57 protein-coding genes and 2 tRNA genes (1 of these 59 only partly in view) are annotated in these 55,474 nt (G+C 62.7%); 44 read left to right on the top strand and 15 right to left on the bottom strand.

Features of this window, described 5'->3' with window-relative positions; all coding sequences use genetic code 11:
- The 6 genes in view from WH367_RS17660 to WH367_RS17635 are tightly spaced (at most 12 nt apart) and all read right to left on the bottom strand, a layout consistent with a single transcriptional unit that may run on beyond the window.
- Window positions 1-257, bottom strand: partial view of a pilus assembly protein gene (locus WH367_RS17660; protein ID WP_339537064.1) — the beginning only. The gene continues 3,508 nt to the left of window position 1, outside the view; only the first 257 of its 3,765 coding nucleotides appear in the window; its start codon is at window positions 255-257; its stop codon lies beyond the left edge, outside the window.
- Between the two features lie 9 nt (window positions 258-266).
- A complete protein-coding gene (locus WH367_RS17655; protein WP_148293067.1) occupies window positions 267-920 on the bottom strand; it encodes a pilus assembly PilX family protein in 654 nt (217 codons plus the stop codon).
- Window positions 917-2,074, bottom strand: a complete 1,158-nt coding sequence (locus WH367_RS17650) for a PilW family protein (RefSeq protein WP_158400484.1) — start codon at window positions 2,072-2,074, stop codon at window positions 917-919. The genes WH367_RS17655 and WH367_RS17650 overlap by 4 nt, the downstream gene beginning before the upstream one ends.
- Window positions 2,071-2,487 (bottom strand): type IV pilus modification PilV family protein, encoded by a 417-nt coding sequence (locus tag WH367_RS17645; protein ID WP_339537063.1) that lies wholly within the window; start codon window positions 2,485-2,487, stop codon window positions 2,071-2,073. The genes WH367_RS17650 and WH367_RS17645 overlap by 4 nt, the downstream gene beginning before the upstream one ends.
- A gap of 12 nt (window positions 2,488-2,499) precedes the next feature.
- Entirely contained in the window at window positions 2,500-3,111 is a 612-nt protein-coding gene (locus WH367_RS17640) for a GspH/FimT family pseudopilin (protein WP_084635712.1), read from the bottom strand.
- Window positions 3,099-3,545 carry a type IV pilin protein gene (locus tag WH367_RS17635; protein ID WP_021025702.1) on the bottom strand — a complete coding sequence of 149 codons (447 nt, stop codon included), beginning with the start codon at window positions 3,543-3,545 and terminating at the stop codon, window positions 3,099-3,101. The genes WH367_RS17640 and WH367_RS17635 overlap by 13 nt, the downstream gene beginning before the upstream one ends.
- Window positions 3,546-3,861: 316 nt before the next feature.
- Here WH367_RS17635 and gph point away from each other — a divergent pair, with 316 nt between their 5' ends.
- The 8 genes from gph (at window position 3,862) to trpC (ending at window position 10,261) form a co-directional block, all read left to right on the top strand.
- Complete coding sequence (gph, locus tag WH367_RS17630; protein WP_339537062.1) at window positions 3,862-4,572, top strand: phosphoglycolate phosphatase; 711 nt, start codon at window positions 3,862-3,864, stop codon at window positions 4,570-4,572.
- Between the two features lie 40 nt (window positions 4,573-4,612).
- A complete protein-coding gene (gene speD / locus WH367_RS17625; RefSeq protein WP_021025704.1) occupies window positions 4,613-5,023 on the top strand; it encodes an adenosylmethionine decarboxylase in 411 nt (136 codons plus the stop codon).
- 292 nt (window positions 5,024-5,315) lie between these two features.
- Complete coding sequence (gene trpE / locus WH367_RS17620; protein WP_339520154.1) at window positions 5,316-6,815, top strand: anthranilate synthase component I; 1,500 nt, start codon at window positions 5,316-5,318, stop codon at window positions 6,813-6,815.
- On the top strand, window positions 6,812-7,141 hold the full coding sequence (locus WH367_RS17615) for a chorismate mutase (protein WP_021025706.1): 330 nt from the start codon (window positions 6,812-6,814) through the stop codon (window positions 7,139-7,141). Before trpE ends, WH367_RS17615 begins: the two co-directional genes overlap by 4 nt.
- Before the next feature lie 2 nt (window positions 7,142-7,143).
- Entirely contained in the window at window positions 7,144-7,716 is a 573-nt protein-coding gene (locus tag WH367_RS17610; protein WP_312986236.1) for an anthranilate synthase component II, read from the top strand.
- A complete protein-coding gene (locus WH367_RS17605; protein WP_339537061.1) occupies window positions 7,716-8,375 on the top strand; it encodes a LysE family translocator in 660 nt (219 codons plus the stop codon). Before WH367_RS17610 ends, WH367_RS17605 begins: the two co-directional genes overlap by 1 nt.
- Window positions 8,376-8,402: 27 nt before the next feature.
- A complete protein-coding gene (gene trpD, locus WH367_RS17600) occupies window positions 8,403-9,434 on the top strand; it encodes an anthranilate phosphoribosyltransferase (RefSeq protein ID WP_021025709.1) in 1,032 nt (343 codons plus the stop codon).
- Between the two features lie 26 nt (window positions 9,435-9,460).
- The gene (trpC, locus tag WH367_RS17595) at window positions 9,461-10,261 is read left to right on the top strand and encodes an indole-3-glycerol phosphate synthase TrpC (protein ID WP_312986239.1); all 801 of its coding nucleotides are present in this window, start codon (window positions 9,461-9,463) and stop codon (window positions 10,259-10,261) included.
- 33 nt (window positions 10,262-10,294) lie between these two features.
- On the opposite strand, the gene WH367_RS17590 is transcribed toward trpC, so the two are convergent.
- A complete protein-coding gene (locus tag WH367_RS17590; protein WP_339537060.1) occupies window positions 10,295-10,687 on the bottom strand; it encodes a YfeK family protein in 393 nt (130 codons plus the stop codon).
- A gap of 184 nt (window positions 10,688-10,871) precedes the next feature.
- On the opposite strand from WH367_RS17590, the gene WH367_RS17585 reads away from it, so the two are divergent.
- Complete coding sequence (locus WH367_RS17585) at window positions 10,872-12,644, top strand: enterochelin esterase domain-containing protein (protein ID WP_339537059.1); 1,773 nt, start codon at window positions 10,872-10,874, stop codon at window positions 12,642-12,644.
- Window positions 12,645-12,679: 35 nt separating this feature from the next.
- Entirely contained in the window at window positions 12,680-13,372 is a 693-nt protein-coding gene (locus WH367_RS17580) for a uracil-DNA glycosylase (protein ID WP_339537058.1), read from the top strand.
- 9 nt (window positions 13,373-13,381) lie between these two features.
- Here the strand turns inward: WH367_RS17580 and WH367_RS17575 are convergent, their stop codons facing one another.
- Window positions 13,382-14,305 carry a LysR family transcriptional regulator gene (locus WH367_RS17575; protein ID WP_339537115.1) on the bottom strand — a complete coding sequence of 308 codons (924 nt, stop codon included), beginning with the start codon at window positions 14,303-14,305 and terminating at the stop codon, window positions 13,382-13,384.
- A 267-nt stretch (window positions 14,306-14,572) separates the two neighbouring features.
- Here WH367_RS17575 and WH367_RS17570 point away from each other — a divergent pair, with 267 nt between their 5' ends.
- On the top strand, window positions 14,573-15,562 hold the full coding sequence (locus WH367_RS17570; protein WP_339537114.1) for a Bug family tripartite tricarboxylate transporter substrate binding protein: 990 nt from the start codon (window positions 14,573-14,575) through the stop codon (window positions 15,560-15,562).
- Between the two features lie 74 nt (window positions 15,563-15,636).
- Entirely contained in the window at window positions 15,637-17,238 is a 1,602-nt protein-coding gene (locus WH367_RS17565) for a gamma-glutamyltransferase family protein (RefSeq protein ID WP_339537057.1), read from the top strand.
- An 83-nt stretch (window positions 17,239-17,321) separates the two neighbouring features.
- On the opposite strand, the gene WH367_RS17560 is transcribed toward WH367_RS17565, so the two are convergent.
- Window positions 17,322-18,227, bottom strand: coding sequence for a DMT family transporter (locus WH367_RS17560; protein WP_339520165.1), 906 nt, complete (start codon window positions 18,225-18,227; stop codon window positions 17,322-17,324).
- 508 nt (window positions 18,228-18,735) lie between these two features.
- Here WH367_RS17560 and WH367_RS17555 point away from each other — a divergent pair.
- The 5 genes from WH367_RS17555 (at window position 18,736) to WH367_RS17535 (ending at window position 22,955) form a co-directional block, all read left to right on the top strand.
- Window positions 18,736-19,686 carry a siderophore ABC transporter substrate-binding protein gene (locus WH367_RS17555; protein ID WP_339537056.1) on the top strand — a complete coding sequence of 317 codons (951 nt, stop codon included), beginning with the start codon at window positions 18,736-18,738 and terminating at the stop codon, window positions 19,684-19,686.
- Between the two features lie 37 nt (window positions 19,687-19,723).
- Window positions 19,724-20,755 carry an ABC transporter permease gene (locus WH367_RS17550; protein WP_339537055.1) on the top strand — a complete coding sequence of 344 codons (1,032 nt, stop codon included), beginning with the start codon at window positions 19,724-19,726 and terminating at the stop codon, window positions 20,753-20,755.
- A 1-nt stretch (window position 20,756) separates the two neighbouring features.
- Window positions 20,757-21,764, top strand: coding sequence for an iron chelate uptake ABC transporter family permease subunit (locus WH367_RS17545; protein ID WP_021028292.1), 1,008 nt, complete (start codon window positions 20,757-20,759; stop codon window positions 21,762-21,764).
- A gap of 15 nt (window positions 21,765-21,779) precedes the next feature.
- Window positions 21,780-22,535: an iron ABC transporter ATP-binding protein gene (locus WH367_RS17540; RefSeq protein WP_339537054.1), complete on the top strand. Its 756-nt coding sequence runs from the start codon at window positions 21,780-21,782 to the stop codon at window positions 22,533-22,535.
- A gap of 72 nt (window positions 22,536-22,607) precedes the next feature.
- On the top strand, window positions 22,608-22,955 hold the full coding sequence (locus tag WH367_RS17535) for an FHA domain-containing protein (protein ID WP_339537053.1): 348 nt from the start codon (window positions 22,608-22,610) through the stop codon (window positions 22,953-22,955).
- 36 nt (window positions 22,956-22,991) lie between these two features.
- Here the strand turns inward: WH367_RS17535 and queA are convergent, their stop codons facing one another.
- Window positions 22,992-24,137, bottom strand: coding sequence for a tRNA preQ1(34) S-adenosylmethionine ribosyltransferase-isomerase QueA (queA, locus tag WH367_RS17530; RefSeq protein ID WP_339537052.1), 1,146 nt, complete (start codon window positions 24,135-24,137; stop codon window positions 22,992-22,994).
- A 158-nt stretch (window positions 24,138-24,295) separates the two neighbouring features.
- Here queA and WH367_RS17525 point away from each other — a divergent pair, with 158 nt between their 5' ends.
- The 6 genes from WH367_RS17525 to WH367_RS17500 all read left to right on the top strand — a co-directional run bounded on the left by WH367_RS17525 (window position 24,296) and on the right by WH367_RS17500 (window position 36,776).
- On the top strand, window positions 24,296-25,852 hold the full coding sequence (locus WH367_RS17525) for an ABC transporter permease/substrate-binding protein (RefSeq protein WP_339537051.1): 1,557 nt from the start codon (window positions 24,296-24,298) through the stop codon (window positions 25,850-25,852).
- Window positions 25,853-25,939: 87 nt separating this feature from the next.
- Complete coding sequence (recG, locus tag WH367_RS17520) at window positions 25,940-28,183, top strand: ATP-dependent DNA helicase RecG (protein ID WP_339537050.1); 2,244 nt, start codon at window positions 25,940-25,942, stop codon at window positions 28,181-28,183.
- A gap of 502 nt (window positions 28,184-28,685) precedes the next feature.
- Window positions 28,686-29,654 (top strand): LysR substrate-binding domain-containing protein, encoded by a 969-nt coding sequence (locus WH367_RS17515; RefSeq protein ID WP_021028298.1) that lies wholly within the window; start codon window positions 28,686-28,688, stop codon window positions 29,652-29,654.
- Between the two features lie 169 nt (window positions 29,655-29,823).
- Window positions 29,824-30,648, top strand: coding sequence for a phosphatase PAP2 family protein (locus WH367_RS17510; RefSeq protein WP_339537049.1), 825 nt, complete (start codon window positions 29,824-29,826; stop codon window positions 30,646-30,648).
- A gap of 46 nt (window positions 30,649-30,694) precedes the next feature.
- The gene (ubiA, locus tag WH367_RS17505) at window positions 30,695-31,579 is read left to right on the top strand and encodes a 4-hydroxybenzoate octaprenyltransferase (protein ID WP_339537048.1); all 885 of its coding nucleotides are present in this window, start codon (window positions 30,695-30,697) and stop codon (window positions 31,577-31,579) included.
- Between the two features lie 160 nt (window positions 31,580-31,739).
- Entirely contained in the window at window positions 31,740-36,776 is a 5,037-nt protein-coding gene (locus WH367_RS17500; RefSeq protein WP_339537047.1) for an ExeM/NucH family extracellular endonuclease, read from the top strand.
- 252 nt (window positions 36,777-37,028) lie between these two features.
- Here WH367_RS17500 and WH367_RS17495 read toward each other — a convergent pair whose 3' ends face one another.
- From WH367_RS17495 to WH367_RS17485, 3 genes are all read right to left on the bottom strand, one after another.
- On the bottom strand, window positions 37,029-38,309 hold the full coding sequence (locus WH367_RS17495) for an aspartate carbamoyltransferase (RefSeq protein WP_021028302.1): 1,281 nt from the start codon (window positions 38,307-38,309) through the stop codon (window positions 37,029-37,031).
- A gap of 196 nt (window positions 38,310-38,505) precedes the next feature.
- Window positions 38,506-39,339, bottom strand: coding sequence for a pyrroline-5-carboxylate reductase (gene proC, locus WH367_RS17490; RefSeq protein ID WP_339537046.1), 834 nt, complete (start codon window positions 39,337-39,339; stop codon window positions 38,506-38,508).
- Between the two features lie 137 nt (window positions 39,340-39,476).
- Window positions 39,477-40,751, bottom strand: coding sequence for an esterase-like activity of phytase family protein (locus WH367_RS17485; RefSeq protein WP_339537045.1), 1,275 nt, complete (start codon window positions 40,749-40,751; stop codon window positions 39,477-39,479).
- Between the two features lie 146 nt (window positions 40,752-40,897).
- Between WH367_RS17485 and aqpZ the strand changes: the two genes are divergently transcribed.
- Window positions 40,898-41,599 (top strand): aquaporin Z, encoded by a 702-nt coding sequence (gene aqpZ, locus WH367_RS17480; RefSeq protein ID WP_021028304.1) that lies wholly within the window; start codon window positions 40,898-40,900, stop codon window positions 41,597-41,599.
- A gap of 69 nt (window positions 41,600-41,668) precedes the next feature.
- Here the strand turns inward: aqpZ and glpK are convergent, their stop codons facing one another.
- Complete coding sequence (glpK, locus tag WH367_RS17475; protein ID WP_339537044.1) at window positions 41,669-43,162, bottom strand: glycerol kinase GlpK; 1,494 nt, start codon at window positions 43,160-43,162, stop codon at window positions 41,669-41,671.
- Window positions 43,163-43,229: 67 nt separating this feature from the next.
- On the bottom strand, window positions 43,230-44,003 hold the full coding sequence (locus WH367_RS17470; RefSeq protein ID WP_021028305.1) for a DeoR/GlpR family DNA-binding transcription regulator: 774 nt from the start codon (window positions 44,001-44,003) through the stop codon (window positions 43,230-43,232).
- Window positions 44,004-44,359: 356 nt separating this feature from the next.
- Here WH367_RS17470 and WH367_RS17465 point away from each other — a divergent pair, with 356 nt between their 5' ends.
- The 20 genes from WH367_RS17465 (at window position 44,360) to WH367_RS17370 (ending at window position 55,472) form a co-directional block, all read left to right on the top strand.
- Window positions 44,360-45,958 carry a glycerol-3-phosphate dehydrogenase/oxidase gene (locus WH367_RS17465; RefSeq protein ID WP_312986262.1) on the top strand — a complete coding sequence of 533 codons (1,599 nt, stop codon included), beginning with the start codon at window positions 44,360-44,362 and terminating at the stop codon, window positions 45,956-45,958.
- A gap of 226 nt (window positions 45,959-46,184) precedes the next feature.
- Entirely contained in the window at window positions 46,185-46,553 is a 369-nt protein-coding gene (gene rplN / locus WH367_RS17460; protein WP_003050500.1) for a 50S ribosomal protein L14, read from the top strand.
- Window positions 46,554-46,565: 12 nt separating this feature from the next.
- Window positions 46,566-46,883, top strand: coding sequence for a 50S ribosomal protein L24 (rplX, locus tag WH367_RS17455; protein WP_021028307.1), 318 nt, complete (start codon window positions 46,566-46,568; stop codon window positions 46,881-46,883).
- 10 nt (window positions 46,884-46,893) lie between these two features.
- Window positions 46,894-47,442, top strand: a complete 549-nt coding sequence (gene rplE, locus WH367_RS17450; protein ID WP_021028308.1) for a 50S ribosomal protein L5 — start codon at window positions 46,894-46,896, stop codon at window positions 47,440-47,442.
- Between the two features lie 8 nt (window positions 47,443-47,450).
- Window positions 47,451-47,756, top strand: coding sequence for a 30S ribosomal protein S14 (gene rpsN, locus WH367_RS17445; protein ID WP_021028309.1), 306 nt, complete (start codon window positions 47,451-47,453; stop codon window positions 47,754-47,756).
- Between the two features lie 18 nt (window positions 47,757-47,774).
- Entirely contained in the window at window positions 47,775-48,170 is a 396-nt protein-coding gene (gene rpsH, locus WH367_RS17440) for a 30S ribosomal protein S8 (protein ID WP_021028310.1), read from the top strand.
- A gap of 26 nt (window positions 48,171-48,196) precedes the next feature.
- Window positions 48,197-48,730, top strand: coding sequence for a 50S ribosomal protein L6 (rplF, locus tag WH367_RS17435; RefSeq protein ID WP_027011216.1), 534 nt, complete (start codon window positions 48,197-48,199; stop codon window positions 48,728-48,730).
- 11 nt (window positions 48,731-48,741) lie between these two features.
- Window positions 48,742-49,107, top strand: a complete 366-nt coding sequence (gene rplR / locus WH367_RS17430; RefSeq protein WP_021028312.1) for a 50S ribosomal protein L18 — start codon at window positions 48,742-48,744, stop codon at window positions 49,105-49,107.
- A gap of 15 nt (window positions 49,108-49,122) precedes the next feature.
- Window positions 49,123-49,641: a 30S ribosomal protein S5 gene (gene rpsE / locus WH367_RS17425; RefSeq protein WP_027011217.1), complete on the top strand. Its 519-nt coding sequence runs from the start codon at window positions 49,123-49,125 to the stop codon at window positions 49,639-49,641.
- Between the two features lie 11 nt (window positions 49,642-49,652).
- Window positions 49,653-49,835: a 50S ribosomal protein L30 gene (gene rpmD, locus WH367_RS17420; RefSeq protein WP_021028314.1), complete on the top strand. Its 183-nt coding sequence runs from the start codon at window positions 49,653-49,655 to the stop codon at window positions 49,833-49,835.
- Window positions 49,836-49,846: 11 nt separating this feature from the next.
- Window positions 49,847-50,278 (top strand): 50S ribosomal protein L15, encoded by a 432-nt coding sequence (gene rplO / locus WH367_RS17415; RefSeq protein WP_027011218.1) that lies wholly within the window; start codon window positions 49,847-49,849, stop codon window positions 50,276-50,278.
- A 21-nt stretch (window positions 50,279-50,299) separates the two neighbouring features.
- Entirely contained in the window at window positions 50,300-51,619 is a 1,320-nt protein-coding gene (secY, locus tag WH367_RS17410; protein ID WP_021028316.1) for a preprotein translocase subunit SecY, read from the top strand.
- Between the two features lie 93 nt (window positions 51,620-51,712).
- Window positions 51,713-51,826, top strand: a complete 114-nt coding sequence (rpmJ, locus tag WH367_RS17405) for a 50S ribosomal protein L36 (protein ID WP_003050535.1) — start codon at window positions 51,713-51,715, stop codon at window positions 51,824-51,826.
- Window positions 51,827-51,848: 22 nt separating this feature from the next.
- Window positions 51,849-52,214, top strand: a complete 366-nt coding sequence (gene rpsM, locus WH367_RS17400) for a 30S ribosomal protein S13 (RefSeq protein ID WP_021028317.1) — start codon at window positions 51,849-51,851, stop codon at window positions 52,212-52,214.
- 18 nt (window positions 52,215-52,232) lie between these two features.
- Window positions 52,233-52,634 carry a 30S ribosomal protein S11 gene (gene rpsK, locus WH367_RS17395; protein ID WP_021028318.1) on the top strand — a complete coding sequence of 134 codons (402 nt, stop codon included), beginning with the start codon at window positions 52,233-52,235 and terminating at the stop codon, window positions 52,632-52,634.
- Window positions 52,635-52,716: 82 nt separating this feature from the next.
- Entirely contained in the window at window positions 52,717-53,340 is a 624-nt protein-coding gene (gene rpsD / locus WH367_RS17390) for a 30S ribosomal protein S4 (RefSeq protein WP_021028319.1), read from the top strand.
- A 119-nt stretch (window positions 53,341-53,459) separates the two neighbouring features.
- Entirely contained in the window at window positions 53,460-54,455 is a 996-nt protein-coding gene (locus WH367_RS17385) for a DNA-directed RNA polymerase subunit alpha (RefSeq protein WP_021028320.1), read from the top strand.
- A gap of 104 nt (window positions 54,456-54,559) precedes the next feature.
- Complete coding sequence (gene rplQ / locus WH367_RS17380) at window positions 54,560-54,946, top strand: 50S ribosomal protein L17 (protein ID WP_021028321.1); 387 nt, start codon at window positions 54,560-54,562, stop codon at window positions 54,944-54,946.
- A gap of 166 nt (window positions 54,947-55,112) precedes the next feature.
- Window positions 55,113-55,189: transfer RNA gene (locus WH367_RS17375), tRNA-Met, on the top strand.
- Window positions 55,190-55,398: 209 nt separating this feature from the next.
- A tRNA-Met gene (locus WH367_RS17370) sits at window positions 55,399-55,472 on the top strand.
- Window positions 55,473-55,474: the final 2 nt, after the last annotated feature.

The raw sequence follows: 55,474 nt of genomic DNA, 5'->3' as shown, positions 1-55,474 counted from the left end.
ACAAACGTGTAGTCGTAGCACTTCTCCGGATCGAAGTAACCCAAATAGGTGTTGGCATGCACATAGTCACCCAAATTGGCAACACTGATCGCTGTGGGGTACTCGACAGACAACGCCAAGGCCAGGTTGCCAGGGACATTCATCGTCGAGAAGAGCGGGGCATCCGCCAGTGCAACTGCTTGGCTGCTGGTAGTCGTGCCCGCAGCGATGGCGAGCATGCCCATCAGCCGAATTAATTGAATTTTGGTTTTTGTCATAGATACCTCTCAATTGGGCTTCAGGAAAGTATTCTGGATATAGGTCTCCGAGCCTCTAGGACCTTGTACGCGAATACTGACCCGATAAATAGGCGCAAAGCTGGGAGGGATGGCCATACCCGCCTGGGTACTGCTGCCTCCTAGGATGGGCTTGCTGTCAGGGCTTTTGACACAATGCTTCACGCCTAAAGTGGCGGCGTCCCCTGCTTGGTCGCACAGGCGTTCAACGACATAGCGTATTTTTGTATTGCTGTCGGTGTCATTGATGTCATTGCTCGCGACGCCCGCACTCTCAAAGGTGGTGTCATTGATCAAGGCCAATGGAATGCCTTGGCCATTCGTGGATAGCGCAAGTGCGCTGTAATTGTTAGCCGTGCTGCTGGCTGCGAGACTGCTATTGGTGGCGAGGGCGCCTCCTGGGCGGAAGAGCTCATACATGCGGACATTGACTTGTTCCGCTCTGGAGACCATGTCTTGTTGAAAAGAGATGTTGCCGGTGGAGAAAAGGTTGAGCCCACTGGAGCGCATGATGGAGGCCGTGGCGACGAGCAGAACAGCCAACGCTATCAGCGTGAAAAATAGCGAGAAGCCACGCTCGGAAGCGGGGCTGCGCATACGCAGACCGCTCGGACGCAGATGCAGGGGAGCAGGTTTGATTTTCATGGGCTAATCAGCAAGTTGTTGCGCAGCGGAATGACGCTCTCGGTCACCCGGTATCGCAGCATGCGTTGTGCGTCAGTCAATGTGACTTCTCTTTTTAAAGAGTCCCCCAGACTGGCAAAGGCGTAGAGCTTTTCGGGGCTGATGTTGGATTGCTTGACGCCTCGGGTAAAGGTCACCACTGCAAGCCGGATGGCAAGAATCTCGCGAATTTTTTGCTTGGAGGCCATGACGACAGATGCCTTCCATTCGTCGCTGCCAGGGTCCACCCAGCTGTCGACTTTTCCATCCGAATCTGTATCGACACCATATAGCGCAAAGAGATGGGAGACGTCTTCGCCAATGGGCTGCGGGGCGGTAGCGCGCGTGCGCATCAGGTCGTATTCGTACAGTGACCCATCGGTTCCTGTGCCCAGCAGCATCATGGATGGATAGGCGGCCGTAGTGTTTCCAATTGCGGTGGCATAAGCACCGTTGGAGCTCACAATCTGGGCCAGCGTGCTGGTGGCACCTGCTTGCCCGGCGGTGTAGTAGGCGCCGCCCAATGTCACCGTATCAATGACGGGGGGCGGCGTGGTGGAGCCGGCAGATGTCGTGGCACTGATCTGGGAGACATAGCAGTCATGCAAGCCATCGGCTGCCACCAGCAACAGGTCATTGGTTTTGTAACCAATGGCGGTGTCGAAGCTCAGGCTGGTGCTGGTCAAATTGGTGACAAAGCGCGGCACGTCGGCCATAGCCCCGTTGCCGCCCATCACGAAAAGCACATCGGAGTCATTTCCTCCAACCCCTTTTTCAATGATCAAGGGTGCAACCACCGGGGCTTTCAGATTGACGACATTGTTGAAAGGGGCCGCCGGAGTGGATGGCACCAACGCGGTGGATGATTTGGTGACTCGTAGTCCACAGCCGAAAAACCCCAAACCCCAGGCATTGGAAAATCCCGATCCCGCGCTGCGTATGACCTTGTCCAGCTGGATGATAGCCAAGTTGGAGCCTTGGTCGCGTTCGTTCACGGCAGCGGTGACCTTTTGTTGGCGCAGCGTGACAACGATGATGGATGTCACTGCAAGGCTTAGAAAAAGCCCGACGGTCAGTGCCACCATCAATTCAATCAGCGTCATCCCTCGCTGGGACATGCGTTGTGAGCGGTTCATTTCGGAATCACCACCTTGGTAATGAACTGGTTCATATCTTCTCCATCGGTGGAGTCCGATGTGTTTTTCGCCTTGCGGGTATTGGAGAGCCATTTCACTGAAATCGTGGCATCGGTACCGCTGATGTTTTCGGTAATCTCGCCCTTTCCTCTCGGTAGGGCACCAATCACTTGTTCTTTCCATGCCTCTACGGCAGAGTTGCCCAGCGATGTACTTTTGATGGCCCACATTTCACTGGTAACACTATTGGCGAGCATGGCAGCCATGCTGCGATCCTGGGCGTCCGTGCTCGCTTGCAGAGCCCGTGTTTGCATACCCATCAGGCCCACCACACCCAATGAGAAAATTACAAGAGATACGAGCACTTCGATCAGTGCGAAGCCTCGTTCGGAGGGCATATTATTTGGATTCATGGTTCGCTGTCTTTAAGAGCAGGTGAAGGTGCCGCTGCCGTCTTCTATGCCTAAGCAAGTAGACACACGGCCCATGGGTGACACGATGACTTGCCAGACTTTATCGCCCTTGGATGCATAGACGCGGACATTGGCACCCGTGCTGGTATTGACGGTGCAGTTGCCCGTGGTAATCCCTGTAGCAGTATTCGCCTTGATGGTTCCATCTGGCAAAAAGCAAATGCTGGCGGAGCTTGCTTTGAGGGCAACATCTGCTGCGTTTTCTGTGAATCCACCGACATTGATGACGGTCGGGGTGGAGGCGTCGGAGCTGCTTGCCAAGGGCAAAGTCACGCTGGCCCAGCTCTTGCCTGCGGTGTTGCCCACGAGAGTGCTGGAGGGATCGACGCTGGATGTCAGCGTAAAAACGACTTCCCGATTGCGCCGCAGCGCTTCCGTTTGTGCGGTTTTCAGAGCAGCGGCCAGCTCCACCGCCTTGCCTTGAGCGCGATTTTCAGCCATGAATTGCTGAAAGGACGGTAGTGCAATCGCAGACATCACGGCGAGCACGGACATCGTCACCAACAACTCGACTAAGGTAAAGCCCTGGTGTGAGCGACGTTGCTGAACAGTTAGCTGGGACATGCCTGCCCCTTGCGGATCATCCAGCCGTTTGCTGCCGAGCAGGTGTTATAGCCTGAGTTGTCGGGGACAGCCGTTGTTTTGCGCTCATTGAGCTGGTTGATGGTGTAGGTGAAGCCGTTCGCTATGTTTTTGCCACTGGCAGCAATGGTGAATTCATTGCTGTCTCTGGTGCCCGTGCAAGTGATATCGAAAGCATCGACAGAGCGCGTGCCAGCACAGGGCGCGGCGTCGCCGTCATAAGTACGGCGGTCTTGGTAGAAGCGCTCCATGTCGGTGCGCATGGTTTCCATGGCTGCCACCGCTTCCGCAATCTTGCTGCGTAATACGTAGTCTCTGTAGCTGGGGTAGGCAATGGCGGCCAGAATTCCGATGATTGCCACCACAATCATCAACTCGATAAGCGTAAAGCCGCGATTTCGTTGGGGCAGGTGCATGAAAGCCTTGTCTATTACTTATTGCGTGTCGCTGGAATAACCTGTTTTAACGGGTGTTCGGTCAGGGGGCGAACCGAATGCGGATCCGCTGCTTGACTGAGAACCAAGCTGTCCTTGGGTGAGCCCTAGGAGCCTTCCATTAGGTATATAGCTTTGGAAGCAATTCTAGGGAGCGAGGCTCGCTTAAGGGGTGTATTCTGGCGAGCGGATGATTTGGGCAGATAAGTGGTAAGTTTGGAGTCCGCTATGTGCGAGGTTTGGTGGGCCCAACGCAAGCCAGAGGACAAGAGCCTGCTCAACGTTGAATGAATCTGTAATGACTGAAGTGAACAAAACCCTGCAGCGCTGCGAAGCCGTCATCGTCGACCTCGACGGCACCATGGTCGACACCATGGGGGACTTTGCCGAGGCGCTCAACCGCATGCTGGCCGATCTGCAGCTGCCGGCGATTGATGTGCGGATCATCGAGCCCATGGTAGGCAAGGGCTCGGAGCACTTGCTGCGGGCGGTGCTGACCCATGTGCTGGCCCAGGTGCACCAACCGATCGGCCAGCCGGTGCCGGCCACCGAGATCGACAACCGCTATGCCCAGGCCTGGGAGCGCTACCAGCACCACTACCTGGCCATCAATGGCCGCTTCTCCCGCGTGTATGACGGGGTGGAGAAGGGCCTGGCGCAATGGCGCGCCAATGGGTTGAAGATGGCCTGTCTGACCAACAAGCCACTGTCCTTTGCCGAGCCACTGCTGCGCGCCAAGGGGCTGCGCGACTATTTTGACCATGTGTTTGGTGGCGATTCCTTTGAGCGCAAGAAGCCCGATCCGCTGCCGCTGCTCAAGACCTGCGAGGCGCTGGGCAGCAAGCCGGCCCTGACCTTGATGGTGGGCGACAGCAGCAACGATGCCGAGGCGGCGCACAATGCCGGCTGCCCGGTGGTGCTGGTGAGCTATGGCTACAACCATGGCCAGCCGATCCGCCAGGTGGCGGCGACCGGCTATATCGATGCGCTCAGCGAGCTGCAGGCCTGAGGCGCCTCGCCGCCCAGACCTGTACTGAGAAGAGCAAGACGTGGACGGACTGCATTTGACCGCCGACCTGTATGACTGCCAGTGCCCTGCGGCCTGGCTGGTCGATGCGCAGGCGCTCGCTGCGCTGTGCAACCAGGCGGTGGCCGATGCGGGGCTGACGCGCATGCATGACAGCTGGGTGCCGTTTCCCAGCCACAACGGCCAGCCCGGCGGCGTCACTGGCGTGGTGCTGCTGGCCGAGTCGCATGTGGCGATCCACACCTGGCCGGAGCTGGGCCATGTCACGCTCGATGTCTATGTCTGCAATTTCTCGGGCGACAACTCGGCCAAGGCGCAGCAGGTCGTCGATCGCTTGGTGGGCGCCTTGCAGCCTATGCGCTGCCAGCACCAGCGGCTGCAGCGGGGCAGTCTGCAGGCCAGCGGGGGGGCAACTGCCGGCTTGCCGCGCTGAAATCCCCCGTTTTCTGGTTAATCCCCGGTTTTCTGGTTTTTACACCGTCGTTTGCAGATTCGTTTGCTACACTAGGCGCCATGTTCATCCATCACGCAGTCATTACAGGTCGTTCCGACCGGGGAGCTTGGCCCTGGCGTAAGCCTGTATCTATGACTGTTTGACTGCCGCTGGGTAACACGCCCCAGCGTGCGCCCGAGGGCTGGTTGCAAGACCAGTCCACCAAAGATGAACTGCAGCGCACGATACGCACACATCCAGCGTGCGCTGCTCAAGCTGGGGATGGTTCTTCGTGATCACCGAACTCGAATTCAAAAGTCTGGCCAACCAAGGCTACAACCGTATTCCTCTCGTCGCAGAAGCGTTTGCGGATCTGGAAACCCCTCTGTCCCTGTACCTCAAGCTCTGCCACACGCACGACGATGGCAAGCACAGCTTTTTGCTCGAATCCGTCGTCGGCGGCGAGCGTTTTGGCCGTTACAGTTTTATTGGTCTGCCCGCCCGCAGCCTGCTGCGCGCCAGCGGCTTTGGCGCCGAGGCCCGCACCGAGGTCGTCACCGATGGCCAGGTGGTCGAGACCCATGCGGGCAATCCGCTGGATTTCATTGCCGATTACCAAAAGCGCTTCAAGGTCGCGCTGTCGCCCGGCCTGCCGCGCTTTTGCGGCGGCCTGGCCGGCTATTTTGGCTATGACGCGGTGCGCTATATCGAGAAAAAGCTCGAGAACAGCTGCCCGCCCGACAGCCTGGGCACGCCCGACATCCTGCTGCTGCAGTGCGAAGAAGTCGCCGTCATCGACAACCTCTCGGGCAAGCTCTACCTGATCGTCTACGCCAACCCGGCCGAGGCCGAGGCCTATTCAAAGGCCAAGAAGCGCGTGCGCCAGCTCAAGGAGCAGCTGCGCTACTCGGTCAGCGTGCCGCAGATCAAGGCCGGCGACAGCTACCCTTCCGAGCGCAGCTTTGCGAAAGCCGATTACCTCCAGGCCGTGCTCGACGCCAAGGAGATGATTGCCGCGGGCGACTTCATGCAGGTGCAGGTGGGCCAGCGCATCCAGAAGCGCTACACGGAGAACCCGCTGTCGCTGTACCGCGCGCTGCGCTCGCTCAACCCCAGCCCCTATATGTACTACTACCACTTTGGCGATTTCCAGGTGGTGGGGGCCAGCCCCGAGATTCTGGTGCGCCAGGAGCAGGTCGAAGAAGGGCAGAAGATCACCATCCGCCCGCTGGCCGGCACCCGGCCGCGCGCGGCCACGCCAGAGAAAGACAAGGCCACCGAGCAGGAGCTGGTGAACGACCCCAAGGAGCGCGCCGAGCATGTGATGCTGATCGACCTGGCGCGCAACGACATCGGCCGCATTGCCAAGACTGGCTCGGTCAAGGTGACCGAGGCCTTTGCGGTCGAACGCTACAGCCATGTGATGCACATCGTCAGCAATGTCGAAGGCATCCTCCAGGACGGCATGACCAGCATGGATGTGCTCAAGGCCACCTTCCCGGCCGGCACCCTGTCGGGCGCACCCAAGGTGCATGCGATGGAGGTGATCGACCAGCTTGAACCGGTCAAGCGCGGCATTTACGGCGGCGCCTGCGGTTACCTGAGCTTTGCCGGCGACATGGACCTGGCCATTGCGATCCGCACCGGCGTCATCAAGGACGGCATGCTCTATGTGCAGGCTGCGGCCGGCGTGGTCGCCGACTCGGTGCCCGAGCTGGAGTGGAAAGAGACTGAACACAAGGCGCGCGCACTGTTGCGTGCCGCTGAACTCGTTGAGGAAGGACTGGAATGACCCGCGCTATCGACAAAGTAGAAGACTGCAACACCATGGCCGATGTGCGCCGCAATGTGAATGCGCTCGACGACATCCTGGTGCCTTTGCTGGTGGAGCGCGGCGGCTACATGACCCAGGCCGCCAAGGTCAAGAACAACCCCGAGCTGGTGCGCGACGAAGAGCGCATCGAAACCATCGTTGCCCGCGTGCGTGAACGCGCGGCACTCGAAGGCGGCCAGCCCGATGTGATCGAGGCCATCTACCGCGCGATGATGGAGGCCTATATCGCCTACGAGCACCGCGAACTGGCCCGCCTGCAGGCGGGCGGCACACCCCGGGAGTGACGATGAAAAAACTGTTGATGGTCGATAACTACGACAGCTTTACCTACAACATCGTGCAGTACTTCGGGGAGCTGGGGGTCGAGGTCGTCGTGGTGCGCAATGACGAGACCTCGCTCGAGGCCATCGCTGCCCACCAGCCCGATTGGCTGGTCATCTCGCCCGGGCCCTGCTCGCCGGCCGAAGCCGGTATCTCCATCGCGGCGATCCAGCACTTTGCCGGCAAGCTGCCGATTTTGGGCGTGTGCCTGGGCCACCAGGCCATTGGTGCGGCCTTTGGCGGCAAGGTGGTGCGGGCCGTGCAGCAAATGCATGGCAAGACCAGTGTGATCACGACCACGCAAGCCGGCGTGTTTGCCGATCTGCCCGCGCAGTTCACGGTCAACCGCTACCACTCGCTGGTGATCGAGCGCAGCAGCTGCCCCGATTGCCTGGAGGTGACTGCCACCAGTGAAGATGGCGAAATCCAGGGCGTGCGCCACAAGAGCCTGCCGATCCAGGGCGTGCAGTTCCACCCCGAGAGCATCCTCACCGAGCATGGCCACGCGATGCTGAAGAACTTTCTGGAGCAGCGCTGATGATCGAGCTGCACCAGTTGCTGATGTTCATGGCAGCTGGCTGGCTGCTCAACCTCACTCCGGGCCCGGACGTGTTCTACATGCTCAGCCATGCGGCGCGCCAGGGCTGGCGTGCCGGCCTGGTGGCCAGCGCCGGTATCACCGCCGGCTGCATGGTGCATGTGGCGGCCGCTGCGCTGGGCGTCGGTGCCTTACTGGCGGCTTCCGCCACGGCTTTTGGCGTGCTCAAGTGGCTGGGCGCGGCCTATCTGCTGTGGATGGGCGTGCAGATGCTGCGCAGCAAAAACAATAGCAAGCTGGTGGCGCCTGCCGGTACGGAGCCGGGCTTGTCCGAGCCCGATACCAGCCTGGCGCGCATCTTCTGGGGCGGCTTCTGGACCAATGTGCTCAACCCCAAGGTCGCGATCTTCTTTTTGGCCTTTATTCCGCAGTTCATCGCCGCTGACTATGCCCACAAGAGCCTGGCCTTTGCCGCGTTGGGGCTGATCTTCAACCTCAACGCCATACCCGTCAATGTGCTTTGGGTGGGTATGGGCGCTGGCATGGCGCGGCGCGCGGGCTGGCTGCGCCAGCGGCTGCACTGGCTCGACCGCGCGGCCGGCGCCATGTTCATTGGCTTTGGCCTCAAGCTGGCGCTGAGCGACAAGCCCGGCGCCTGACCTTCCCCCAGATACAGCGAGAACCCCATGTCGATTACTCCCCAAGAAGCGCTGCAGCGCACCATCGAGCACCGCGAAATCTTCCACGACGAGATGCTGCACCTGATGCGCATCATCATGCAGGGCGAACTCTCCCCGGTGATGACTGCCGCCATCCTGACGGGCCTGCGCGTCAAGAAGGAAACCATTGGCGAGATCAGCGCCGCCGCCCAGGTGATGCGCGAGTTCTCCAACAAGGTCCATGTCGCTGATCGCCAGCACCTGGTCGACATCGTTGGCACCGGTGGCGATGGCGCCAATACCTTCAACATCTCGACCTGCTCGGTGTTTGTGATTGCCGCGGCTGGCGGCAAGGTCAGCAAGCATGGCGGGCGCAGTGTCTCGAGCAAATCGGGCAGTGCCGATGCGATGGAAGCGCTGGGCGTCAATATCCAGCTGAGCCCCGAGCAGATCGCCCAGAGCATTGCCGAGGTGGGCATCGGCTTCATGTTTGCGCCCAACCACCACCCGGCGATGAAGAACGTGGCCCCCGTGCGCAAGGAGCTGGGCGTGCGCACCATCTTCAATATCCTGGGCCCCTTGACCAACCCGGCCGGCGCACCCAATATCCTGATGGGCGTCTTCCACGAGGACCTCGTCGGTATCCAGGTGCGTGCGCTGCAGCGCCTGGGCGCCGAGCATGCGCTGGTGGTCTATGGCCGCGATGGCCTCGACGAAATCAGCCTGGGTGCCAGCACGCTGGTGGGTGAGCTCAAGGACGGCGTGGTGCGCGAATACGCGATCCATCCGGAAGACTTTGGTATCCAGATGGTGGGCACCCGCGCCTTCCGCGTGGACAATGCCGAGCAGTCCAAGGCCATGCTGATGGGTATTTTGCAAGGCGAGCAAGGCCCCGCCCGCGATATCGTCTGCCTCAATGCCGGCGCGGCACTCTATGCGGCCAATGTGGCCAGTTCGATCGAAGATGGCCTGCAGCGCGCCCGCGCCGCCATTGACAGCGGTGCGGCGCTGCAAAAACTGCAGGACCTGGTGGCGCTGACGCGCCAACTGGCCGCCTGAGCGGGCCGCCCTACACAAGGAAAACTATGTCCGATATTCTCAAAACCATCTGCGACGCCAAGCTTATCGAAGTGGCCGACGCCAAGAAGCGCATCCCCTTCGAGGCCATGCGCCGCGACGCCGAAAGCCGTGTGCTGACCCGTGACTTTGTCGGCGCGCTGCGCGCCAAGATCGCGCAAGGCCAGGCCGCCGTGATCGCCGAGGTGAAAAAGGCCAGCCCCAGCAAGGGCGTGATCCGTGCCGACTTTGACCCGGCCGACATTGCCCAGAGCTATATGGTGGGCGATGGCAAGACCAGCGCCGCCTGCCTGTCGGTGCTGACGGACCGCCAGTTCTTCCAGGGCGAGCCTGATTTTCTGAAGCAGGCGCGTGCCAGCACCTTGCTGCCGGTGCTGCGCAAAGACTTCATGGTCGATCCCTACCAGATCTATGAATCGCGCGCGATGGGCGCCGACTGCGTGCTGCTGATCGCCGCCTGCCTGGACGACGCCCAGATGGCCGAGATGGAGCAGATCGCGCGCAGCCTGGACATGGCCGTGCTGGTTGAAGTGCATGACGGCGCCGAGCTGGCACGTGCGCTCAAGCTCAAGACGCCGCTGATCGGTATCAACAACCGCGATCTGCGCAGCTTTGAAGTCAGCATCCAGACCACCCTGGATCTGCAAAAGCAGGTGCCTGCGGACCGCCTGCTGGTGACTGAGTCGGGCATTGCCAGCCCGGACGATGTCAAGACCCTGCGCGATGCCGGCATCCACGCCTTCCTGGTGGGTGAGGCCTTTATGCGCGCCGATGAGCCGGGCGACGCACTGGCCAAGCTGTTCGCCTAAAGCAGCAAAGCAACCGGTAGCGGTGCAAGGCCGCTACTGCGCAGCGCGCGCCTTGGCCAGCTGGTCCTCAAACCAGCGCTGGCTGTGCGTTTCAGGCTGGCCGGGGCAACGCACCAGATAGGGCTTGCCCGACATGCTGCTTTGGCTGGCCGCACGCGCAATAAAGTCCTCGGCCGTGGGCGCCAATGCTCTTTTTTGCAGGTAGCTGTACTTGCGCTGCAAATGCGCGCTGGCCTCGCTGGCGCTGTACCACTGGCCATTGCGGGCAAATTCACAGCCCGACTGCTGCAAAGCCTTGAACAGCGCATGAATCTCGCGCTCGGTGGTGCTGGTGTCGCTGCTGGCGGTCTGCGCGCTGGCTGTCAGGCTGCACAGCAAACAGGCAGCAGCCAGGGCTTGGGTCCATGGGTATCGTTGCTGGGGCATAGCGCGTCAAGCAGTGTGGAGGGTTTGGCAGCGCAAGCGCTGTGCTAGTATCAATTGCGAATAATTCCCATTTCTAAATTCAGAAATGGGTTTTTCTTCGCCTCTATCCCCTCCTACCTGGCCAGCGGCCCCATGCTCAGCAAGGGGCGCCGGCCTGTTTGCCCTTGTTTGTCCATGAGTATCCATGATCGCCATGTCCCCCCCAGCGCCCAGCGCCTTTGTCCTACCACCATCGCGTCTGCGCGGGCTCGCTGCCAGTGCAGCGCTGGGGCTGACCGTGCTGGGCGGCTGCGCCAGCGCACCCGAGCACCCAGCGCCTGCGCAGCTGCTGCACATCGGGCAAACGGTGCAAGGCCAGCTGGCCCCTGGCGCCCAGCAGCGCTGGCAGCTCGACGCCCAGCAGCTGCCCGCCGACAGCGTGGTGCGTGCGGAGGTGGATGGCAGCGGTGTGCAGCTGGATCTGCAAGATGCGGCAGGCCGGCATCTGCGCCGCCTGCTGCGCAGCGATGGTGTGGGGGAGGGCTTTACCTGGCAGGCCCAGGCGGGCGACCAGCTGTTGCTGCACTGGAATGCCCAGCTGGCAGTGGCCTATGCCAGCAGCAACGCCGAGGCCGGCCAGCTGCCGGCGCAGGCGACTGCCGGGCATTACCGCCTGGAGATCCAACGCGCCTGGGTCCCGCGCGCCGACCAGTCGGTGGCCTTGCCCAACCAGCCGCTGCAAAGCCCGCGCCTGCAGGCCCTGGCGCGCGACCTGGAAGGTGGCGGCAGCAGCGATGCATTCTGGCAAGAGATGGCCCAGCGCGGCACGCCCTTGGTGGAGCCCTGGAGCGACAAGGAGCGGCTGGTCACCTTTTTGTGGCGGGGCGCGCGGCACAGCGTGCGCCTGTTTGGCAGCCCCTCGGGCAACCATGAATCGCTGCAGCGCCTGGGCAACTCGGATGTCTGGTGGAGCAGTTTTGTGATGCCCAGCGATGCGCGCCTGAGCTATGGCATGGCGCCCGATGTGCCCAATATCGAAGGCACGGCCATCGAGCAGCGCCGCAGTATTCTGGCGACCTTGCAGCGCGACCCCTTGAACCCGCGCAGCTGGGCCGCGTCGGACGATGGCGCTGCAGCGGTGGACCAATACCAGGGCCGCTCGGTACTGCAGCTGCCCGATGCGCCGGCGCAGCCCTGGTCGCAGCCGGCCAACGGGCCGTTGCCGGGCGATCTGCAGCGCCACTGGCTGCATTCGGCGGCCCTGGGTCATGGCCGTGATGTCTGGATCTACCGCCCGGCTAGCTGGGCCCAGGCCGCCCCGGAGCAGCGCGCCTTGCTGGTGCTGTTCGATGCCCATGCCTATCTGCGCCAGGTGCCCACGCCGCAGATCACCGAGCGGCTGCAGGCGCAGGGCTTGATCCCGGCAACGGCCGTGGTGCTGGTGGCCAATGCCAGCAGCGAGCTGCGCAATACCGAGCTGCCGCCCAACCCCGCGTTTGCTGATTTCATGGGCCTGCAGCTGATGCCCTGGCTGGCTACGCAGGGGCTGGATGTGCCCGCTGCGCGCACGGTGATTGCCGGCTCCAGCTATGGCGGGCTGGCATCGAGCTATATGGCGCTGCGCCATCCGGAGCGCTTTGGCAATGTGCTGAGCCTGTCGGGCTCCTACTGGTGGGCGCCGCAGGCCGAAGCGCCCAATGCGATGGCGCGCTGGTGGGCGGCAGCGCCCCGCAAGGACGTCCGCTTTTACCTGGATGCAGGCCTCTACGAAAGCGCACGCGGCGGCCAAGCTGGCATTCTGGAGACCAGCCGCGAACTGGGCGATGTGCTGCGCGCCCAGGGCTACCGCGTGACCCAGCGGGAGCACAGCACCGGCCACGACTATGTGCACTGGCAGGGATCGATCGCCTGCGGGCTGGTGGCGCTGCTCCATCCTGCCGCACTGTCTACGCTCCAAGCCGAGTGCAAAGGGCGATAGCAGAGGGGCGCCCGCGCAGCGTGCACAATGCGGGCATGCAACTGACATCTGAAGCGCTCCATGACCACCAGGTGGCTGCCGGCTGGCAGGCCACGGTGGACCAATTCTTTGCAAGCCCCAAGGGCCAGCAGCTGTCGCAGTACCTGCAGCAGCGCCTGGACGAAGGCGCGGTGGTCTTCCCGCCCGAGCCGCTGCGCGCTCTGCGCCTGACCTCGCCCGAGAGCGTGCGCGTGGTCATCCTGGGGCAGGACCCCTACCACGGGCGCGGCCAGGCCGAGGGCCTGGCTTTTTCCGTGGCCTCCGGTGTGCGCCTGCCGCCATCGCTGCAGAACATCTTCAAGGAGATGCAGCGCGACCTGGGCGTGCCTTTTCCGCCTTTCCCCGATCCAGGCGGTAGCCTGGTCAAATGGGCCACCCATGGCGTGCTGCTGCTCAACACCTGTTTGACGGTGGAAGAAGGCCAGGCCGCCAGCCACAGTGGCAAGGGCTGGGAGCTGCTCACCGATGCGCTGATCCGCCAGGTGGCCGAGGGCGACAAGCCGGTGGTCTTCATGCTCTGGGGCAGCCATGCACAAAGCAAGCGTGTGCTGATCCCGCAGGACCGGGGCCACCTGGTGCTGACCAGCAACCATCCCTCGCCGCTGTCGGCGCTGCGCCCGCCGGTGCCCTTTATCGGTAATGGGCATTTCAGCCAGGCGCAAGCGTTTCGCAAGCAGCTGGGTCTATAGACACATGGCTTAGCGCGGCACGGCCTGCAGCTCCTGCACCAGCAGCCCTAAAAAGGCCTGCGCGGCGGCGGGCAGCTGGCGGCCCGCCAGGGTTTGCACCTCGATGTCGCGCAGGTCCAGGCCGGCATCGGTCAAGGGGCGGGCGACCAGGCTGCCCGCTGCCAGCATATGGCGCACCCCCACTTCGCTGGAGACGGTCACGCCCCCGCCATGCAGCGCGAAATTGAGCAAGGTCTTGGCATGGTTGGTGGTCAGCACCGGGTCCAGCTGCAGGCCCTGGCGGCTGCAGGCCAGGTCGATCATCTGGCGGATCGCTGTCTCGGCCGGCGGCAAGGCGAGCGGATGCCGGGCCAGCTCGGCCAAAGTGAGCGATGCCTGGCTTGCCAGCACATGGCCGGGCGGCAACACGGCCAGTACCGGTGCGCTTTGGCGGTGCACCACGGCAATGTTCTTGAGCGGGGACATGCTGAAGCGCAGGCCAATATCGGCCTCGCCGGCCAGCAGCTTGGCCGAGACCTGCAAGGTCGGCACCATGCTCACCTCAAAGCGCAGGCCCGGGTGGCGGCGCGCAAAGGCCACGCAGGCCTGGGGCAGCAGCTCATTGGCAAAGGCATCCGAGGTGGCGATGCGCACCAAGCCGGCGCGCAGGCTGTCGAGGGCGTGGATGGCATCGATGGCCTGCTCGGCATCGAGGCTGATACGGCGCGCCAGCTCGGCCAGGATCTGCCCGGCGGCGGTGGGCTGCATGCCGCGCGCATGGCGCTCGAACAGCGCCGTGCCCAGCTGGGCCTCCAGCCCACTGATCTGGCGGCTGACGGCCGAGCTGGCCACATGCAGGCGCAGCGATGCAGCGCTGACCGAGCCGCATTGCACCACCTCGTGGAAGTAGCGCAGCGCGGTGTCCTGCAGATGGGTAGGCGGGCGGTTGGGCATGGTGGTATTGCGCAAATGAATGGTCCAAGCATAAACCCATTGCCGTATCGGCAAACCTACCTTGCCAAATCGGTGGTGGTGCCTGCTGTCACAGGCTTTTAATATGCAAGGCTTCACGCAGGCGCCTTTGCCCCAGCGCGCATGGCACACCCGCCATGGGCGCATAAGAACCGGTTGTTCTGGCCCGCGCCACAAGCGCAGAGTGCTTCGCAGATGTTTTGCAACACGCTTACCACCATGCCAACTACCTCTTCTCTTTTCTCTCGCATGCCTGGCCGCCGGCCGTTGCTCGCCGGCCTGGTGGCTGGTACGGCGCTGGCTGTGCTGTCCCCGTTTGCCGCTGCGCAGGGCGGCCCATGGCCTGAACGCGCTATCCGTGTCATCGTGCCCTTTCCGCCCAGCGGCGCGACCGATCTGGTGGCCCGCGTCGTGGCGCAAAAGGTGTCGCAGGAGTTGGGCCAGTCGCTGGTGATCGACAACCGCCCGGGGGCGGGCGGCACCATCGGCACGGCCGAGGCTGCCAAGGCCAGCGCTGACGGCTACACCCTGCTGTTCACCACCAGCAGCACCCATGCGATCTCGCCGCACCTGATGCCCAAGCTGGCCTACCGTGCGGACAAGGACTTTACCCCGATCGCCCATGTGGCCGATGCGGCCAGCGTGCTGCTGGTGACCAACTCGCTGCCGGTCAAGACCGTGCAGGAGCTGATCAGCTATGCCAAGGCCAACCCTGGCAAGCTGAACTACGCCACCAGCGGCAATGGCACCATCGTGCACCTGAACACCGCTGCCTTTGCGGCCCAGGCGGGCATCACCCTGACCCATGTGCCCTACAAGGGTACGGCCCAGTCGATCAGCGATCTGGCCACCGGCCAGGTGCATCTGCTGTTTGACTCCATCCCCACCGGCATGCCCCATGTGGCCAGCGGCCGCCTGCGTGCGCTGGCCGTCACCAGCGCCGAGCGCACCCAGCTTGCGCCGCAGCTGCCCACGGTGGCCGAATCGGGCCTGCCCGGCTATTCGTCGGTGACCTGGTTTGGCGTCTATGCGCCTGCGGGCCTGAAGCCCGAGCTGACGGCCAAGATCAATGCCGCCTTCAACAAGGCCATGCAAAATCCCGATGTGGTGGCCAGCCTGGCCAAGCTGGGCGCCGATGCGGCCAAGCCCGGTACGCCTGCGCAGTTTGCGGATCTGGTCAAGGCCGACAGCGCACGCTGGGCCAAGGTGATCCAGGACAACCACATCACGCTCGAGTAAGCGTTGCCACCACCAGACCGGGGCGGCGGTTGCTGCCCCGGCTGCCATCTCGTTTGCATTCAGAAAGACAAGACATGACCACCGTGAAAGACTGGGCCCAGCCCTATGCCTCGCAGCGCTCGCCCATCCTGGGCCGCAATGTGGTGAGCACCTCGCAACCGCTGGCCGCCCAAGCGGGCCTGCGCATGCTGCAAGCAGGCGGCAATGCGGTGGATGCGGCGCTGGCCGCGGCGATGACCTTGACGGTGGTGGAGCCCACGGGTTGCGGCATTGGCAGCGATGCCTTCGCGATTGTCTGGGACGGCCAGGAGCTGCATGGCCTGAACGCCTCGGGCCGCGCGCCAGCGGGCTGGACGCCGGAGTACTTCGACAAGCTCGGCGGTATCCCGGAAAAAGGCTGGAATGCGGTCACCGTGCCTGGCGTGGTCTCCGGCTGGGTGGAGCTGTCCAAGCGCTTTGGCAAGCTGCCTTTTGCACAAGTGGCGCAACCGGCGATCGACTATGCGCGCCATGGCTTTGCGGTATCGCCCACGATTGCCAAGCTCTGGGCACTGGGCCTGGCCAAGCTGGGCGACCAGCCCGGTTTCCAGGAATGCTTTGCGCCGGGCGGCCAGGCACCGCAGGCGGGCAGCTGGTTCCAAAGCGAGGCCCATGCCCGCACCCTGGAAGAGATCGCCGAGACCCTGGGTGAATCCTTTTACCGGGGCGCACTGGCGCAAAAGATGGCGGCGCACAGCCAGGCCAACGGCGGCGTGATGACGGCCGAGGACCTGGCCGCCCACCGCTGCGACTGGGTGGGCACGGTGGCCCAGCCCTTTGGCGACTCGGTGGTGCATGAGATTCCGCCCAATGGCCAGGGCATTGCCGCGCTGATCGCGCTGGGCCTGCTCGATGCCATCGGCATGGGCGACCAGCCGCTGGACAGTGCCGAGACCGTGCATCTGCAGATCGAGGCGATGAAGCTGGCGCTGGCCGACCTGGCCCAGTACAACGCCGATATCGACCATATGCGTGTCCACCCCCAGCAAGACCTGCTGAACCCCGCCTACCTGGCCGAGCGCGCCCAGCTGATCGACCGCAGCAAGGCCAGCGTCGCCCGCTATGGCGCGCCCAAGCCGGGCGGCACGGTCTATCTGACGGCCTGCGACGAGAGCGGCATGATGGTGTCCTTCATCCAGTCCAACTACATGGGTTTTGGCTCGGGCGTGGTCGTGCCGGGCACCGGCATCAGCCTGCAAAACCGGGGGGCGGGATTTACCACCGAGGCGGGCCACGCCAACCAGGTGGCGCCGGGCAAGCGTCCTTCGCACACCATCATCCCCGCCTTTGCGATGCATGCCGATGGCACCCCGCAGATGGCCTTTGGCGTGATGGGCGGCCCCATGCAAAGCCAGGGCCATGTGCAGATGGCCGTGCGCGTGCTGCGCTATGGCCAGAACCCGCAAGCCGCTGCAGATGCACCGCGCTGGCGCGTGACCGGTGGCAACCAGGTCTCCGTCGAGCTGGGCTTTGATCCGCAGGTGATTGCCGCATTGCGCGCGCTGGGCCATGAAGTGACCATCGAAGAAGGCCATGGCGTGTTCGCCTTTGGCGGTGCGCAGCTGATTGTGCGCGAGGGCGGGCACTACGTGGCTGGCTCCGATCCGCGCAAGGACGGCCAGGCGGTCGCTTACTGACGCGCAAGCGGAGCCAACACAGCCAGGGCGCCACCGGACGGGTTTCGGTGGCGCTTTTTTGCGTCTCTATGTGGCTGCAGGCATTAACGTGATTCGCGCACCGACAGCCAGGCGCTGAGCGCGCCGCCCAGTGCAATCGCCACCATGCCCAGCACCGCCCAGTGGTCGGGGATATGGCCATACAGCAGCCAGCCCGAGAACACGGCAAAGGGGATCTGGCTGTAGAGAAAGGGCGATATCGTGGCCGGCTTGGCATGCTCATAGGCCTTGAGCAGCATCAGGTGGCCAATGGTGCTGCCCACGCCCATGGCGAGCGCCGCCAGCCACAGCGCGGTGGTGCTGGGCATTTGCCAGAACCAGGGCAGGCTGGCGCTGGTCAGCACCAGCGCCAGCAAGCTGGTGTAGATCTGGGTGGTCACCGGCCGCTCCCGGCCGGCCATCTGGCTGCTGACGATCTGGTAGGCGGTGTTGGCTGCCAGCTGCAGCGCCGGCCAGATGAGCGCGCCGCCGCTGAAATTGGCACTGCCCGGGCGGATGATGACCACGGTGCCCAGAAATCCCATGGCCACCAGCACCCAGCGCAGCGGGCTGACGGGCTGCTTGAGCCACAGCGCCGCCACCAGGGTCATCGCCAGCGGCGTCATTGCGACGACGGCCGTGAACTCGGCCAGCGGCAGGTAGCGCAGGCTCATCATTGCGCAGGCATTGCTGCCGCAAAACAGCGCGGCGCGCACCACCTGGAAGCGCGGATGGCTGGTGTGGAACGCCGCACTGCCGTATTGGTAGACGCCCCAGCCGACGGTGAACACCGATTGCAATACATAGCGCAGCCACAGCGCCATCAAGAGCGGCAACAGCGCCCCCGCGTATTTGGAGCCGGTATCGAGCAGGCAGAAACAGGCGCAGGCAAACACCGTCAGCACAATGCCGGTGAGGGCCGAGCCTTCACCAGGGCGACGCGGGGGCGGGGTGCGGGTCGTCTCGGGCAGGCGGGCGGCGCTGTCCGCGGCAAGGGCAGGGGGGCTTATCAGGCCTTTGCCGGGTGGGGCAGAGGCAGTGGCAGGGGCTGTCGGGGGAGTCACGCGGGCAGGGGCACCATGCGGCGGCCGGTCTCCTGCGGAGTCGAAGGGCTGGCTTGGTGTGGCTCCATTGTAGAAAGCGGATGTCCGGTGGGGGCCCCGGCGTGGCGCTGTGGCTGCAGTTTTTGCGCCCCACTGTCCGATCAGGGACAGTGGGGCGGCTACTGGATCCTTCTGCGGGTTTGTACCCGCCTTGAACCGAGGGGAACAAAACAGCGTGTTACCATTCAAATGAGAACGATTCGCAAATGTGTCAGTTGTGTAAAGCCTCCGGGCGCAGCAGCTGGAGGGCATCAGGCGATATCTCCATTCCATCAACCGCTGGGGCTCAGCGTGCGGGCGCAAGAAAAACAGTAGCGATACGGTCTTGGGTCGGGTGCATGCAGGGGCTGCCGGCTTTCCGACCAAAGGATGTTCCATGTCGCGCTCCGCTCGCTCCACCGTCAACCGCCGCCAGTCGCTGCTGCAACTGGGTGCCTTGGTGACCCTGCCCTGGGCGGCAGGCGCCGCCCGGGCGCAGCAGACCCTGACGGTGCAGCAAGCGGGCGGCCCGGTGCAGATTCCGGTCAAGCCCAAGACCATCCTGGTGTTTGACCTGGCCGCGCTCGACTGCCTGCGCGCACTGGGCGCCGAGGTCAAGGGCGTGCCCGAGGTCGTGAAGTTCCCGCCGGTGCTGGAGCAGTACGCCAGCAAGGACTACACCCGCATCGGCAGCCTGTTCGAGCCCAACTACGAGGTGGTCAAGGGACTCAAACCCGATGTGATCGTCGCCGGTGGCCGCTCGGCCGCCAAGGTGACCGAGCTGGCCAAGATTGCGCCGACCTTGGACCTGACGGTGGACAACACCCAGCCGGTGGCCAGCGCTTTCAAGCATTTGAAGATTCTGGGCGAGATGGTAGGCAACGAGGCCCAGGCCCAGACCCTGATGGCCGCGATGCAGGCCGATATCGACAAGCTCAAGGGCCTGACGGCCAACAAGGGCGCCGGCCTGATGGTGATGACCAATGGCGGCAAGCTCAGCGCCTATGGCCCGGGCTCGCGTTTTGGCATGCTGCACGATGTCTATGGTATTCCCGCCGCCAACAAGGATATCAAGGTGGCCGGCCACGGCCAGGCGATCTCGTTCGAGTTCATCCTCAAGACCAACCCGGACTGGCTGTTTGTGCTGGATCGCGATGCCGCCATTGGCCGCGAAGGCGCATCGGCTGCCAAGCTGCTGGACAACCCGCTGGTCAATGCCACCAAGGCGGCCAAGAAAAAGCAGATCGTCTACCTGAACTCGGCCAACTGGTACCTGCTGGGCAATGCCAGCCCCGGCTCGCTGCATGACGATGTGACGCAGCTGATCAACGCCTTCTCCAAGGCCTGATTGGCGTGCTGAGCCAGCCCCTGTTGCGAGCCACAGCATGACGACCACGATTGAGATAGCGCCAGGCGGCGGGCGCGGCCTTGCGCTGCGGCCGCTGGCTTTTGCGCTGCCAGCCATCGCCTTGCTGGCGTTGCTGGCCTTTGTCAGCCTGCTGGTGGGCGTCAGCGATGTGTCGGTGACGACCTTGCTGCGCCTGTTCTCCCACAACGACGATGACCTGGCCACCCAGGTGCTGGTGGCCAGCCGCGTGCCCCGCACGCTGGCACTGCTGCTGGCCGGCAGCGCGATGGCGGTGGCCGGCCTGCTCATGCAGATGCTGGCGCGCAACCACTATGTCGAGCCCACGACCATGGGCACGGCGGAATCGGCCGGTATGGGCATGCTGTTCGGCATCCTGTGGTGGCCCGATATGCCGGTGTTCGGCAAGATGGGACTGGCGGCAGTGTTTGCGCTGGCGGGCACGGCCTTGTTCCTGGCGGTGCTCAGCCGCATACGGCTGCGCTCGGCGCTGATCGTGCCCTTGGTTGGCCTGGTGCTATCGGGCGTGATCGAATCGGCCACCACTTTTATCGCCTACCGCTTTGACCTGATGCAGGCGGCGCGCTCCTGGATGACGGCTGATTTCTCGGCCATCGTGCAGGGCCGCTATGAGATGCTCTGGCTGTCGCTGGGCATCACGCTGCTGGCGATGCTGGCGGCAGACCGCTTCACCGTGGCCGGCATGGGGCAGGAATTTGCCACCAACCTGGGGCTCAACTACAAGCGCCTGGTGGCCCAGGGCGTGCTGGTGGTGGCGGTTGTCACCGCGTCGGTGATCGTCACCGTCGGCATCATTCCCTTTGTCGGCCTGATCGTGCCCAACCTGGTGCGCCTGGTGGTGGGCGACAACGTGCGCAAATCGGTGCTCTGGGTGGCCTGGGCCGGGGCCTTGATGGCGCTGGCCTGCGACCTGATCGGCCGCGTGGTCATCGCTCCGTACGAGATACCAATCGGCACCGTGATGGGGGTGCTGGGCAGTGCGATGTTCCTGGCGCTGCTGCTGTCGCGCCGCAAGCGCATGGGAGGCTGAGATGAATACGTTGTCTACCTCGCCTGCCGCAGCGGCGCCTGCCACGGCACCCGTGTCCTGGTTGGGCACCCCGGCTCGGCGCCTGTGGCTGCTGCTGGCGCTGGCGCTGCTCGCCAGCCTCTACTTCATGACCAGCCAGGTGCAGGCCGAGTGGAGCTTTGTGCTGCCGCTGCGCGGCAAGAAGCTGGCAACCATGTGGACGGTGGCCTTTGCCATCGGCGTGTCCACCGTGCTGTTCCAGACGGTGACCAACAACCGCATCCTGACGCCGGCGGTGATGGGCTTTGACGCGCTGTTCCAGCTGATCCAGTCGGTGCTGGCCTTTACCTTGGGCGTGGCGGCCATGCAGATTCCGGAGCTCTCGCGCTTTGGCATGAATGTGGGGCTGATGGTGCTGCTGTCGACGAGCCTCTTTGTCTGGCTGTTCCGGGGCCAGGCCAGCAACCTGCATTTGCTGCTGCTGGTGGGCATTGTCGCGGGTATCTTTTTTCGCAGCCTCAACAACTTTGTCTGGCGCGTGATGGACCCCAATGAGTTCACCGTGCTGCAAGACCGCTTGTTTGCGAACTTCAACACCGTCTCGCTGCCCTTGCTGCTGCTGTCGCTGCCGGCGATTGCACTGGTGGGCGTCTGGGTCTGGCGCCAGCGCCATCTGCTCGATGTGCTGGCGCTGGGGCGCGAGGTGGCCGTCAACCTGGGCGTGAACTACCAGCGCTCGGTGATGGGCGTTTTGGTGGTGGTGGCGATTTTGGTGTCCATCTCGACCGCGCTGGTCGGGCCGGTGACCTTTTTTGGCCTGCTGGTGAGCAATATGGCCTACCAACTGATGCACAGCCACCAGCACCGCTACACCCTGGCCGGCTCGGTGCTGCTGGGGGGCTTGTTGCTGGTGGGCGGGCAGATGGTGCTCGAGCGCCTGTTTGGCTTCAACACCTCGCTGTCCATCGTGGTGGAGTTCCTGGGCGGACTGACCTTTATCTATCTCTTAGTGCGCAAGGCCAAGAGCTGAGCGCGGTGACCAGCCATGATTGAAACCGACAAGCTGCGCAAGACCCATGGCACCACGACGGTGCTGCACGACGTGAGCCTGCGCATTCCCCAAGGCCGGCTGACGGCCATCATCGGGCCCAACGGCGCGGGCAAATCGACGGCGCTGTCGCTCATCAGCCGGCTGATGCCGATGACCTCGGGCACGGTGCGCATCGAGGGCCAGGACATCACGACCACCGCCAGCGATGCGCTGGCGCGCGTGATGGCCATCTTGCGCCAGGACAACCAAAGCGCGCTGCGCCTGACGGTGCGCGATCTGGTGGCCTTTGGCCGCTTTCCGCATTCCAAGGGCCGGCTGACCGAAGAGGACCGCGTGCATGTGGATGCGGCGCTGAACTACTTGAAGCTCCAGCCGCTGGCCGAGCGCTTTCTCGATGAGCTCTCTGGCGGCCAGCGCCAGCGTGCCTATATCGCCATGGTTCTGTGCCAGAACACGCGCTACATCCTGTTTGACGAGCCGCTCAACAACCTGGACATGGCCCACGCTGTGGGCATGATGAAGCTGCTGCGCCAGGCGGTGCAGGATGCCGGCAAGACGGTGGTGGTGGTGCTGCATGACATCAACTTTGCCGCCAGCTATGCCGACCACATCATCGCGATGAAGGGCGGCGCGCTGTACTGCGAAGGGCCGCCCGAGGTCGTGGTGCGCGACGAGGTGCTCAGCGACCTCTATGAAATCCCCGTGCAGGTGCATGAGGTGGGCGGCCGGCGCTTTTGCGACTATTTCTGAATTGCGCCTTTGTTTGGTAGATTGGCGGCGGCGCATGCCACCCTGCAACGGCAACCACAGAAGGCACCTGCGATGGCAAAAGATATTCTGGTCAAGGACAAGAAGCGACTGAGCCTGCACACCTGGAGCGTGGAGGAGGGCTTCTCGACCATTGGCCGCGACCCCGGCAGCCGCTTTGTGCTGGACCACCCCAGTGTGAGCCGCAGCCACGGCGCGTTTTTTCTGCGCGAGCGCGCCGGCGTGCTGACCATCGAGGACCATGGCAGCACCAATGGCACCTTGGTCAACGGCGTGCCGGTCAAACGCAAGATTCTCTTCGCCGGCGATGTGGTGCAGATCGGCGATTTCCAGCTCTATATCCTGCAGGGATCGGCCGCGCAGGGGCAGTCCGGGCCTGCGCTGGGCAGCGGCCGGGCTTGAGTGGGCCTGGGCCCGGCTGGAACCCGGCCGTGGGCGTCAGGTCGCCGCAGGCGGCTGCTCGGTGGCCGCGTCGGCCGCAGCCGGCTCTTTCATGCGATGCAGCAGCATCGAGTCGCCATAGCTGAAGAAGCGGTACTCTTGCGCAATCGCGTGCTGGTACAGACCCATGATGTGCTCATAGCCGGCAAAGGCGCTGACCAGCATCATCAGGCTGCTCTTGGGCAGGTGAAAGTTGGTGACCAGCATGTCGACCACGCGGAACGGGAAGCCGGGCGTGATGAAGATATTGGTGTCGTCCGAGAGCTGGCCGGTGCGGGCCCAGGATTCCAGCGTGCGCACCGTGGTGGTGCCCACCGCAATGACCCGGCCACCGCGCAGGCGGCAACGCTCCAGCGCCGCCAGGGTGGGCAGCGGAATGTTGTACCACTCGCTGTGCATCTGGTGGTCTTTGAGGTTCTCGGTCTTGACCGGCTGGAAAGTGCCCGCGCCCACATGCAAGGTCACGCTGGCGCGCTCCACGCCCTTGGCTTCCAGCGCCGCCAGCACCTTTTCGTCAAAGTGCAGCGCGGCGGTGGGGGCGGCCACGGCGCCGGGGTTCTTGGCAAACACGGTCTGGTAGCGCTGCTCGTCCTCGGCCTGGTTGGGGTCCTGGCCGGTCTGCTGCTCGCGCTCAATATAAGGGGGCAGGGGGATGTGGCCGTGCTGCTGCATCAGCTCCCAGGGCGATTCGCCGTTGGGGCCGCTCAGGCGCAGGCGGAACAGCGCGCCCATCTCGTTGGGCCAGCGGCCCAGCAAGGTGGCATCAAAGCCACCGGCCTTCTTGCCACCCATCATGTGCAGCACGCCGCCCACGGCCGGCTTCTTGCTGACCTTCATGTGCGCGACGACTTCGTTGTCCTGCAGCACGCGCTCGATCAGCAGCTCGATCTTGCCGCCGCTGGATTTCTCGCCAAAGATGCGCGCCTTGATCACCTGGGTGTCGTTGAAGACCAACAGATCACCGGCCTGCAGCAGATCGGGCAGCTCGTGGAAGCGGCGGTCCACCAGGCCGGGCTCGCGTGCATCCAGCAGGCGGGAGCCGCTGCGCTCGGCAGCCGGGTGTTGGGCAATCAGTGCGTCGGGCAGTTCGAAATCGAAATCGCTCAGCTGAAATGTGCGGCGGGCACCGGAGAAGGCAGTCATCGTTGGCTCATGCAGGCGGAACACACCCGCAGCTCACAGGGATCAAAACAAGGGGGCGATTGTGCCACCGCCGCAGAGGCGTAGCAGGCTGCGCGGGCTTGGGGGCGTTGGTGGTCGCCTCCTACGTGCTGGGGCGGCGCAGTTGCTATAGTGGCCCGATGCAACGTCTTCGCCACTTGATGACCGTCTGGCTGGTCTGGGTTCTGGGCGCGCTGGCGGCCCCCACTGCCAGTGCCGCGCAGGAGGAAACGCTGCGCGTGGGCTCCAAGCGTTTTACCGAATCCTATGTGCTGGCCGAGATCATGGCGCAGCAGGCCCAGGCCGCTGGCGTCAAGACCCAGGTGCGCCAGGGCCTGGGCAATACCGCCATCGTCTACGAGGCGCTGCGCTCCGGCCAGATCGATGTCTACGCCGAGTACAGCGGCACCATTGCGCTGGAGATTGCCAAGCATGCCAAGGGCAGCGACCTGGCATCGCTGAACGAAGCGCTGGCGCCGCTGGGCTTGGCGGTGGGTGTTCCCCTGGGCTTTAACGACGGCTATGCGCTGGCGATGCGCCGCAAGCAGGCCGAGGAGCTGGGCATCCGCAGCCTGAGCGACCTGGCGCGCCACAGCGAGCTGCGCTATGGTCTGTCGAACGAATTCATCGGCCGGGGCGATGGCTGGCCGGGCTTGGCCCAGCGCTATAGCCTGCAGGCCAAGCCCCAGGGGCTGGACCATGGCCTGGCTTATGAAGCCATCACGCAGCAGCACATCGATGTGATGGATATCTACACCACCGATGCCAAGATTGATCACCTGGGCCTCTTGGTGCTGGAGGATGACAAGGCCTATTTCCCGCGCTATGACGCGCTGCTGCTCTACCGCCAGGACCTGCCCCTGCAAAAGCCGGTGGCCTGGGCCGCGCTGCAAAAGCTGCAGGGCCGGATCAGCGAAGCGGCGATGATTGGCATGAACGCCCAGGCCGAGCTGAAAGGCCAGGGCTTTGCCGAGATTGCCAAGCAGTTTCTGGCGGGCGGGGCGCTCCAAGCCCAGGGATCGGCGGCAAGCGACCAGAAGGCCGCCGCACAGCCCAGCTTCGCCTCGCGGCTGTGGGCGCGTCTGGTGGCCCCTGATCTGTGGCGGCTGACCGCGCAGCACCTGGCGCTGGTGCTCATATCGGTAGGGGTGGCGGCGCTGATGGCGGTGCCTGCCGGCATCATGCTGTTTCCGCATGCACGCTCGCGGGCCTTGGCGCTGGGCGCTGCCGGGGTGCTGCAGACAATTCCGTCGCTGGCGCTGCTGGCGGTGCTGATCGCCTGGTTTGGCGTGATCGGGCGGCTGCCGGCGCTGGTGGCGCTGACGGCCTATTCCATCTTGCCTATTCTGAGCAACACCTGCGCGGGCCTCGCGGAGGTATCGCCGGGTTTGCGCAGCGCGGGCTCGGCCCTGGGCATGACGCGGCCGCAGCGCATGCGCTGGGTGGAGCTGCCGATTGCGATGCCCACCGTGGTGGCGGGTATCCGCACCGCCTGCGCGATCGGCATTGGCACGGCCACGATTGCGGCCTTTATTGGTGCAGGCGGCCTGGGTGAGCGCATTGTGACGGGTCTGGCACTGAACGACAGCGCGCTGATGATGGCTGGCGCCTTGCCCGCTGCGGCGCTGGCGCTGCTGTCTGAGCTGGTGTTTGAGCTCTGGGAGCGCTATCTGCGGCGCCGTCGCGTGCGGCGCTGATGCTGCGGGCGGCCTGCAGAGGCACTGTCTTTTTAACCAGTCGTGCGGCAAAGCATGCCAGAATGCAGCATTGCTGAAACTGCCTCCATGTCTGCTGCCACGCCCGCCAACTCTGCTGATGACGCCGCGCCCGCCAAGGGGCGCAAGCCTGGCCGGCCGCGCAAGCTAGCGGTGGCGACGCCTGGTGCAGCGCCTGCCGCCAGCGCCACCAATACCGCAAATGGCCCAGCGAAGACCCCTGCCAAGAACCCGGCCCAGCAAGCGCTGGCCAAGCTGGGGCTGACGCGCGATATCGACCTGGCCCTGCACCTGCCACTGCGCTACGAGGACGAGACCCGCATCATTGCGCTGCGCAATGCGCGCGACGGCGAGGTCGCACAGATCGAGGCGACGGTGGTGTCGGCCGATGTGCAGCTGCGCCCGCGCCGCCAGCTGGTGGTGCGGGTGGAAGACACCAATGGCGACCCCTGCGAGCTGCGCTTTTTCAGCTTCTACCCTTCGCACCAAAAGACCATGGCCGTGGGCAATACCTTGCGCATCCGGGGCGAGGTCAAGGGGGGCTTTTGGGGCCGGCAAATGCTGCACCCGGCCTTTCGCCTGGCCGGTGGCGAGCTGCCCCAGTCGCTCACCCCCGTCTACCCCACCACGGCAGGGCTGTCCCAGCCCTATCTGCGCCGCGCGGTGATCAGCGGCGTGCAGCGCGCTGACCTGAGCGAAACCCTGCCACCCGGTGTGGACCTGCCCTATGCCCGCTACCAGGGCGAGGGCGGCCTGGGCCGTGCCTACAGCTTGCGCGAGGCGCTACAGTTTTTGCACCACCCCACACCGGATGTGGCGCTGGCCACCTTGGAGGACCACAGCCACCCGGCCTGGCAGCGCCTCAAGGCCGAGGAGCTGCTGGCCCAGCAGCTGTCGCAGCTGACGGCCAAGCGCGAGCGCGACCGCCTGCGCGCACCGGCGCTGGTGGCGCAGCGCATGGCCGATGGCAGCCTGAACCTGCATGAGCAGTTTCTGGCTGCGCTGCCCTTTGCGCTGACCGGGGCGCAGCGCCGGGTCTGCGAGGAAATTGCGCGCGACCTGGGGCGCAACATACCGATGCACCGCCTGCTGCAAGGCGATGTGGGCTCTGGCAAGACCATTGTGGCGGCGCTGTCGGCGGTGATCGCCATCGATGCGGGCTGGCAGTGCGCGTTGATGGCGCCGACCGAAATCCTGGCCGAGCAGCATTTTGCCAAGCTGGTGGGCTGGTTGGAGCCGCTGCTGGCGCCACGCGGCCTCAAGGTGGCCTGGCTGGCCGGTGCGCAAAAGAAAAAGCAGCGCGCTGAGATGCTGGCCCTGGTCGAGAGCGGCGAGGCCGCGCTGGTGGTGGGCACGCATGCCGTTATCCAGGACCAGGTGCAGTTCAAGAAGCTGGGGCTGGCCGTCATCGACGAGCAGCACCGCTTTGGCGTGGCCCAGCGCCTGGCGCTGCGGCAAAAGCTGCTGTCCACCGGCATGGAGCCGCATATGCTGATGATGAGCGCCACACCCATCCCGCGCACCTTGGCGATGAGCTATTACGCCGACCTGGATGTGTCCACCATCGACGAGCTGCCCCCGGGCCGCACGCCGGTGGTCACCAAGCTGATCAGCGACAGCCGGCGCGATGAGGTGGTCTCGCGCATTGCCGACCAGATTGCCCAGGGGAGGCAGGTCTACTGGGTCTGCCCGCTCATTGAAGAGAGCGAGGCGCTGGACCTGTCCAATGCCACCGCGACCCATACCGATCTGAGCGAGGCGCTTCCCGGAGTCATGGTGGGTCTTTTGCATTCGCGCATGCCGACGGCCGAGAAAAAGGCGGTCATGGCTTTGTTCAGCGAAGGGGTGATGGGCGTGCTGGTCTCCACGACGGTGATTGAAGTGGGCGTCGATGTGCCCAATGCCAGCCTGATGGTGATCGAGCATGCCGAACGCTTTGGCCTGAGCCAGCTGCACCAGCTGCGCGGCCGGGTGGGGCGGGGCGCTGCCGCATCGGCCTGCGTGCTGCTGTACGCGGTGGGGGACAACGGCAAACTGGGCGAAACGGCCAAGGAGCGCTTGCGGGCGATGGCCGAAACCTCGGATGGTTTCGAGATTGCCCGGCGCGATCTGGAGATCCGGGGGCCGGGCGAGTTTCTGGGCGCGCGCCAGTCGGGGGCGCCGTTGCTGCGCTTTGCCGATCTGGAGGCCGACAAGCATCTGCTGGAATGGGCGCGGGAGCTGGCACCGCAGATGCTGGACCGCTGGCCGGATCTGGCGGCCAGCCATGTTTTGCGCTGGCTGGGCGGCAAGGCCGAGTACCTCAAAGCTTGAAAACTAGTACATAGCTACCAGTTAGGTTGCATGGCAGCATTGCAAACAAGATTCAAAAGTTGCAAAAACACGACGAAATTTAGGTAAATATTGATTGATTCGTGCTATGGGTGCTGCGCAAAATGATGATGGTGTTGCTTGAATAGAGGATGGTAAACGCATCCTGTAACTGGATTTATGGCGTATTGCGGTGGCAAAAATCGCAAATATGCCTTATGAAACAGGGAGGTAGCGAAGCAAGTAGGTGCATGACTATGTAGCATTGTGTAAATACCAGCATCCATATTTACCTACGTGGGCGGTGAGCAAGCGCTTGCATTTGACGCATAATAGATTAATGCTATTTTTGTTGTCGATCATTGGTACCCATGGTGCTCCGGAATAGAGTACAACTCATAGCTTGCGGTTCTGATGAAACACAGTGTGGCACTTTGTCCTCTTGGAGCTATAGCCAGGCGGTGCACAGGCCATGCACAATACGCGATTCGCACTAAAAACTGACATGACACTTACAGAGCTCAAATATATTGTTGCTGTCGCCCGTGAAAGGCATTTCGGCCGCGCCGCTGATGCCTGCTACGTGTCGCAACCAACCTTGTCTGTCGCCATCAAAAAGCTGGAGGAAGAACTCGAGGTCAAGCTGTTTGAACGCAGTGCCTCGGAAGTGTCGGTCACCAGTTTGGGTGACCAGATCGTGCGCCAGGCGCAAATCGTGCTGGACCAGGCCGCAGCGATCAAGGAAATTGCCAAACGCGGCAAGGACCCGCTCGCCGGTGTGCTCACCCTGGGTGTGATCTACACCATCGGCCCATATTTGCTGCCCGAGCTGGTGCGCCAGTCCATCGAGCGCACGCCGCAGATGCCGTTGATGATCAACGAGAACATGACCGCCAAGCTGCTGGAAATGCTGCGTACCGGTGAGATCGACTGCGCCATCGTGGCCGAGCCCTTCCCCGATACCGGTCTGGCCATGGCCCCGCTGTATGACGAGCCCTTCTTTGCGGCCGTGCCCAGCGTGCACCCGCTGGCCACGCGTGACAGCATCTCGGCCAGCGAGCTGAAGAACGAAACCATGCTGCTGTTGGGCGCTGGCCACTGCTTCCGTGACCATGTGCTCGAAGTCTGCCCCGAGTTCGCCCGCTACTCCAGCAACACCGAAGGCATCCGCCGCACCTTTGAAGGCTCGTCGCTCGAGACCATCAAGCACATGGTGGCTGCCGGCATGGGTGTGACCCTGGTGCCCCGCCTGTCGGTGCCCAAGGATGCGCTGGAAAAGGGTGTGCGCCGCCGCAAGTCGGACGAGACCCATATCCGCTACATCCCGCTGACCGACGAGATCAACGACGAAGCACCCAAGCGCCGCGTGGTGCTGGTGTGGCGCCGCAGCTTTACCCGCTACGAAGCCATCGCCGCGCTGCGCAATGCCATCTTCGCCTGCAACCTGCCAGGCGTGACCATGCTGCAAGCCTAAAGCGCGCTGCACGGTTTCTTTTGGACCCCATGCACGGCATGCCTGCATGGGGTTTTGTATTTTCTGGGGTGTTGTGAACGTGTTGTCTGTGTTGTTGCCGCTGCGGCGGCTGTTGTCGTTGGCCGCTGCCCGAGGTCTGTGCCGCCAGGGTCTGAGTTTTGCTGCTCTGATGCTTTTCGGTGCCGAGCAAGCGATGGCCCAGAGCAGTCAGCTGCCTGGGGGATCGGGCATTGTCTTTCAGGTCTTGGCCATGCTGGATGCCTGGATGCCGGCGCTGCTGGTTACCTGGTTGCTGGCAGGGGCGCTGGTTTGGCGCTGGCTGCCGCGCAGGCAGACGGCCGTGCTGTATGCCGCCAAGCAGTCCGTGGGCATGCCCTTGAGCGTGGCAGCGGGCTGCCTGCTGGTGTTTGCGATGCTGGCCTGGGTGGTGGTCTACCCGGAGCATGCCGGCCATGCCCGCTTGATGGCGGCCGATGCAGGGGCTCAGCAGTGGGCGCAAGACCATGTCTCGGCGCCGGTGCGTGAGGTTCTGCATGTGCTGACCGCTGCGGGCGATGTGCGCTGGCTGGTGGTCATGGTGCTGCTGGTTGCGGGCTGGTTGGCGCTGGGCGCGCAGTGGCATGCCTTGTGGGCCTGGGTGTTTTTTATCGGCCTCAATGGCCTGGCGGTGCGCCTGCTGAAAAACCTGCTGGACCGCGCCCGCCCCGAGGTGCTCCATGAGATGCTGACATCGGGCGCCAGCTTTCCCAGCGGCCACACCTCCGGCGCCGTGGTGGTCTATGGCCTGCTGTGGCTGGTGCTGCGCGGCCGGCTCTCGCCTGCTGCAAGCCGCGCTCTGGCCTGGGTCTGCGCTGTCCTGGTGGCCATCATTGCGCTCAGCCGCATCCTGCTGCAGGCACACTTTGCCAGCGATGTGATCGCTGGCGCATTGTTGGGCCTGGCCTGGTGCGCGCTGGCGGCCCTGGTGCTGGGACGGGGTGCGCGCCAAAATTGACAAAGAGAGGGCACAGGGTAGCGCTGTGAGGCTATGCTTGCCCCCTATGTCTGATGCTGCCCATCCCTCCATCTCGCTGTCTGAGCGCTTTGCGCTGTACCTGGATCTGATCCGCTTCAACCGGCCTGCCGGCTGGCTGGTGCTGGTCTGGCCTACCTTGGTGGCGTTGTGGGCGGCGTCGGGGGGCTTTCCGGGCTGGCACCTGGTGCTGGTGTTTGTGCTGGGCACATTTCTGATGCGCAGCGCCGGCTGCTGCATCAATGACATTGCCGACCGCAAGTTCGACCGCCATGTCAAACGCACGGCGCAGCGCCCCATCACCACGGGCAAGATTTCGGTGTTCGAGGCGGCGATGGTCGGCGTGGTCCTCACTTTGCTGTCGCTGGCACTGGTGCTGACCACGCGCTGGGAAGCGGTGGCCTGGTCGGTGCCTGCGGTGCTGTTCACCATCCTCTACCCATTTACCAAGCGCTTCTTTGCAATGCCCCAAGCGTTCTTGGGTATCGCCTTCAACTTTGGGGTGCTGATTGCATTTGCCGCCGTGCAAGGCCAGGTGCCGATGATGGCCTGGCTCTTGTGGCTCGCCAATATGTGCATGGTGCTGGCCTATGACACCGAGTACGCGATGGTCGACCGCGATGACGATCTGAAAATCGGCATGAAGACCTCGGCCATCACCTTGGGCCGTTTTGATGTTGCCGCCATCATGGCCTTCTTTGTGGTCTGCCTGGGCCTGACGGTGCTGGCGCTGGCTCCCTTGCAGCTGGCCTGGCCCTGGTGGCTGGGTGTGGCCGTGGCAGCCGCGCAGATGCTGTGGCACTACAGCCTTATCCGCCAGCGCACGCGCGAAGGCTGCTTTACGGCCTTCAGCAAAAGCCATTGGATTGGTGTGAGCCTGTTTGCCGGCGTGGCGCTTGCCTTTGCGCTGTGACCGGGTGGTGACAAGGGCGGCAATGTCGGTTTTTGGGAACGCTTACAGTTCCTGACACGGAGCTTTCATCGCCAGCGGCGACAAACGGAGGTTGTTTGCCACTCCCTCCTAAGCTGTCATGTTTGCTCTTCGCTCGATTTCGTCTGCATGCCGCGCCAGCGTGCGTGCATCCCAGGGCCTCTCGCTCGCCGCTGCCTTGCTGCTGGCTGCCAGCGTGCTGCCCGCTTCTGCACAGACCACCCTTGCCGCTGGTGAAGTGGCGGTGGTCGGTTTTGCTTCTACCTCACCCGATTCGGTCAGCTTGGTCTTGCTGCGTGATGTGGAGGCGGGTACCGAGATCCGTATTACTGATAACGGCTGGACCAGTGCTGGTGCATTTCGTACCGGCGAAGGTGTGCTGACCTGGCAGGCTACCACGGCACTGTCTGCTGGCACGGTCGTAACCATTACCTCCGCAGACAAGAACCCTCGCGCTGTCAACTATGGCTCTATCGCAGTCAAGGGCGCCTTCGATCTGTCCGGCTCTGGCGACAGTCTGCTGGTCTACCAGGGTGATGAGGCAGCTCCCAAGTTTCTGTATGCGTTGAACAACGTGACGGGCGGCACCTGGGACGGCGATGCCACCAATACCAACACCTCGGCGTTGCCACCAGGTCTGGTCAATGGCAGTACCGCGATTGCACTGGTCAAACAAAACAACTTTGCTTACGACACCACCAAGGGCGCTACTGAAGGCACCGCCACCGAGCTGCTGTCTGCCATCAGCACCGCCGCGAACTGGAAGGGTGGCGGCACGGCGCCTACGGCGATGACCGTGGTCGACCCGGATGCCGGTGAGACGGCAATGTTCACCCCGCTGCCCGCCACCACGGCCGGCAGCTCGGATGCCTCTGCCGGCATTGCACTCGACGCCAGCTACATGGTGGTGGGCGACGACGAAGGCAATGTGCTGCGCGTCTACCCCCGTGGCGGCGGTGTAGCGATCAAGGAGTGGGAGTTTGGCAGCCTGCTGGGGCTGAGCAAGGAGCTGGATCTGGAGGCCGGCACGCGCATCGGCAACACGCTGTATTTCACCGGCTCGCACAGCAACAAGTCCGATGGCAGCGAGGCAGACAACCGCGAGCACCTGTTTGCGGTCGATGTATCGGGCACCGGCGCCAACACGGAATTTACCTTCAAGGGCTCCTACGGTGCTCTGGAGACGCAGCTGACCACCTGGGACCGCACCAATGCCCATGGCAAGGGCGCCAACTACTACGGCTTTGTGGCTTCGTCGGCCGACAAGGTGCCACCCGAGTCCGCTGCAGGTTTCTCGATCGAAGGCATGGCGGCCACTGCTGATGGCCAGCTGCTGCTGGGCTTTCGCGCGCCGCTGGCCAGCGCGCAGCTGCGCAACCGCGCACTGATCATCCCGATCACCAACCCTGCCGCCATGGTGGCGGGCACTGCGCCTGTGCTGGGCGCGCCCATCGAGCTGAACCTGGGCGGGCGCGGCATTCGCGATATGCAGCGTACCGATGACGGCAAGTTCCTGATCCTGGCCGGCCCTCCGGGCAAGGCCGATCCCGCTGTCAACACGAACTTTGCATTCTTTGTCTGGGATGGCCCGGGCACCACCGTTGTGCAGCAACTGGACAATGTGCTGGACAACCTGCTGCGCAGCACCGGCGGCAGTTTTGAGACCCTGGTCAGCCCCACCAGCACCACGCAAGGCACGACCGTGCAGCTGCTGCAGGACAATGGCGACACCATCTGGCCGGGCAAAGGCTCGGTCTCCAAGGATCTGCCTTTTGCAGACCAGCAGTTCCAGGGCAATACCGTCAAGCTCGGTGGCCCCGTCGCTGCCGACACCACCGCCCCGGTGCTGCAAAGCACCAGCCCGCTGCAAAATGCGGTGGAGGTCGGCAAGACGGCGGTGGTGCGCCTGCAGTTCAGCGAAACCGTGCAGCGCGGCAGCGGCAATATCTCGCTGATGGACGGTAGCACGGTGGTCGCCACGGTGCCGATGACCGATGCGCAAGTGACCATCGATGGCAGCGCGCTGAGCTTCAAGTACAGCGCGGGCTACCAGCCCGGCAAGACCTACAGCCTGGTGCTGCCCGCCGCTGCGGTGCAGGACACGGCCGGCAATGCCTTGGCCGCCGAGCAGAAGCTGAGCTTTACCATCAGCAATGCCGTGGCAGCGACTGCCAAGGTGCTGATCTCCGAGGTCAACTCCAATGCCGATGGTGGCGATTTCTTTGAGCTGTACAACTACGGCACTACGCCCGTGGACCTGACGAACTGGGGCTGGACCGACAGCAGCGGCGCAGTGCCGAGCAGCTTCCCTGGCGGCACCAGCCTGGCCGCCGGTGCGCGACTGGTGGTGTTGAACGAGACCACGCCCGAAGCCTTTCGCACTGCCTGGGGTCTGGATGCCGGCACGGCCGTCATCCTGGTCGCCGGCCAAGGCCTGGGCAAGGGTGATGCCGTCCTGGTGTACGACGCGAATGGCTTCGTTGCTGCGGCGATGAACTATGGCAGCAAAGCACTTCCGGCGACCGACGGTTCGACTGTGGCGCCTGCCAAGAATTCCAGCGGAACGGCCGTCTCGACCAGTGACCACGCTGGCGCTGCGGTGCGCAATGCGGGCACCACGGTAGGCAATGGGGTGTCGGCCGTTTGGGATGGCAAGTCTACGTCCGAGCCGCGCTATACCGCTGCTGCTGTCGGTGTGCTTGACGGCTTTGCCCAGCCTTCGACGCCCGCCAACATTGGCTCGCCCGGCTACGCGCAGAACCTGGCGCCCGTGGTCACGACCCCCATCTCGGCCGTGCAAGGCTCGGGCGATGAGTCGCCACTGATGGGCCAGTCTGTAACGGTGCGCGGCATCGTGACCGCCTACTTGCCTGACCTCAGCGGCTTCTACATCCAGTCGCTGCCTGAAGACGACGACAAGAATGTCGAGACCTCCGAAGCCGTGTTTGTGTTCTACGGCAACACGCCCATTGCCGGCATCAGCGCCGACAGCGTAGGCCAGGCTGTGCAACTGACCGCCTCGGTCACCGAATACAGGGGCCTGACCCAACTGGGCGGCAGCATTCTGAACTTCAGCGTGCTCAATGGCGGCGCCAAGCAGGCGCTGCCTGCGATGGTGGAGCTGAGTTTGCCGATGCCCGCCTATGCGAACTGGGAGCGCTACGAAGGCATGCGTGTGCGCATCACCGGCAGCACCGGCCCGCTGGTGGTGACGGACAACTACTACCTGGGCCGCTATGGCACCGTCAGCCTGAGTGACTCCGCCAAGCTGGTGCAGTACACCGAGCTGAATGCGCCCAGTGTGGCGGGTAACAGCGCCTACATGGAGACCGTCAAGCGCAGCCATATCGTGCTGGACGATGGCAGCAGCAAGCAAAACCCGGCCACCGTACTGGGGCGCAATGGCCAGGATCTGAGTGCCAGCAATACCTTGCGTGCCGGCGACAGCACCCCGGCGATTGAGGGCATTCTGGACCAGTTCATCGACACGACGGTCGGCGCCCACCAGACCAGCTACCGCGTGCAGCCGCTGCAAAAGCCGGTCTTTACCGGCGCAGCGCGCCCCACGGTGGCGGACCTGCAGCAGGCCATCGGCAGCCCCACGGTCAAGGTGGCCTCGGCCAATGTGCTGAACTATTTCAGCACCTTGGGTACCACCAAGTTCAACAACCCCTATGGTGATTCGCTGGAAGGCCGGGGTGCGGACAATGCGATTGAGCTGACCCGCCAAACCGACAAGATCGTCAGCAACCTGCTGGGTCTGGATGCCGATGTCTACGGTCTGATGGAGATCCAGAACAACGGCTTTGGCGCCGGCAGTGCCTTGGCTGCGCTGACCAAAGCCCTGAACGACAAGCATGGCAGCGAGGTCTATGACTATGTGAAGGGCCCCTTCAATGCGGGTGGCGGCAAGACGGCAGTCGCTGCCGGCCATGATGCGATCTCCGTCGCGGTGATCTACCGCAAGGACCGCGTCGCCCCCGTGGGCGTGCCGGCCGTGCCCGATGAGGCGCAGTACGATGCCTTCAACGCCACCTATGGCAACCGCGTGCCCCTGGCCCAGACCTTCGAGAAGACGCTGGCCGGCGGCGGCAAGGACCAGTTCACCGTGGTGGTCAACCACTTGAAGTCCAAGGGCAGTGTCAACGATCCCGATATCGGTGACGGCCAGGGTGCCAACAACCAGTCGCGCAAACGTGCCGTCGAGCAGCTGCAAGCCTGGCTGCAAGGCAACCCGACGCAAGCGGGCAATGGCAAGAATGTGCTGATGGGCGACTTCAACGCCTATGCCAAGGAAGACCCCATCTCCTATCTGGAAGGTCATGGCTACCAGAAGCTGGGCGCGGGCCAGTACTCGTACAGCTTCCAGACGCTGTGGGGATCGCTCGACCATGTGCTGGTCAGCTCGGCGCTCGCCAGCCAGGTGGGCAATGTGGTGAAGTGGCAGATCAATGCGGAAGAGCCTCCGGTCATCGACTACAACACCAACTTCAAGAGCGCTGCGCAAGTCAGCTCGTTCTACGCGGCCGATGCCTACCGCTCCAGCGACCACAACCCGATTGTGCTGGGCCTGAACCTGGAGGGCAGGCCTGTCGATCCCGAGCCAGAGCAGAACTTTGAGGTGGAGCTGCCAGCCGCTGGCGGCAGCGCTGCGGTGCAGTGGACCAGCGCGGACGCCTGCCGCCTGGCCCAAGCGCCGGTCGCTGTTTCGGCTGCCTCGCTGGGCACCTTGCCCCAAGGCCTGAGCGTGCCTTACGGCGCCCTGCAATGGACGGCCACCGGCTGCGCGATGGGTGGCAATGGCACGATGAGCATCGAGTACCCAGCAGCCCTGCCGGCCAATGCCAAGTACTGGAAGTACGGCCCCACCAAGGCCAACACCACGCCGCATTGGTACAACCTGCCATCGACCGTAAACGGCAATACGCTGACCGTGCAGATCGTCGATGGTGGTGATGGTGATGACGACATGGTTGCGAACGGCCAGATCGCCGATCCCGGTGGTGCTGGCTGGCTGGCTGATGTGCCGGTTGACCCAGGCACTCCCGTCGATCCCGGCACGCCAGGCGCTGGCAGCGCTGTGCCGGTGCCGACCCTGGGCCTGTGGAGCCTGCTGAGCCTGAGCGGCTTGCTGGGTCTGCTGGCTGCGGGCCGCCGCCGTCTCGGTCTGAGCCGCTAAGCGCAAGCAGCCCTTGCGGCCCTGGGCCGCAGGGGGCTCACCCGCTACCCAGGACTTGCTTGCAAGTCCTTTTTTCATGCCGGGCTGGCCGTGGTGTAACGGCGAAAAACGCACCGAGCGCAGACAAAAAAGCGGCCATCGATAGATGGCCGCTAACACTGGAGTCGCAGGAAAAAAACGTTAATTTTTTCGAAGCAGGTCGTGGAGGCTTCGAAAAAATGTCTCAAATCATGGTGTTGTGTAAGGCAGAGTTTAATCCAAAGTATCAAACACTGCATCATCCGGGCCTACAAAAGCCGGAGAACGCCAGGTGACATCGCGCAAATTACGGGCAATCTGGCTCTCGACGCCCATCAAAACGGCAAACAAAGCCATGCGCACAGGGATGCCATTGTCGGTCTGGCGGAAGATCGCCAGGCGCGGATCCAGGTTCAAATCGGTGGACAGATCGTTGGCACCGGCGCGGGCATCGCGCGGCAGCGGGTGCATGATGATGGTGTCCGGTTTGCAGACCGCATCGACCAGCGATTTCTGCACCTGGAACTCGGGCGTGTAGCCCTCGATGTTCTCACCGGCAAAGCGCTCCTTCTGGATGCGCGTGGCGTAGACCACGTCGGCGCCCTTGAGGTCTTGCAGCGAGGTCGAGACCTCCACCACATGGCCATTGGTCGAGGCCAGCTCGATCAGGTAGGCGGGCATCTCCAGCGAGCTGGGCGAGATCAGGGTGAACTTCATGCCCTTGTAGAGCGACAGCAGGCGGATCAGCGAATGCACCGTGCGGCCGTACTTCAGATCGCCCACCATCGCGATATGGGCGCCGTCCATCAGCTTGCCCAGGCGCGAGAACTCGCGCTGGATGGTGTACATGTCCAAAATCGCCTGGCTGGGGTGCTCGCCGGGGCCGTCGCCGGCGTTGATGACGGGGATGTTGGTGGCACGTGCAAACTCGGCGACCGAGCCTTGCTCGGGGTGGCGAATGACCAGCGCATCGACATAGCCGGCCATCACGCGGCTGGTGTCATAGATCGATTCGCCCTTGGCCATCGACGAGAAGGTAAAGCCGGTGGTGTCGCAGACCGAGCCGCCCAGGCGGCTGAAGGCGGCGCCAAAGCTCACGCGGGTGCGGGTGCTGGCCTCAAAGAACAGGCTGCCCATGACGGCGCCTTCGAGCACACGGCAGACCTTGTGGCGGCGGGCAATGGGCTGCATCACATCGGCGATGCGGAACAATTCTTCCAGGCTTTCGCGCTCGAGCTGGGCCACCGACAGCAGCTGCGGCCGGCCATCGGCCGACATGCGCTCGGCCAGCGGGCGGTGGTGCTTCTGGGCGTCATGGCCCTCGGCTTCGCGGAACAGGATCTCGGAGACAAACTTCTGCGCCATGTCGGGCATGGCGCGGGCTTCGCCCGAGGCCTCGGGCAGCAGCCAGGTGTCCAAGGTGCGGCGGCGCACGCCCAGGCGCTCGGCAAAAGCGTCGCGCGTCAAGTTCAAACGGCGCATTGCGTCGCGAAGAAAATCCTGTTGGCTGTCCATGACCTGGCTCCGTGCAAAGGTGTGAATGCGGCTGGATTATACGCTTTGCGTTTGACTTCTGTGTGAAATATACGCAATGCGTTTTTAATTTGTCGCAGATGGCACGGTGGCCCTTGCAGGCCCGGGGGGCCAGGCCCCAGGCCGCAATGCCAGGGCGCACCGCCTTCACCTGGGGCGGCGCGCTGGCTGCGGCGTTTTAACCGCCGAACTCGTCGCCCAGCGCCTTGGCGCGGCGCTCGGCGGCATGCATGGCGCCGATGAAGTGGGCGGCGATATCGGCAGCCCGCATGTGCTCCAGCGCAGCAAAGGTGGTGCCGCCCTTGCTGGTAACGCGCTCACGCAGCACCGAAGGGGCTTCGCCCGACTGCGCGGCCAGGGCCGATGCGCCGCTGAAGGTGCCGATGGCCAGCTGCAGCGCCTGCTCGGCGGGCAGGCCCATCTCCACGCCGGCTTGCTGCATGGCCTCGAGGAAATAGAACACATAAGCAGGGCCCGAGCCAGAGAGTGCGGTGACGGCGTCGAGCTGCGACTCCTGCTGCACCCAGACCAGCTGGCCGGTGGTGGTGATGATCTGCTCGGCCAGCTGCTGCTGTGCGGCACTCACCTGCGGGCGCGCAAACAGCCCCGTCATGCCCTGGCCCACCAGCGCCGGGGTGTTGGGCATGGCGCGCACGATCTGGTCATTGCCCAGCCACTGGGCAATGCTGTCGCTGCGGATGCCGGCGGCCACGCTCAGGTGCAGCGCATGGCGGCTGTGGTCGGCCACGGCGGCAGCGGCCTGGGCAAAGGTTTGCGGCTTGACGGCCCAGACAATGACCTGCGCCTGCGCCAGGCGGCTGTCAGCGGCGGGCAGCGCGGTGATGCCAAATTGCTGCTGCAGCACTTGGCGCTGGGGCTCGTAGGGCTCGACGACCTGGATGCGGTCTTGGGGCAGGCCCTGGCGGATCAGGCCGCCGATGATGGCGCTGGCCATGTTGCCGCCGCCGATGAAGGCGATGGCGGGAAATTGGGACAGATCGGTAGTGGACATGGCGGCAGGTGCAAACAAAGAGAGAGGGGCAAAAACCAGCGCGTGCTGCTGTGGCTGCCACTATAGCGGCGGCCCGCGCAAAGCTCAAACCGCTGGCGCGGCAAGCCATGCGGGGCGCACAGGTTTTGCTATCAATTTCAATTGCGATGCGATTGCTCGGCCTGGCCGGATGTGTTGCCCGATGCGCCGGTGCAGACCGTTGTCTCGACCAGCGCCAGAAGCTGCGTGACCTGGGCAGGGTTGAAGTTGTTGTCGCTGACCAGCAGCAGCACGCGCTCGCCGCTGGCCAGGCGCGGGCCCCAGGTCATGCCTTCGAGGTTGTCCACGGTGCGCAGGCCCAGCTGCGCAAAATCCAGCAGCAACTCCTTGTGGGCGGGGGTGTATGCCGCGTCCTGCAGCGCATCGATGGCCAAGGTGTCGCTGGCCTCCTGGGTGTTGATGCGGTAGAGGCGTGCAGAAAAACCGGCGCCCAGCACATAGGCGCGCTCGAGCACCAGCAGGTGGTCGGGCCCATCGGCCAGGATTTCGCTCACGCCATTGATCGCAATGAGTGGCAGCAGCAGGTTGTCCTTGGGCAGCGCGTCGGGGATATAGGCGATCTGGCGCACAGGCTGCTGGCTGGCCAGGTCGTACTGGGTGATGCGCAGCGGCCCGCCAGTCTGGCCCCGGCGCGGCAGCGGGCCGTCCTGGCGCAAGGCGCCTTCCATCGATAGCCAAAGGCTGCGCTGGTCCTCGCTGATCGCGATGCCCTCCAGGGTCATGTTGTTGCGCGGGCCCCGGCCGGTTTCGGGCTGCAGCGGGCCTTGCAGCTGCGCGGGCAGTGTCCAGGTTTGTTGCCAGCTGCCATCGAGCCCGGCCTGCTGCAGCGAGGGGCCAAAGCCCCGTGCAAAGTCGCCTTCGCTGCTCCAGGCCACGCTGCGCCCACCGGGCAGCAGCCGCAGCGCTTCGGGGTCAGGCACGGCCGTGTCCGCTGCCGCCGTCCGGCTGCTGGGGTAGGGCCTGCCTGCCGGTGTCTGCAGGTACTGCTGGTCGGTGATGCTGACCTGCTGCAGGCCGCTGGCGTCGTAGCGGATACGGGCCCGGTACCAGCGGGCGCTGTCCTTGGCTGAGCGGTCATCGCTCACCAGGTAATAGCTGCCATCGGCAGGGTTGTAATCGATCGACGAGAGCCCGCCGATGGGCACACCGGCCCAGTGGGTGTCCAGCGGCCAACGCTGCTCGCCCAACAGTTGCAGGGCCGGGGTGCCAGGGGCATGGCAGGCGACGGCACCTGGGGTGTTGGGGGATGGAGAGATGGGGGCCTGGGCGGGCTCCGGAGAGGTCTTGCAGCCGGCCAAAAGCAGCAGCACAACAGAGAGCGACAGCGCGTTGAATAGACCGAACGAATAATGTATTTGAGTCTTGATTTTCATAGCATTTTCAGCAAGTGTAGCGCGCTTGTTGCACCAGCAATTGTTGACATTTTCAAACGCGGCTCGCTCCTTATCATCTCGGCTACTAGGGCTCGCCTGTGTGTGCGTTGCATGCCGCGGGTCTGACTGATGAAGGGGTAAGAGAAATGACATCCAACCTGCAAAAATGGTCGGCGGAATGCCTGGGTACGTTCTGGCTGACCTTTGGCGGCTGCGGCAGCGCGGTGCTGGCCGCTGCTTTTCCTGAAGTGGGTATTGGCCTTTTGGGCGTGTCGCTGGCCTTTGGCCTGACGGTGCTGACCGGCGCCTATGCCTTTGGCCCGATCTCGGGCGGCCATTTCAACCCGGCCGTCTCGGTCGGCTTGACGGTGGCCGGGCGCTTCAAGGCCTCGGATCTGCCGGGCTATATCATTGCCCAGGTGCTGGGTGCGATCGTGGCGGCCGGCCTGCTGTACCTGATTGCCAGCGGCAAGGCAGGCGCGCAGGTCACCGATCTGGCCACCAATGGCTTTGGTGAACACTCGCCAGGCAAGTTCTCGATGCTGGCCGCGCTGCTGACCGAGGTGGTGCTGACGGCGGTGTTCCTGCTGGTGATCCTGGGCTCGACCACGAAGAAGGCGGCCGTGGGCTTTGCCGGCATGAGCATTGGCCTGTGCCTGACCTTGATCCACCTGATCTCGATCCCCGTGACCAATACTTCGGTCAACCCTGCACGCAGCACCGGTCCTGCGCTGTTTGGCCCCGCCATCGCGTTGGAGCAGCTGTGGCTGTTCTGGCTGGCGCCGATTGTGGGTGCCGTGATCGGTGCGCTGATCCACCGCGCCTTGCTGCGTGGCGACGAGGAATAAGCGGATCCCATTGAAGGCATAGACAACAACAGGGGCTGCGGCCCCTGTTGTCGTTTTGGGAGAAGTGGCTTAGCGCGCCGTGGTCTGGCGCACCGCCTGTTCCCAGCGTGCCATCAGCGCATCGGCGCGCGCCTTGTCCTGCGTGGGCATAAAGCGGCGCTCGGCCTTCCATAGTGCCGACAGCTCTTCGCTGTTTTGGTAGATGCCGGTGGTCAGGCCCGCCAGGTAGGCGGCGCCCAGCGCAGTGGTCTCCACGCAGGCCGGGCGCACCACCGGAATGCCCAGCAGATCGGCCTGGAACTGCATCAGCAGGTTGTTGACGCTGGCGCCGCCATCCACGCGCAATTCCGTCACCGGTTGGCCGCCGTTGGCGACGGCATCGAGGCTCATGGCCTGCAGCAGCGCGGCGCTTTGGTAGGCAATGGATTCCAGCGCAGCCCGCGCAATATGGGCCACCGTCGTGCCCCGGGTCAGGCCGGTGATGGTGCCTCGGGCATCGGCATCCCAATAGGGCGCGCCCAGGCCGGTAAAGGCGGGCACCATCATCACGCCACCGCTGTCGGGCACGCTCTCGGCCAGCTGCTGCACCTGCCCGCTGTGCTCAATGGCGCGCAGGCCATCGCGCAGCCACTGCACGACGGCGCCGCCGACAAAGACGCTGCCTTCGAGTGCAAACTGCGGGCGGGTGTCGGTCTGCGCGGCGCTGGTGGTCAGCAGGCCATTGCGCGAGGGGTGGAACTGCGCTCCGGTGTGCATCAGCATGAAGCAGCCGGTGCCATAGGTGTTCTTGGCCATGCCCGGCGCAAAGCAGGCCTGGCCAAACAGCGCGCTTTGCTGGTCGCCGGCCATGCCGCCGATGTGGATGGCCGCGCCCAGCACCTGCGCGGCGGTATCGCCAAAATGGCTGGCCGAGGGCTGCACCTCGGGCATCAGCGAGCGCGGGATGTGCAAGAGGTCCAGCAGTTCCTGGTCCCAGGTATTGCTGTGCACGTTGAACAGCATCGTGCGGCTGGCGTTGCTCACATCGGTGACATGGCGCTGGCCCTGGGTCAGCTGCCAGACCAGCCAGGTGTCGACCGTACCAAAGGCCAGCTCGCCGCGCTCGGCAGCAGCGCGCGCGCCGGGCACATGGTCCAGCAGCCACTGCAGCTTGGTGCCCGAAAAATAGGCATCGACCAGCAGGCCGGTTTTTTCCTGGATCAGCGCGGCATGGCCATCGGCGCGCAGCTGGGCGCAGACGGGCTCGGCGCGGCGGTCCTGCCAGACCAGCGCATTGTGGATGGGCTGGCCGGTCTTGCGGTTCCAGACGATGGTGGTCTCGCGCTGGTTGGTGATGCCCAGGCTGGTGACCTGGCTGGCGCTGATGCCGGCGGCCTTCAGCGCCTCCTGCGCCGTGGCCAGCTGCGTGCCCCAGATCTGCATCGGGTCGTGCTCCACATGCCCGGGGCGGGGGTAGATTTGCGGCAGCTCGCGCTGCGCCTGGGCCACGATGGCGCCCTGGCGGTCAAACACGATGGTGCGGGAGCTGGAGGTGCCCTGGTCCAGAGCGAGCAGATAGGTCATGTCTCAAGGCCGGTCTGAGCCGGTATTCAATCAAGTCAACAAAGGGGCAGGGGGCGGTGCCTGGCCGTCAGGCGACAGTGCAGCGCACATGGGCTTCTTGCAGCAGCCGGGGGAAAGGATCGGGCGGCGGGGCATCGGTAAACAGCCGGTCGATGCGCGAGAGCGGGCCCACCTCGACCATCGCCGGGCGGCCAAACTTGCTGTGGTCGGCCGCCATCCAGACCTCGCGTGCCTGGTCCATGATGGTCTGGGCCACTTTCACTTCGCGGAAGTCATAGTCGCGCAGGCTGCCGTCCGATTCAATGCCGGAAATACCGATGAGCGCAATGTCCACGCGGAACTGGCGGATGAAGTCCACCGCGGCCTCGCCGATGATGCCCCGGTCGCGGCCGCGTACCACGCCGCCAGCGACGATCACTTCGCAATCGGCATTGCTGCTCAAGGTGGCTGCCACGTTGAGGTTGTTGGTGATGATGCGCAGCCCCCGGTGCTGCATCAGCGCGCGGGCAATCGCCTCGGTCGTGGTGCCGATGTTCAGGATCAGCGAGCAGTTGTGCGGCACCTGGGCGGCCACGGCCTGGGCGATGCGGGTCTTGCCGTCGGCATTGAGGGCTTCGCGCTGCTGGTGGGCGAGATTTTCTGTGGTGGAGTTGGGTACGCGCACGCCGCCATGAAAGCGCGTGAGCACCCCGGCTTCGGACAGCCGCTGCACATCGCGGCGCACGGTCTGCAGGGTCACGCCCAGGAAGGCGGCCAGCTCTTCGACGGTGGCCGAGCTGCGGCGCTGCACCTCTTGCAAGAGCAGCAGTTGGCGAGGGTTGCTGTTGTAGAGCTCCGTCATGGCGTGGGTCTGAAACGAATAAAAACGAAAACTCCCGCCAATATAGTGCAAAACGCAACAGTTCGGCGGGGTGCCTGCCGCCCGCCCCCGGGCGCAGCCACCGCAGCAGCCCATGGCTGGCGGCTGGTTTTGTCATCAGATTGGCATGCCAGGCTGGCATGCTGCGCCGCTGAGATCTTGGGGTTCGTCCACAGCAAATTTGCCAATAACGAACAAAAAAGATCAAAAACGAATAAAATTTAGAGACAAAAGCGCAAAAGCGCAAAAGCGAATCTCGCTTCCAGGCTTTGGCACTTTGCGGCGTTCCTGGCCAGACCTGGCGCGCCGCAACCCTCAGACCTTCTTTTCTATTTCGCATGTCCACTGCTGCTGCTCCGCTGTCTGTTCACCGTACTGATTTGCTGGCCCGCCTGGGCGCCACGCCGGTATTTGACCTGGTGGTGGTGGGGGGCGGGGCCACGGGGCTGGGGGTGGCGCTTGATGCGGCCGCGCGCGGTTTCAAGGTGGCGCTGCTTGAAGCGATGGACTTTGCCAAGGGCACCTCGTCGCGCGCCACCAAGCTGGTGCATGGCGGTGTGCGCTACCTGGCGCAGGGCAATATCTCGCTGGTGCGCGAGGCCTTGCATGAGCGCACGACCTTGCTGAACAACGCGCCGCATATCGCCCAGCCGCTGGCCTTTGTGATGCCGTCCTACAAGATGCTGGACACGCCGTTCTATGGCATTGGCCTCAAGATGTACGACGCGCTGGCGGGCAAGGCGGGCCTGGGATCCACGCAGTTTCTGTCGGCCGGCGCCACGCGCCGCCTGCTGCCCACGGTGCAGGACAAGGGTTTGAAGGGCGGCGTCAAATACTGGGACGGCCAGTTCGATGATGCCCGCCTGGCCATCGCGCTGGCCCGCACGGCCGCAGCCAAGGGCGCCTTGCTGGTCAACTACTGCCCGGTGATGGAGCTGATCCAGGAAGAGGGCCGGGTCGCTGGCGTGGTCTGCAAGGATGCCGAGTCCGGCCAGCGCTACACGGTGCGTGCGCGCTGCGTGGTCAACGCCACGGGGCCCTGGGTGGACCACCTGCGCCAGCAGGATGCCGAGATGATGGGCAAGCCCGTCAAGCCCATGGTGGCGCCCAGCCAGGGCGTGCACCTGGTGGTGGACCGCGATTTCCTGCCCTCGGACCATGCCTTGCTGGTGCCCAAGACGGCTGACGGCCGGGTGCTGTTTGCGGTGCCGTGGCTCGGCAAGGTGATTCTGGGCACGACCGACACCCCGCGCCATGACCTGGCGCGCGAACCCCGGCCTTTTGACGAAGAGCTGAAGTTCATCTTGAGCGAGGCGGGCAAGTACCTCAGCCGCGCCCCCACGATGGCCGATGTGCGCAGCATGTGGGCCGGCCTGCGCCCGCTGGTCAAGCCGCAGGATGACGATGGCGAAAACACCAAGGGCATCAGCCGCGAGCACACGGTGCTGACCAGCAAGTCCGGCATGGTGACGGTGACCGGTGGCAAGTGGACCACCTACCGCGCGATGGCAGAAGATGTGCTCAACGCCTGCTTCGATGCCCAGCGCCTGCCGCGCAAGCCCGGTGGCGTGACCGTGAAGCTGCCGCTGGTGGGCACGCCCGCATCGGGCCGCGCCCAGCACAGCATGCACATGGCCCAGGGCATGCACTCCTATGGCAGCGAGGCCGAGTTTGTTGCCACGCTGCCGGGTGCCGATGTCTGGCTGGCCAATGGCCTGAGCGAAGCCATGGTGCGTTTTGCTGCGCGCTATGAATATGCGCGCACCGTCGAAGACGTGCTCGCCCGCCGCAGCCGCCTGCTGTTTTTGGATGCCCGCCTGGCTGCCAAGCTGGCCCCGCGCGTGGCCGAGATCTTGCAGGAAGAATTGGGGTCGGATACGGCCCTGACCGCCTTCCTGGTGCTGGCGCAGCAGTACGCCGGCGAAAAAGTGGCGTAAAAATACAAATTTACCGCTGGTTTGGGTGCGTGCCCTTGACGAGGTGTGCTAGCTCTGACACAATGGAGGGCTTCGCGTTTAATGCGCGAGGTTTCTGCCCAGGAGAAGCATCGTAAATGGTTGCGGTGTGGACGACGGGCCCAAGACTGACTGGCTGCTTGGCTGTCCATGAGGATTAATTCTTATTGGGCTGTCTGGTCTGCTGGTGCAAGTTGGGAATATTGAAATGATCCAGACAGAATCTCGACTCGAGGTTGCCGACAATACCGGCGCGAAGTCTGTCCAGTGCATCAAAGTGCTGGGTGGTTCGCACCGTCGCTATGCGAGCGTTGGTGACATTATCAAGGTGAGCGTGAAAGAAGCTGCTCCACGTGGACGCGTCAAAAAAGGCGAGATCTACAGTGCAGTGGTGGTGCGTACCGCAAAGGGTATTCGCCGTGCTGACGGTTCGCTCGTCAAATTCGATGGCAACGCCGCTGTGTTGCTCAACGCCAAGCTGGAGCCTATCGGCACCCGCATCTTTGGCCCCGTGACCCGTGAACTGCGTACCGAAAAGTTCATGAAGATCGTGTCGCTGGCCCCCGAAGTTCTCTAAAGGAATAGCACTATGAACAAGATTCGCAAGGGCGACGAAGTTATCGTGCTGACCGGCCGTGACAAGGGCAAGCGTGGCACCGTGACCCTGCGTGCGGATGACTCCCACCTGGTGATCGAAGGCATCAACATGGTGAAGAAGCACGTCAAGCCAAACCCCATGAAGGGCACCAACGGCGGTATCGTGGAAAAGGCCATGCCTATCCACCAATCCAACGTGGCTATCTTCAATGCGGCAACCGGCAAGGCTGATCGCGTGGGCATCAAGGTGAACGCCGACGGCGCACGTGTTCGCGTGTTCAAGTCCAATGGCGCTGAAATCGCAGCCTAAGGAGTAAGACATGGCAAACGTTGCACGACTGCAAAAACAATTCCGTGAGCAAATCGCTCCCGAACTGATGAAGAAGTTCGGCTACACCTCCTCGATGGAAGTGCCTCGCCTGACGAAGATCACCCTGAACATGGGTGTGAGCGAAGCCGTCTCCGACAAGAAGGTGATGGACAACGCCGTGGCTGACCTGACCAAGATTGCTGGTCAGAAGCCTGTGGTGACCAAGGCCAAGAAGGCTATCGCTGGTTTCAAGATCCGCGAAGGCCAAGCTATCGGCTGCATGGTGACCCTGCGTGGCGTTCAGATGTATGAATTTCTGGACCGTTTCGTCACCGTGGCTCTGCCCCGCGTGCGTGACTTCCGTGGTATTTCTGGCCGCGCCTTTGATGGCCGTGGCAACTACAACATCGGCGTCAAAGAACAAATCATCTTCCCTGAAATTGAGTACGACAAAGTCGACGCACTGCGTGGTCTCAATATCAGCATTACGACGACTGCGAAGAATGACGACGAGTGCAAGGCACTGTTGCAGGCTTTCCGCTTCCCGTTCAAGAACTGAGGTGATGCATGGCTAAACAAGCACTGATCCAACGCGAACTGAAGCGTGAAAAGCTGGCTGCCAAGTACGCAGCCAAGTATGCAGAACTGAAGGCCATCGCCGGTGACGCTAAGCGTTCCGACGAAGAGCGTGATGCAGCCCGTCTGGGCCTGCAAAAGCTGCCTCGCAATGCAAACCCCACTCGTCAACGTGCACGTTGCGAAATCACGGGTCGTCCCCGTGGCACTTTCCGTCAATTCGGTCTGGGCCGCGCCAAGATTCGTGAACTGGCATTCGTCGGCGCCATCCCTGGCGTGACCAAGGCCAGCTGGTAAGCAGTCAGGAGATTAAACATGAGCATGAGTGATCCAATCGCTGACTTGCTGACCCGTATCCGTAACGCACAAATGGTGTCCAAAGCCACCGTGCTGGTTCCTTCCTCCAAAGTGAAGGTTGCCATTGCACAGGTTTTGAAGGACGAGGGTTACATCGATGGCTTCGAAGTGAAGACCGAAGATGGCAAGTCTGAACTCGCAATTACCTTGAAGTACTACGCCGGTCGCCCAGTGATCGAGCGTATCGAGCGCGTAAGCCGTCCTGGCCTGCGTGTGTACAAGGGCTGCACTGCAATTCCTCAAGTCCAAAACGGCCTGGGTGTTGCAATCGTGACCACGCCTAAGGGTGTGATGACCGATCGTAAAGCGCGCGCTGCCGGTGTCGGCGGTGAAGTGCTTTGCTATGTGGCTTAACGCGGCATTGAAGGAGAAATACTGACATGTCCCGTGTAGCAAAAATGCCTGTGAGCATCCCCCAAGGTGTGGATGTCTCCATCAAGGAAGACCAAATCAGCGTCAAGGGCGCAGGCGGCACGCTGCTGCTGACCCCTAACGCCCTGGTCAAGGTTTCCAACAACGACGGTAAGCTGGCTTTCGAGCCGGTGAATGACTCCCGTGAAGCCAATGCCATGAGCGGCACCATGCGTCAGCTGGTGAACAACATGGTGGTTGGTGTGAGCAAGGGCTTCGAGAAGAAGCTGTCTCTCGTCGGCGTGGGTTACAAGGCCGCTGCTTCTGGCAGCAAGCTGAACCTGAGCGTTGGTTATTCCCACCCAGTCAACTTTGAAATGCCTGCTGGCATCACCGTGGCCACCCCTACCCCTACGGAAGTGGTGATCAAGGGTGCTGACCGCCAACGCGTTGGTCAGCTGGCAGCTGAGATTCGTGCCGTTCGTCCTCCCGAGCCTTACAAGGGCAAGGGCATCCGTTATGCGGATGAGAAGGTCACGATCAAAGAGACTAAGAAGAAATAAGGAGCTGCATCATGTTGAACAAGAAACAGCAGCGTCTTCGTCGTTCCCTGCAAACCCGTATCCGCATTGCCAACCAAGGCGTTGCGCGTTTGACGGTGAACCGTACGAACCTCCATATCTATGCCACGATCATTTCCGGCGACGGCACCAAGGTGATTGCAACCGCATCTACGGCAGAAGCCGAAGTGCGCAGCAACCTGGGCGCAGCTGGCAAGGGTGGCAACACCGCCGCAGCTACTCTCATCGGCAAGCGCATCGCTGAAAAGGCGAAGGCAGCTGGCGTTGAGAAGGTTGCATTCGACCGTGCAGGTTTCGCCTACCACGGCCGCGTCAAGGCTCTGGCTGATGCAGCCCGCGAAGCCGGCCTGCAGTTCTAAGCGGAGTGGATAGAAATGGCTAAATTTTCCCCCAAAGTGCAAGACCAGGCGAATGACGACGGTTTGCGCGAAAAAATGATCGCGGTCAACCGCGTCACCAAGGTTGTGAAGGGTGGTCGTATTCTCGGCTTCGCTGCACTGACCGTGGTTGGCGATGGTGACGGCCGCGTTGGCATGGGCAAGGGCAAGTCCAAGGAAGTGCCTGCTGCCGTGCAGAAGGCTATGGAAGAAGCCCGTCGCAACATGATCAAGGTTTCGTTGAAGAACGGCACCCTGCATCACAAAGTGATGGGTCACCATGGCGCTGCCAACGTGATGTTGGCTCCTGCCCCCAAGGGTACCGGTATCATCGCCGGCGGCCCCATGCGCGCCGTCTTCGAAGTTCTGGGTATCACCGATATCGTGGCCAAGAGCCATGGTTCGTCGAATCCCTACAACATGGTTCGCGCCACTTTCGACGCTTTGAACAACTCCACGACCCCTGCGGAAGTGGCTGCAAAGCGTGGCAAGTCGGTTGAAGACCTGTTCGTCTGATCGGAGTCACTATGACAACGCAACAAACTGTGAAGGTCCAACTGGTGCGTAGCCCGATTGGTACCAAAGAAGACCACCGCGCCACCGTGCGTGGTCTGGGTCTGCGCAAGCTGAACAGCATCAGCGAACTGAAGGACACCCCCGAAGTGCGCGGTATGATTAACAAGATCGCCTACCTGGTGAAGGTTCTCTGAAAGGATTGATGATGGAACTCAATAGCATCAAGCCTGCAGCAGGTGCCAAGCACGCCAAGCGTCGCGTGGGTCGCGGTATCGGTTCGGGTCTGGGTAAGACCGCCGGCCGTGGTCACAAGGGTCAAAAGTCGCGTTCGGGTGGCTACCACAAGGTAGGCTTCGAAGGCGGTCAAATGCCTTTGCAGCGTCGCCTGCCCAAGCGCGGTTTCAAGTCCACCACGTTGAAGTTCAACGCCGAAGTCTCCCTGGCTGCTCTCGAGCTGCTGGGCGCTGCGGATGTGGATCTGGCAGTGCTCAAGCAAGCCGGTCTGGTTGGCCAACGCGCCAAGGTCGTCAAGGTGATCAACACCGGTGCTCTGTCCAAGGCTGTCAAGCTGAACGGCATCGGCGCCACCGCTGGTGCCAAGGCTGCGATCGAAGCTGCTGGCGGTAGCGTCGCCTAACCCTTTCTGAAAGATTCATCAGTGGCTACGAACACCGCAACTATTGCAAAGACCGGTAAATACGGCGATCTGCGTCGTCGTTTGGTTTTTCTGTTGCTGGCGCTGATCGTCTACCGCATCGGAGCTCACATTCCGGTGCCTGGTATCGATCCCAACCAGTTGCAGCAGCTGTTCAATAGCCAACAGGGTGGCATTCTCAACCTGTTCAACATGTTCTCGGGCGGAGCGCTCTCGCGCTTCACCGTGTTTGCACTGGGGATCATGCCGTACATCTCGGCATCGATCATCATGCAATTGATGACCTACGTCGTCCCGACATTCGAACAGATGAAGAAGGAAGGCGAAGCCGGCCGTCGCAAGATTACCCAGTACACCCGTTACGGTGCATTGGCGCTTGCGCTGTTCCAGTCGCTCGGCATTGCCGTGGCACTGGAAGGCACTGCCGGTTTGGTCCTCAGCCCTGGTTTCGGGTTCCGTCTTACCGCCGTGGTCAGCTTGACCGCCGGTACGATGTTCCTGATGTGGCTGGGTGAACAGATCACCGAGCGTGGTTTGGGCAACGGGATCTCGATCCTGATTTTCGCCGGTATTGCTGCGGGTCTGCCCAGCTCCATCGGTGGATTGCTCGAATTGGTGCGTACTGGTGCGATGAGCATCATTGCCGCGATCTTCATTGTTCTCGTAGTGGCAGCCGTGACGTACTTCGTCGTGTTTGTCGAGCGTGGACAGCGCAAGATTCTGGTGAACTACGCGCGCCGTCAGGTTGGAAACAAGGTGTATGGTGGTCAGTCTTCGCACTTGCCACTGAAGCTGAACATGGCTGGTGTGATTCCTCCCATCTTCGCTTCGTCGATCATCTTGCTGCCTGCCACTGTTGTGAACTGGTTCAGCGCTGGCGAATCGATGCGTTGGCTCAAGGACATTGCTAGCACGCTGACTCCTGGTCAGCCCATCTATGTGATGTTCTATGCCGCAGCGATCATCTTTTTCTGCTTCTTCTATACGGCCTTGGTTTTCAACAGCCGCGAAACGGCCGATAACCTGAAGAAGAGTGGTGCCTTTATTCCCGGGATTCGACCAGGGGATCAGACAGCACGTTATATTGATAAGATTTTGGTGCGTTTGACGCTTGCGGGTGCTGTTTACATCACCTTCGTGTGTCTGCTGCCAGAGTTCTTGATCCTGAAGTACAACGTTCCGTTCTATTTCGGTGGCACTTCCTTGTTGATCATCGTGGTGGTGACCATGGACTTCATGTCCCAGGTCCAGAACTACATGATGTCTCAGCAGTATGAGTCGCTTCTGAAGAAGGCGAACTTCAAGGCCTCAGCCAAAAACTGAGATCGACAGGAAAGTGTGCCCTCCAGTCTGTTCGGGCTAAATATTTGAAATGCCGTCACAGACTGGAGCGGATGGAAGTTTTAGGAGAATGAAATGAGAGTTTCAGCTTCGGTAAAGAAGATTTGCCGTAACTGCAAGATCATCCGTCGCAAGGGTGTCGTACGCGTGATCTGCACCGACCAGCGCCATAAGCAGCGCCAAGGTTAATCTAAAGTATTAGAGGACACAAATGGCACGTATTGCTGGTATTAACATCCCTCCGCACAAGCATGCGGAGATCGGCCTGACCGCTATCTATGGCATCGGTCGCACCACCGCTCGCAAGATCTGCGAAGCCGCTGGTATCGACTACGCCAAGAAAGTCAAGGACTTCACGGACGCTGATCTGGAAAAGATCCGCGACGCAATCGCTCACCTGACCCTGGAAGGTGACCTGCGCCGTGAAACCACGATGAACATCAAGCGTTTGATGGACATCGGCTGCTACCGCGGTTTCCGTCATCGTCGTGGTCTGCCCATGCGTGGTCAGCGTACCCGCACCAATGCCCGTACCCGCAAGGGTCCGCGCAAAGGCGCAGCGGCTTTGAAGAAATAAAGAGATTGAAGGTACACAATGGCTAAGTCTCAGAACAACGCAGCTGCACGTGTACGTAAGAAAGTTCGCAAGAACATTTCTGACGGCATTGCACACGTTCACGCTTCGTTCAACAACACCATCATCACGATCACCGACCGCCAAGGCAACTCGTTGTCTTGGGCTTCGTCGGGTGGCCAGGGTTTCAAGGGCTCGCGTAAGTCGACGCCTTTCGCAGCCCAGGTTGCTTCCGAAGTGGCCGGCCGTGCTGCCATGGAACAGGGCATCAAGAACCTGGACGTCGAGATCAAGGGCCCAGGCCCAGGTCGCGAGTCTTCGGTGCGTGCTCTGGGTGCACTGGGCATCCGCATCACGTCGATCTCCGACGTGACGCCAGTCCCGCACAACGGCTGCCGCCCTCAAAAGCGTCGTCGTATCTAACTCACCATAAGCCCACCGCCGCCAGTGCATGGTGCACTGGCGGCTCCCGCATTTATGCGGTAGCTGAAAAAAGGATATTCAAGTGGCACGTTTTATTGGCCCTAAGGGCAAACTTTCCCGCCGCGAAGGCGTAGACCTGTTCCTGAAGAGCGCACGTCGCTCGATCGCGGACAAGGTCAAGCTGGACACCAAGCCAGGTCAACACGGCCGTACCTCCGGCACGCGTACCTCGGACTACGGTCTGCAACTGCGTGAAAAGCAAAAGGTCAAGCGCACCTACGGTGTGCTGGAGAAGCAATTCCGCCGTTACTTCGCTGAAGCTGATCGTCGCCGTGGCAACACCGGCGCGAACCTGCTGAGCCTGCTGGAAAGCCGTCTGGACAACGTGGTGTACCGCATGGGCTTTGGCTCGACACGCTCCGAAGCGCGTCAGCTGGTGTCCCACAAGGCCATCACCGTGAACGGTCAATCGGTCAACATTCCTTCCTACTCCGTGAAGGAAGGCGACGTGGTGGCTGTGCGCGAAAAGTCGAAGAAGCAAGCCCGTATCGTTGAGTCGCTGCAACTGGCCGGTCAAGTGGGCTTCCCCGCTTGGGTGGACGTGTCGGCTGACAAGGCTGAAGGCGTCTTCAAGAAGTCTCCAGACCGCGATGAATTCGGTGCTGACATCAACGAATCGCTGATCGTCGAATTGTATTCTCGTTAATTTCACGGTCGTTTTCGACTGCGAAAGTGTATCCGTCCCAGAACCGCGAGGCATCGCGGTTCTGGTGCTTCACCAGCCTTACCGGTGTAACGAGCCGGGGGTATTGAGAGGAAGTTTGCATGCAGACCAATTTGCTGAAACCCAAGACAATTAACGTAGAACAGCTGGGCCACAATCGCGCCAAGGTAGAGCTGGAGCCGTTTGAACGCGGCTACGGGCACACGCTGGGCAATGCGCTGCGTCGTGTTCTGCTGTCCTCGATGGTGGGTTATGCAGCGACGGAAGTGACCATTGCAGGTGTGCTGCACGAGTACTCGTCTATCGACGGCGTCCAGGAAGATGTGGTCAACATCTTGCTGAACCTCAAGGGCGTGGTGTTCAAGCTCCACAACCGTGACGAAGTGACGCTGAGCCTGCGCAAGGATGGCGAAGGCGTGGTGACGGCTGCTGACATTCAGACGCCTCACGATGTAGAAATCATCAACCCTGATCATGTCATCGCCAACCTGTCGCAAGGCGGCAAGCTGGACATGCAGATCAAGGTGGAAAAAGGCCGTGGCTATGTGCCCGGTAACGTGCGCCGCTACGGTGACGAGTCGACCAAGTCGATCGGCCGCATTGTGCTGGATGCATCGTTCTCGCCGATCAAGCGCGTCAGCTACACGGTCGAATCCGCCCGTGTGGAGCAGCGTACCGATCTGGACAAGCTGGTTCTCGAGATCGAAACCAACGGCGCCATCGCTGCAGAAGATGCAGTGCGCTCGTCGGCCAAGATCCTGGTGGAACAGCTCGCCGTGTTTGCGCAGCTCGAAGGCGGCGCATTGGATGTGTTCGACCAGCCAGGTGGCCAGGCGCGCAACAACGCCACGTTCGATCCGATCCTGCTGCGTCCTGTGGACGAGCTGGAGCTGACCGTGCGTTCCGCCAACTGCTTGAAGGCCGAGAACATCTACTACATCGGTGACCTGATCCAGCGCACCGAAAATGAGTTGCTCAAGACCCCGAATCTGGGTCGCAAGTCGCTCAACGAGATCAAGGAAGTGTTGGCTTCCCGTGGTCTGACCCTGGGTATGAAGCTTGAAAACTGGCCACCAGCCGGTTTGGAAAAGCGTTAAGTTATAATGGAGAGCTCTCCCAATGGTGGGAGAGCTCAATCGTAGTGCGTCGAACAGTACCTGATACGGCTGTTTGATTGAATCAATCTAAAAGGAAAAGCACCATGCGTCACGGACACGGCCTCCGCAAACTGAACCGCACCTCGTCTCACCGTAAGGCGATGCTGCAAAACATGATGAATTCGCTCATCGAGCACGAAGCCATCAAGACCACCGTTCCTAAAGCCAAGGAACTGCGCAAGGTGATCGAGCCCATGATCACGCTGGCCAAGGTGGACACCGTGGCTAACCGCCGTCTGGCTTTTGACCGTCTGCGCAGCCGCGACAGCGTCACCAAGCTGTTCAACGTGCTGGGTCCTCGCTCGGCCAACCGTCCAGGCGGCTACACCCGTATCCTGAAGATGGGTTTCCGCGTGGGCGACAACGCGCCTATGGCCTATGTTGAACTGGTGGACCGCGCTGAAGAAGCCGGTGATGCCGCAGCAGAATAAGCCCTCTGCAGGTTCTGACTGAAAAAGCCCACTCCGGTGGGCTTTTTCTTTGGCGCCGCGCGTTTTCCGGCCGCTCCAGGCTGCGCTGGAGGCCCATCTGCACAAATAGTTTTCCAAATGATGACAAAGCGCTTCGTATTAAGGAAAACCCGAGCTATAATGCAAGTGCGCGATGGAGCAGTCTGGTAGCTCGTTGGGCTCATAACCCAAAGGTCGGAGGTTCAAATCCTTCTCGCGCAACCAGAACACCAAAAGCCAGCTTTCGAGCTGGCTTTTTTGTGCCCGGCTGCCGGGCAGCACCGTTGCGGGCCGGGCTGGTCAGCCGGAAAAGTGGGCCGCTAAGGCCGCCGCTTTGACCCCGCCAAGATTGCTATAAAAGTCGAAGCGCAAAAAATATACGCTAAAAGCGCATTCGGCCAAAATGCAGTACCAAAGTCGCGCTATAATTGCGGTGCGCGATGGAGCAGTCTGGTAGCTCGTTGGGCTCATAACCCAAAGGTCGGAGGTTCAAATCCTTCTCGCGCAACC

It is taken from the genome of Comamonas sp. MYb21, from assembly GCF_037479395.1.
GTDB lineage: Bacteria > Pseudomonadota > Gammaproteobacteria > Burkholderiales > Burkholderiaceae_C > Comamonas.
Note: the sequence above shows the minus strand (reverse complement) of the source record. Positions and strands in the feature narration are given on the sequence as shown.

What these genes read in the sequence shown, in the direction of transcription:
- ubiA (WP_339537048.1), top strand. Translation starts at nt 30,695, where the DNA reads ATGTCTGATGCTGCCCATCCCTCCATCTCGCTGTCTGAGCGCTTTGCG.
- recG (WP_339537050.1), top strand. Translation starts at nt 25,940, where the DNA reads ATGTCTGCTGCCACGCCCGCCAACTCTGCTGATGACGCCGCGCCCGCC.
- gph (WP_339537062.1), top strand. Translation starts at nt 3,862, where the DNA reads ATGACTGAAGTGAACAAAACCCTGCAGCGCTGCGAAGCCGTCATCGTC.
- rpmD (WP_021028314.1), top strand. Translation starts at nt 49,653, where the DNA reads ATGACAACGCAACAAACTGTGAAGGTCCAACTGGTGCGTAGCCCGATT.
- WH367_RS17575 (WP_339537115.1), bottom strand. Translation starts at nt 14,305, where the DNA reads ATGCCCAACCGCCCGCCTACCCATCTGCAGGACACCGCGCTGCGCTAC.
- WH367_RS17470 (WP_021028305.1), bottom strand. Translation starts at nt 44,003, where the DNA reads ATGACGGAGCTCTACAACAGCAACCCTCGCCAACTGCTGCTCTTGCAA.
- rplQ (WP_021028321.1), top strand. Translation starts at nt 54,560, where the DNA reads ATGCGTCACGGACACGGCCTCCGCAAACTGAACCGCACCTCGTCTCAC.
- rplO (WP_027011218.1), top strand. Translation starts at nt 49,847, where the DNA reads ATGGAACTCAATAGCATCAAGCCTGCAGCAGGTGCCAAGCACGCCAAG.
- WH367_RS17525 (WP_339537051.1), top strand. Translation starts at nt 24,296, where the DNA reads ATGCAACGTCTTCGCCACTTGATGACCGTCTGGCTGGTCTGGGTTCTG.
- WH367_RS17485 (WP_339537045.1), bottom strand. Translation starts at nt 40,751, where the DNA reads ATGAAAATCAAGACTCAAATACATTATTCGTTCGGTCTATTCAACGCG.
- rplR (WP_021028312.1), top strand. Translation starts at nt 48,742, where the DNA reads ATGTTGAACAAGAAACAGCAGCGTCTTCGTCGTTCCCTGCAAACCCGT.
- WH367_RS17590 (WP_339537060.1), bottom strand. Translation starts at nt 10,687, where the DNA reads ATGCCCCAGCAACGATACCCATGGACCCAAGCCCTGGCTGCTGCCTGT.
- WH367_RS17645 (WP_339537063.1), bottom strand. Translation starts at nt 2,487, where the DNA reads ATGAATCCAAATAATATGCCCTCCGAACGAGGCTTCGCACTGATCGAA.
- rplF (WP_027011216.1), top strand. Translation starts at nt 48,197, where the DNA reads ATGTCCCGTGTAGCAAAAATGCCTGTGAGCATCCCCCAAGGTGTGGAT.
- queA (WP_339537052.1), bottom strand. Translation starts at nt 24,137, where the DNA reads ATGACTGCCTTCTCCGGTGCCCGCCGCACATTTCAGCTGAGCGATTTC.
- proC (WP_339537046.1), bottom strand. Translation starts at nt 39,339, where the DNA reads ATGTCCACTACCGATCTGTCCCAATTTCCCGCCATCGCCTTCATCGGC.
- trpD (WP_021025709.1), top strand. Translation starts at nt 8,403, where the DNA reads ATGTCGATTACTCCCCAAGAAGCGCTGCAGCGCACCATCGAGCACCGC.
- WH367_RS17570 (WP_339537114.1), top strand. Translation starts at nt 14,573, where the DNA reads ATGCCTGGCCGCCGGCCGTTGCTCGCCGGCCTGGTGGCTGGTACGGCG.
- WH367_RS17495 (WP_021028302.1), bottom strand. Translation starts at nt 38,309, where the DNA reads ATGGACAGCCAACAGGATTTTCTTCGCGACGCAATGCGCCGTTTGAAC.
- rpsN (WP_021028309.1), top strand. Translation starts at nt 47,451, where the DNA reads ATGGCTAAACAAGCACTGATCCAACGCGAACTGAAGCGTGAAAAGCTG.
- WH367_RS17540 (WP_339537054.1), top strand. Translation starts at nt 21,780, where the DNA reads ATGATTGAAACCGACAAGCTGCGCAAGACCCATGGCACCACGACGGTG.
- WH367_RS17655 (WP_148293067.1), bottom strand. Translation starts at nt 920, where the DNA reads ATGAAAATCAAACCTGCTCCCCTGCATCTGCGTCCGAGCGGTCTGCGT.
- WH367_RS17610 (WP_312986236.1), top strand. Translation starts at nt 7,144, where the DNA reads ATGAAAAAACTGTTGATGGTCGATAACTACGACAGCTTTACCTACAAC.
- WH367_RS17535 (WP_339537053.1), top strand. Translation starts at nt 22,608, where the DNA reads ATGGCAAAAGATATTCTGGTCAAGGACAAGAAGCGACTGAGCCTGCAC.
- WH367_RS17605 (WP_339537061.1), top strand. Translation starts at nt 7,716, where the DNA reads ATGATCGAGCTGCACCAGTTGCTGATGTTCATGGCAGCTGGCTGGCTG.
- WH367_RS17635 (WP_021025702.1), bottom strand. Translation starts at nt 3,545, where the DNA reads ATGCACCTGCCCCAACGAAATCGCGGCTTTACGCTTATCGAGTTGATG.
- rplN (WP_003050500.1), top strand. Translation starts at nt 46,185, where the DNA reads ATGATCCAGACAGAATCTCGACTCGAGGTTGCCGACAATACCGGCGCG.
- rpmJ (WP_003050535.1), top strand. Translation starts at nt 51,713, where the DNA reads ATGAGAGTTTCAGCTTCGGTAAAGAAGATTTGCCGTAACTGCAAGATC.
- rplX (WP_021028307.1), top strand. Translation starts at nt 46,566, where the DNA reads ATGAACAAGATTCGCAAGGGCGACGAAGTTATCGTGCTGACCGGCCGT.
- glpK (WP_339537044.1), bottom strand. Translation starts at nt 43,162, where the DNA reads ATGACCTATCTGCTCGCTCTGGACCAGGGCACCTCCAGCTCCCGCACC.
- WH367_RS17650 (WP_158400484.1), bottom strand. Translation starts at nt 2,074, where the DNA reads ATGAACCGCTCACAACGCATGTCCCAGCGAGGGATGACGCTGATTGAA.
- rplE (WP_021028308.1), top strand. Translation starts at nt 46,894, where the DNA reads ATGGCAAACGTTGCACGACTGCAAAAACAATTCCGTGAGCAAATCGCT.
- rpsE (WP_027011217.1), top strand. Translation starts at nt 49,123, where the DNA reads ATGGCTAAATTTTCCCCCAAAGTGCAAGACCAGGCGAATGACGACGGT.
- WH367_RS17550 (WP_339537055.1), top strand. Translation starts at nt 19,724, where the DNA reads ATGACGACCACGATTGAGATAGCGCCAGGCGGCGGGCGCGGCCTTGCG.
- WH367_RS17580 (WP_339537058.1), top strand. Translation starts at nt 12,680, where the DNA reads ATGCAACTGACATCTGAAGCGCTCCATGACCACCAGGTGGCTGCCGGC.
- trpC (WP_312986239.1), top strand. Translation starts at nt 9,461, where the DNA reads ATGTCCGATATTCTCAAAACCATCTGCGACGCCAAGCTTATCGAAGTG.
- WH367_RS17585 (WP_339537059.1), top strand. Translation starts at nt 10,872, where the DNA reads ATGATCGCCATGTCCCCCCCAGCGCCCAGCGCCTTTGTCCTACCACCA.
- WH367_RS17510 (WP_339537049.1), top strand. Translation starts at nt 29,824, where the DNA reads ATGCTTTTCGGTGCCGAGCAAGCGATGGCCCAGAGCAGTCAGCTGCCT.
- WH367_RS17555 (WP_339537056.1), top strand. Translation starts at nt 18,736, where the DNA reads ATGTCGCGCTCCGCTCGCTCCACCGTCAACCGCCGCCAGTCGCTGCTG.
- aqpZ (WP_021028304.1), top strand. Translation starts at nt 40,898, where the DNA reads ATGACATCCAACCTGCAAAAATGGTCGGCGGAATGCCTGGGTACGTTC.
- WH367_RS17615 (WP_021025706.1), top strand. Translation starts at nt 6,812, where the DNA reads ATGACCCGCGCTATCGACAAAGTAGAAGACTGCAACACCATGGCCGAT.
- WH367_RS17515 (WP_021028298.1), top strand. Translation starts at nt 28,686, where the DNA reads ATGACACTTACAGAGCTCAAATATATTGTTGCTGTCGCCCGTGAAAGG.
- WH367_RS17640 (WP_084635712.1), bottom strand. Translation starts at nt 3,111, where the DNA reads ATGTCCCAGCTAACTGTTCAGCAACGTCGCTCACACCAGGGCTTTACC.
- WH367_RS17465 (WP_312986262.1), top strand. Translation starts at nt 44,360, where the DNA reads ATGTCCACTGCTGCTGCTCCGCTGTCTGTTCACCGTACTGATTTGCTG.
- rpsH (WP_021028310.1), top strand. Translation starts at nt 47,775, where the DNA reads ATGAGCATGAGTGATCCAATCGCTGACTTGCTGACCCGTATCCGTAAC.
- WH367_RS17545 (WP_021028292.1), top strand. Translation starts at nt 20,757, where the DNA reads ATGAATACGTTGTCTACCTCGCCTGCCGCAGCGGCGCCTGCCACGGCA.
- rpsM (WP_021028317.1), top strand. Translation starts at nt 51,849, where the DNA reads ATGGCACGTATTGCTGGTATTAACATCCCTCCGCACAAGCATGCGGAG.
- rpsK (WP_021028318.1), top strand. Translation starts at nt 52,233, where the DNA reads ATGGCTAAGTCTCAGAACAACGCAGCTGCACGTGTACGTAAGAAAGTT.
- WH367_RS17565 (WP_339537057.1), top strand. Translation starts at nt 15,637, where the DNA reads ATGACCACCGTGAAAGACTGGGCCCAGCCCTATGCCTCGCAGCGCTCG.
- WH367_RS17385 (WP_021028320.1), top strand. Translation starts at nt 53,460, where the DNA reads ATGCAGACCAATTTGCTGAAACCCAAGACAATTAACGTAGAACAGCTG.